The sequence below is a fragment of the Streptomyces sp. SID12501 genome (assembly GCF_010550245.1).
In the GTDB taxonomy this organism is placed as follows: domain Bacteria; phylum Actinomycetota; class Actinomycetes; order Streptomycetales; family Streptomycetaceae; genus Streptomyces.
Genome location: NZ_JAAGLU010000049.1, coordinates 1 through 57671, shown reverse-complemented (window position 1 = coordinate 57671; position 57671 = coordinate 1). Strand labels below are relative to the sequence as shown.

Annotated in this window: 13 protein-coding genes; 12 read left to right on the top strand and 1 reads right to left on the bottom strand. The window is 72.8% G+C overall.

The annotated features are described in order from the left end of the window. Positions 1 to 236 precede the first annotated feature (236 nt). The 5 genes from G3I71_RS39960 to G3I71_RS39940 all read left to right on the top strand — a co-directional run bounded on the left by G3I71_RS39960 (position 237) and on the right by G3I71_RS39940 (position 7001). Positions 237 to 2933 carry a LuxR family transcriptional regulator gene (locus G3I71_RS39960; RefSeq protein WP_164322929.1) on the top strand — a complete coding sequence of 899 codons (2697 nt, stop codon included), beginning with the start codon at positions 237 to 239 and terminating at the stop codon, positions 2931 to 2933. A 107-nt stretch (positions 2934 to 3040) separates the two neighbouring features. After that, a complete protein-coding gene (locus G3I71_RS39955) occupies positions 3041 to 3250 on the top strand; it encodes a DUF5988 family protein (RefSeq protein WP_164322927.1) in 210 nt (69 codons plus the stop codon). A 122-nt stretch (positions 3251 to 3372) separates the two neighbouring features. Further along, positions 3373 to 4740: a crotonyl-CoA carboxylase/reductase gene (gene ccrA / locus G3I71_RS39950; protein ID WP_164322925.1), complete on the top strand. Its 1368-nt coding sequence runs from the start codon at positions 3373 to 3375 to the stop codon at positions 4738 to 4740. Continuing rightward, a complete protein-coding gene (locus G3I71_RS39945; RefSeq protein ID WP_164322923.1) occupies positions 4737 to 5729 on the top strand; it encodes a 3-oxoacyl-ACP synthase III family protein in 993 nt (330 codons plus the stop codon). Before ccrA ends, G3I71_RS39945 begins: the two co-directional genes overlap by 4 nt. Positions 5730 to 5777: 48 nt before the next feature. Beyond that, positions 5778 to 7001 (top strand): cytochrome P450, encoded by a 1224-nt coding sequence (locus G3I71_RS39940; RefSeq protein ID WP_164322921.1) that lies wholly within the window; start codon positions 5778 to 5780, stop codon positions 6999 to 7001. A gap of 85 nt (positions 7002 to 7086) precedes the next feature. On the opposite strand, the gene G3I71_RS39935 is transcribed toward G3I71_RS39940, so the two are convergent. After that, positions 7087 to 8298 (bottom strand): cytochrome P450, encoded by a 1212-nt coding sequence (locus tag G3I71_RS39935; protein WP_164322919.1) that lies wholly within the window; start codon positions 8296 to 8298, stop codon positions 7087 to 7089. Between the two features lie 217 nt (positions 8299 to 8515). On the opposite strand from G3I71_RS39935, the gene G3I71_RS39930 reads away from it, so the two are divergent. From G3I71_RS39930 to G3I71_RS39900, 7 genes are all read left to right on the top strand, one after another. Continuing rightward, on the top strand, positions 8516 to 9049 hold the full coding sequence (locus tag G3I71_RS39930) for an NlmOI (protein WP_164322917.1): 534 nt from the start codon (positions 8516 to 8518) through the stop codon (positions 9047 to 9049). 64 nt (positions 9050 to 9113) lie between these two features. After that, positions 9114 to 17798: a type I polyketide synthase gene (locus tag G3I71_RS39925; RefSeq protein WP_164322915.1), complete on the top strand. Its 8685-nt coding sequence runs from the start codon at positions 9114 to 9116 to the stop codon at positions 17796 to 17798. A 6-nt stretch (positions 17799 to 17804) separates the two neighbouring features. Continuing rightward, positions 17805 to 28856 (top strand): type I polyketide synthase, encoded by an 11052-nt coding sequence (locus G3I71_RS39920; protein WP_164322913.1) that lies wholly within the window; start codon positions 17805 to 17807, stop codon positions 28854 to 28856. A 32-nt stretch (positions 28857 to 28888) separates the two neighbouring features. Next, on the top strand, positions 28889 to 41131 hold the full coding sequence (locus G3I71_RS39915; protein WP_164322911.1) for a type I polyketide synthase: 12243 nt from the start codon (positions 28889 to 28891) through the stop codon (positions 41129 to 41131). Between the two features lie 9 nt (positions 41132 to 41140). Beyond that, a complete protein-coding gene (locus tag G3I71_RS39910) occupies positions 41141 to 50632 on the top strand; it encodes a type I polyketide synthase (RefSeq protein WP_164322909.1) in 9492 nt (3163 codons plus the stop codon). A gap of 390 nt (positions 50633 to 51022) precedes the next feature. Continuing rightward, positions 51023 to 52222 carry a cytochrome P450 gene (locus G3I71_RS39905; RefSeq protein ID WP_164322906.1) on the top strand — a complete coding sequence of 400 codons (1200 nt, stop codon included), beginning with the start codon at positions 51023 to 51025 and terminating at the stop codon, positions 52220 to 52222. A gap of 209 nt (positions 52223 to 52431) precedes the next feature. Then, positions 52432 to 57671, top strand: a 5240-nt coding sequence (locus G3I71_RS39900; RefSeq protein WP_164322904.1) for a type I polyketide synthase, incomplete at its 3' end; no start/stop codon positions are given.

Here is a 57671-nt window from a genome sequence, read left to right as displayed (position 1 = left end):
AGCTCCAGCAGGGCGCCTTGTAGGGGTGTGCCAGCCGGACGGAGGGTATCGCGGTGGATGCGGTATCGAGCGGTCCGTCAACTGGAACGGGCCTCTAGCGGAGATCGGTTCGCGACGGCTGTGAACGTATCACGTTACTCCGATTGGTCTGGACGTTGTCTGCGGCATTTCCGAGGCAATCCCGCAGAACCCGCAGAACTCCCAGTACAAGGCGGGATGTGATTAGGGTTACAGATATGCTGCTTTCCGGGCAGGACGAGAAACTGCGCCACCTGGAGTCACTGCTCGACGAGTGTGTGCGGGGCAGAGCGATGACCGTGACGCTGGAAGGTGGAGCGGGCTGCGGGAAGAGTGACCTCATGGAGGGCTTCGCGCAGTACGCCACAGAATCGGGGGCGATCGTTCTCGGCACCCACGACGCCGGTCGGCCCCGCGGATCCCGGGCCGACGACACGGCTCTCAGCCCCTCTGCGGGATTCCAGGAGTCCAGTGACCGGCTCGCCGCCCTGGCCGCGCGGTCCCCCGTGGTCGTCTGCGTCGACGACCCGCAGGGTTGTGAGGAGCCGACATGGCGTTGGATCCTGGAAGCCACCCGACGTCGGCTGCGCAACAGCCCCGTCATGCTGGTCTTCACCCTTCTGCCGTTCGGCGGCTCCAGCGGCCTGGACCTCCACTGCGACCTGCTGCGCCAGACCAACCTCCACCGGATCAGGCTGCGTCCGCTGGAGCGCGCGCAGACCGCCAGACTGTGGGAGGAGCTGAACGGCGGGCCGCCCGGCGCCGCCCAGGCCGAGGCGCTGCACACGGCGAGCGGCGGTAACCCGCTGCTCGTACGGGCCCTGGCCGAGGAGATGGGCATGCACGGCCACATCGCGCGGCCGGACACCTGGCCGTGCCCGGGCGGCCTGTTCGCCCAGGCGTCCCTGGACTGCGTGCGGGCCAGCGGGCCACTGGCGACCTCCGTGGCCGTCGGTATGGCCGCGCTGCGCGAATTCTCCAGCCCCGAGAGCCTGGCCGCCGTGCTGCGCCTCGACCCCGCGGAGATCACCCGCGGGGGGTACCTGCTGCAAGCGGCCGGTCTCGTCGCGTCCTGGCGGCTGCGCCACCCGGTGATCGAGTCGACGGTGCTGGAACACCCGGAATTCGGCCGACGCGACGAGATCCTGCTCCGCGTGGCGGAGTTCCTGCGCGAGCGCGGGGCCGGCGCCCGCGCGACAGCCCGCTATCTGCTGGAGTTCGGCGGGGTGACCGAGTCCTGGCAGACGGCCACCCTCCAACGGGCCGCGGACGAGGCCCTGGACATCGACGACGCGCAGTTCGCCGATGCCTGCCTCGAACTCGCCCACGAGGCCTCGACCGACTGCTGGGAACGGGCCCGCCTGGTGCTCAAGCGCTCAGTCGTGATGATGCGGACCGACCCCTGGCGGGCCGAACAGCACTATCTGGAACAGATGGCCCGGACGGAGTGCGTGTGCGGGGCCGAACATTGCGAGGCGCAGACAGTCCTGAAGGCACGGCTGCTGCTCGGGTGCGGGCGGCTGGAAGAGGGCATGGCGCTGCTATACGCCCAGGCCCGGCCCGCGGACGCCCCACTCGGCGGGCCGCATTCCGGCCCGTTCTACGAGGACTGGCACTGGCTTCTCTGCGACACCGCGGGTACGGCGGCCGCCTGGATGCCGGCCGAGGGTGCCGTATCGGGCGAGACGGACGGCGGCGGGGTCGCGGGGCGTACATGTGCCCCCGGGTTTGACTTCTGCCCCGGTCCGTTTCGCGTGGGGATACGCGATGTGCGGGAGATCGACGACCAGCTCAGGTCGTTGAGGCTCGGTGACAGCACCATCGCGCTGATCTTGCCTGAGCTGCGGAACCTGATGACCGTCGGCCGGCCCGACCTGGCGGACGAGTGGTGCGCCCACTTCGTGCGTCAGGCCGCCGAGCGTGGCGTCGAGGGATGGCGCCGGCTGCTGAGCGCGCTGCGGGCCGAGATCGCGCTCGCGCTGGGCAGCCTGACGGATGCGGAGACCTGGGCCCAGGAGGCCGTCGAGCTGGGTGGGGAGGTGCCGGCCTACCGGCTGTGCGGGGGACCGCTCGCCATCCTCGTGACCGTGTGCACCGCGACCGGGCGGTACGAGGAGGCGGCCCGGCTGCTCGGCCGGCCGCTCCCCGAGTCCTTCCTCCGCTCGGTCCACGGGCTGGCCTATCTGAGGGCCCGCGGTCACCTCCTGCTGACCGTCGGCAGGCCGCACCTCGCCCTGTCGGACTTCCTGGCGGTGGGCCGCCGCGACGAGCGCTGGGACCTGCCCTCCGGTGTGCGCCCGCCATGGCAGATCGATGCGGCGGAGGCCTGGCTGCGGCTCGGTAACCACCACGAGGCGGAACAACTGCTCACCGCGTACGGTGCCGACACCGACCGGTCCTCGGACTCCGGGTCGTGGCTGCGGGTGCGCGCCCAGCTCGCCGAGCCCCACGAGCGGCCAGGGCTGCTCACCCGGTCCGCCGAGCAACTCCAGGTGTCGGGCAACGTGTGGGAGCTGACCAGAGTCCTCGCCGACCTTGCCGAGGCCTACCAGGATCTCGGCCAGTCGGCCCGCGCGGACCTCACACTGCGCAAGGCCCGACAACTCGCGGACGAGTACGGGGCGAGCCCTCTGCGCGAGCGGATCGTGTCCCTGGAGCTCGGCGGCAGGCCGACCCGGCGGTCCGTGCACGGCGCCCTGCGCAGGCCGGACCCGGCGGCGAAACTCAGCGAGTCGGAACGCCGGGTGGCAGTGCTCGCGGCCCAGGGGCTGACGAACCGGGAAATTTCTGCTGAACTCTTTATTACCGTCAGTACGGTCGAGCAGCATCTCACCCGGGTCTACAAGAAACTCGACATCACCTCGCGGCAGGAACTTCCGCTGCAAATCGAGCTGGGACTGCCTGAATCGGCGTGACCCCTGTCTCTTCCAGCCCGAAGGAATTCCGGGTCCGATAGGGGTGGTTCACGTGCGCGACACCTGTCAGATTCGTTCGTGCATCCACGATTACCGGAGGTCTGGACATGGAGAACTACAAGGCGCTGCTCTGTGACGGCCCGGCGCACCTTCCCCAGGAGGAACGCATACAGTTCGCGACCTCGCTGACGGAGAAGATCAAGCACCGATTCGGCGCGGGATACGAGCACTTCGTCCACGACGGGGAATTCACTGTGATCGAGGGCGAGCAGGTCGCGGTCTTCCGCTGGACGACCCGGACCGCCATCGCCGAATGAGCGCGCCGCGCTCCGCACGGAACAGCCGGACAGGGGACCTCCCCGATTCTGAGGGGTGGCGTTAGGGGGCGGGGCCTCGCCTAGCGTCATCGACATCAACAGCCGTACGAGGAAAGGCCGTCATGGGTTCGGTGACTGATGCGGTGCTGGCGGGCGCAAGTCCGCAGGACCTTGAACGTGCGGTTCTGCCGGAGGAGTTCACGGCAGCCCATCTGAGGGTCGAGGACGTGGACGTCTTCCGGGACGTGGTCGACAAGGATGTACGCAAGACGCTGCGCGTCGGGCCCGTGCCGATGCCTGAGCCTGCCCCCGACGAGGTCCTGATCGCCGTCATGGCCAGTTCGATCAACTACAACACCGTCTGGTCCGCCATCTTCGAACCCCTGTCGACCTTCAGGTTCCTGGCCGCCTACGGGAAGCAGGGCCCCTGGGCGGCCCGTCACGATCAGCCTTACCACGTCCTGGGCTCGGACGCGGCCGGAGTCATCGTCCGGGTCGGCTCGGCGGTCCGGCGCTGGCGCGTCGGCGACCACGTCCTCGTGAACGCCGCCTGCGTCGACGAGCAGGAGGCCATCACCCAGTCCGACGGCATGCTCGGCGAACACCAGCTCGCCTGGGGCTACGAGACCAACTTCGGCGGCCTCGCCCACTACTGCCTTGCCCGGGCCAGTCAGCTCATCCCCAAGCCCGCCCACCTCACCTGGGAGGAGGCCGCGTGCGTGCCCGCGTGCGCCGGCACCTCGTACCGGATGCTCGTCTCGGACCGGGGCGCCCGGATGAAGCAGGGCGACGTGGTGCTGATCTGGGGCGCCACGGGCGGCGTCGGCGCGTACGCCGTGCAGTTCGTGAAGAACGGCGGCGGCATCCCGGTCGGCGTGGTCGGTTCCCCGGAGAAGGCGGCGGCGCTGCGGGCCCTGGGCTGCGACATCGTGATCGACCGCTCGGAGCTCGGCATCGGCGAGTCGGAGGGCGACGACTTCGAGCAGGCCATCGCCGACGGCAAACGGCTGGGCGCGGTCATCCGCCGGGAGACCGGAGAGGACCCGCACATCGTCTTCGAACACGTCGGCCAGGCCACCTTCGGCCTCTCCGTCTTCCTGGCCCGCCGCGGCGGCACGGTCATCACCTGCGGCTCCAGCACCGGATACCGGCACCAGTACGACAACCGCTATCTCTGGATGAAGCTGAAGCGGGTCATCGGCAGCCATGTGGCCAACCTCCACGAACAGTGGGAATGCGCCCGGCTGTTCGGCCAGGGCCGCATCATGCCGGCACTGTCGTCGCTGTTCCCGCTGCACGAGGTCGGCGAGGCCACCCGGCTGGTGCAGCGAAACGAACACATAGGCAAGGTCGGTGTCCTCTGCCTGGCCCCGGAACCGGGCCTCGGTGTCACCGACCCCGCACTGCGGTCCCGCATCGGCGCCGAGCGGCTCAACCCGCTGCGGCCCTTCGCCGCCGACGTGCCCGGCGCCCTGGCGGTGACGCGATGACGCCCCGCATAGGCATCCTCGGCACCGGCTCCTATCTCCCCAAGGAGGAGATCACCAACGAGGAGATCGCCCGCCGCGTCCCCGGCATCACCGCCGAGTGGATCGGCCGCCGCACACTGATCACCGGACGCCGGTACGCCGCACCGGACGAGGCCACCTCCGACCTGGCCCGGCACGCCGCCACCGCCGCCCTCGACGACGCGGGTGTCACGGCCGACCGTATCGACCACCTCATCGTCGCCACCTCCACCGGTGACGCACCCCTGCCACCCACCTCCTCCCTGGTGCAGAGCGCGCTCGGCGCCCATCGCGCGGCCTGCTTCGACATCAACATCGCCTGCGCCGGCTTCGTCTACGCCCTCGACATCGCCCGCGCCCTGGTCGCCCTGCGTCCCGGCTCCCTCGCCCTGGTCATCGGCGCAGACCTGTACTCACGGTTCCTCGACTACAGCGACCGGGGCACCGCCGTCCTCCTCGGAGATGCCGCCGGCGCCGCCGTGGTGGGCGCCGTGCCCGAGCCGTACGGCATTCTCGACGTCGAACTCGTCGGCCGGGGCGACGTCCACGAACTGATCTGGATCGAGGGCGGTGGCAGCCGCGTCCCGGCCTCCGCCGAGACCGTCGCGAACGGCGGTCACTATCTGCGGATGATCGGACGCGGTGTCGCCGACTTCGTCATGGCGAACGTCCCCCCGATGATCACCCCCCTGCTGGAGCGCACCGGAACGACCCTCGACGAGGTGGCGCACTTCGTGCCGCACCAGGCCAACGGAGTACTCCTCGGCGAACTGGTCGAACGCTGCGGCCTCACCGGCGCCCGCACCCACACCCCGCTCGTCAAGTACGGGAACATGGGCGCCGCTTCCGTCCCCGTGGCCCTGGACGAGGCCGCCAGGGCGGGTCTGCTGGCCGATGGCGAACTGCTGTTGCTCGCCGGGTTCGGTGCGGGCATGGCGGCCGGACTCTGCCTGCTGCGCTGGTCGGCCTGACGGCTCCTCAATCGTCCTCCCCGCCCTCGCCACCGAAGGAACACACCTGTGCCAGACACCCACGCCCTCGCGGGCGACGCCTTTCCCGTCCTGAGGAAATGTCCCTATCTGCCGCCCGAGGAATACCGTGCCCTGCGCGACGCGGGCGCGCCCGTGGCCGCACGTCTCTACCACGGAAGGCGCGTCTGGGTCGTCACCCAGTACGAACAGGCTCGTGCCGTCCTGCATGACAACCGGTTCAGCTCCGACATCACCCATCCCGGATATCCGATATACGCGGAGGCCCTCGAAGGGTTCCGGGGCTTTCCCCTGCTGAACACCCTGGACCCGCCGGAACACACGGCACAGCGGAAGGCCGTCGTCGGCGAGTTCACGCTCCGCCGAGCGGAAGCCCTGCGGCCGGCGATGCAGAAAAAGGCCGACGAACTCGTCGACGTGATGATCGCCGACGGAAACACCGCGGATCTGGTGGCCGCATTCGCCGAGCCGCTCGCGGGCACCATCACCTGCTGGGCCCTCGGGATGGAATACGCCGACCTGAAGGCCTGGCTCGTCGACAGTCGCGAAGTGCGGGAAAAGGCCTCCGGTTCGGCCGTCGACACCGGTCAGGTCGGCCAGGAGATCGCCCATCAGATCGTCGCTCTCCAGCAGTACTTCGAGAAGTTCGTCGACGGCAAGCTGCAAAAGCCCGGTGACGATCCCGTCAGTCGTGTCATTGAGAAATATGTAAGGACCGGCGCCCTCACAAAGGAGGAGTTGGTCAAGATGTGCTTCGTCATATTCGTTGCCGGACAGTCACCAGTGAAGGCAATGATCACCATTGGACTTCTGCGCCTGTTGGAACGCCCCGGTGAACTCGCCGCCGTCCAGGAGAATCCTCAGCTGCTCCCCTCCGCCGTGGGGGAGCTGACGCGGCTCGTGAGTCCGCTCGACCTGATGCCCAGGGTCGCCATGGAGGACGTCGAGGTCGGCGGACAGCTCATCCGCGCGGGCGAGGGAGTCGTCGTCTCCGGCGCCGCCGCCAACCGCGACCCCGCCGAGTACCCTGAGCCCGACCGCCTCGACCTGACCCGCGAGGCCCGGGGCCACCTGGCCTTCGGCTCCGGCAGTCACCACTGCCTGGGTTCCGGTCTCACCAAGGTCGGCCTCCAGGTCGCCTATGGCACCATCCTGAGCCGCCTGCCCGGTCTCCGGCTCACCGAGTCCGCCCAGGACGTGTACGAACACCCTTCCTGGCACCCGGAGCTCGGCCGTATGCCCGTCACCTGGTGACATCCCGCCCCGCCCGGCACGAACGGTCCGTACGCCAGCGGCGTACGGACCGTTCGTATGAAGCACACGGGTGCGGAACCCGCTGTCAGGCACCCACCTCGACGTCGAGCCGGCGCGGACCGACCACGTTCTTCGGGTGGTGGTACGCCACCGCGTCGTCCCCCGAGGCCACCCGCAGCTCCGGGAACCGGTCCAGCAGCAGGTTGAGGACGATCCGTGCCTCCAGGCGGGCCAGCGGAGCCCCCATGCAGAAGTGCAGCCCCTGGCCGAAGCCGAGGTGGCGGCCCTGGTCCCGGTGCAGGTCGAAGGTGTCCGGGGCGTCGAACCGCTCGGGATCCCGGTTGGCCGACACCGTCCACAGGGTGAGCACCTGCCCGGCGGGGATCTTCTCGCCGCCCAGCTCCGACTCCCGGGTCGTCATCCGCACCAGCCGCGAGAAGGCGGGGCGCAGCCGCACCGCCTCCTCGATCGCCGCCGGCACCAGCGAGCGGTCCCGCCGTACCTCGGCGAGGGCCGCGGGGTTCTCGTCCAGGCACAGCACCGTGCTGCCCAGCACTGCCGTGGTGGTGATGTGACCAGCCATCAGCAGGGTGCCGGCGAAGCCGATGATCTCGTCGTCGTCGAGCTGCCCGTCCTCGGTGCTCGCGGTCGCCAGCCGACTGATCAGGTCGTCCTGCGGCTCGGCGCGGCGGCGGCCGACGTACTCCAGCATGTAGGCCCGCATCTCCCGGGCGGTCTCCACGAAGGCGAGCACGTTCTCCTCGCTCGGCAGCGCGCTCTCGCCGCCGCCGTTGGCCGAGATGAAGGCCAGCGCCCACTTCTCGAACAGCGGCCGGTCCGACACCGGGATGCCGAGCAGCTCCGCGATCACGAACACCGGCAGGGGGTGGGTGACGGCCTCCACCAGGTCGAACCGGTCCCGCCCCGCCACCTCGTCAAGCAGACCGGCGGCCAGCTCGGTGATACGCGGCTCCAGTCCGGCCACGAGCCGGGGAGTGAACGCCCTGCTGACCAGCGACCGCAGCCTGCGGTGCATCGGGGGGTCCATGCCGACCACGTTCCCCTTCGCCATCCACGCGGTGTCCGGATGTGTCGGGATGACGGCCGACATGTCATTCGAATAGGTCGCCGTGTCCGACAGCACCCGGGAGACATCGGCATGACGGAAAACGTGCCACAGGCCCGGAAAGGCGTCGGGAAGCACCGGACTTTCCTGCCGGTGTCTCGTCAGCCAGGCGACCAGGGACGGAAAGTCGTCCTGTGTCTCAGGTATCGGTGACTGCTGTTCGGTCGTCATCGTCTCGCTCCTTCTGGAGGGATCCGGACGGTGCGCCGGTCCCGTCGGCGGGAGCCTAATGGCGCTTCCGTACGGTCAAACACCCCTACCCGGGCCTCACCGCCCCCGAACAATTGGCAGGTACCCCTAACCGGCCCGTACGGGCTTGTGCGTGGCCGTGCCGGTTCCATAACTTCGCTTCGGCAGGGAAAGCCGTCCCCATCTTCCGGAGTTGGCCATGAGTGCGCAGCCCATACAGTCCTCCGACGAGGAATTGCGGGACTCCGTTCCCGCCGACAGCGGCGAAGTCGTTTTTCCGACCCAGGGCGAAGTGGCCGAGGAAATGCGACAGCTCGACTTCCTGCTCGGTGACTTCCGCGTCGAATACACGAACCTGACGACGGAGAAGGTCACTACGGGCGAGGCGAAATCCTCCACCCGGCCGGTGGCCGGCGGCCGGTTCTACGAGATGACCCAGTACGTCCCGGTGCCCGGCATCATCGCCACCTGGCTCATCGGCTGGAGCGCGGTGGACGCCTCCTTCGCCTGCTTCTACTACGACGACTGGGGCCACCACGGCACCTTCACCAGTCCCGGCTGGACGTCCGACGGCCACTTCCGTATCTCCGGTGAGAGCGCCGTCTTCGGCGGGCGCCACTCCTTCGTCGATGACTTCACGGTGGTCGACGCCGACCACTTCGTGAAGCACGGCTTCATCGCCGTGGGCGACGACCTGATCGCCGGGGACCGCATGCACTGCTACCGGATCTGAACAGCCGACGGCACGGGCCTTCCCGTCCGTCCCCGTACGTTCTCGACCAGGTGGAGGGAAGCGGATGCCGGCTCAGTCCGAGGCGATCGCCGTCGTCGGCATGGCGTGCCGCCTGCCGGGCGCGGGCAACCCGGCGGAGTTCGCCGCGCTGCTCGCCCGCGGTGGCAACGCCGTGGCCGAGGTGCCGAACGAACGCCGTGGCGTCGTTCCGGAGCTGCCGGGGGTCCCCGCACGGGGCGGCTTCCTGAGTGACGTGGACCGGTTCGACGCCGCGTTCTTCGGGGTCTCCCCGCGCGAGGCCGCCGCCCTGGACCCGCAGCAGCGGCTGCTCCTCGAACTCGGCTGGGAGGCACTGGAACACGCCGGCACCGTCCCCGCCACGCTCGGCGGCAGCCGCACCGGTGTCTTCGTGGGCGCGCTCGCCGACGACTGGGCGAGACTTGTCCAGGAGCACGGCCCAGACGGCGTCACCCCCCACACCTTCACCGGAGTGCAGCGCTCCCTGCTCGCCAACCGTGTCTCGTACACCCTGGGTCTGCGCGGCCCGAGCCTCACGGTCGACACCGGCCAGTCCTCCTCGCTGGTCGCGGTCCATCTGGCCGTCGAGAGCCTGCGCAGGGGCGAGTGCACGGTTGCACTCGCGGGCGGCGTCAACCTGGTGCTGTCCCCCGACAGCACCCTCGCCGTGGCCCACCTCGGTGCGCTCTCCCCGGACGGCCGCTGCCACACCTTCGACGCCCGAGCCAACGGCTACGTACGCGGTGAGGGCGGCGGCCTGGTCGTCCTGAAGCCGCTCGCGGCGGCCCTGGCCGCCGGGGACCGCGTCCACTGTCTGATCCGGGGCAGCGCGGTCAACAACGACGGTGGCGGCAGCGGCCTCACCGCCCCCGACCCCGAGGCGCAGCGGGAGGCCGTCCTCCTCGCGTGCGCCCGGGCGGACACGGACCCGGCCGAGGTCCAGTACGTCGAGCTGCACGGCACCGGCACACCCGAGGGAGACCCGGTCGAGGCCGCCGCGCTCGGCGCCGCCCTGGGGGCCGCCCGCCCTGAGGGACAGCCTCTGCGGGTCGGGTCGGTCAAGACCAACATCGGTCACCTGGAGGGCGCCGCCGGGATCGCCGGCCTCATCAAGACCGCCCTGTGCCTGCGCGACGCGCGACTGGTGCCCACCCTCCACCACGAGATTCCCAACCCCCGCATCCCGCTGGCCGACCTCGGACTGACCGTCCAGCGCACGACCGAGCCTTGGCCGGCCGGCCCTGGACCCCGGGTCGCGGGCGTCAGTGCCTTCGGCCTCGGCGGCACCAACTGCCATGTCGTGCTGTCGTCCTGGGAAGCGGACCCGGCGCCGGACACCACCGATGACGACGCGTCCACAGCCGGGGCCCCGGAGCCCGACCGCGTCCCCTGGGTGCTGTCCGCCCGTACCCCGCAGGCCCTGGCCGACCAGGCACGGTCGCTGCTGGAAGCCGACCTCGACGCCTCCCCGGCCGACATCGGACACGCCCTGCTGTCCACACGGACCGTCTTCCCCCACCGAGCGGTGGTCCTCGGCGGCGACCACCCCGCCCGGCTGCGAGCCCTCTCGGCGCTCGCCCGGGGCGAGTCCACGCCCGACGTCGTCACCGCCCGGGCCCCTGACACGTCCCCCGCCGGGCCCGGCCCCGTCTTCGTGTTTCCCGGCCAGGGCTCCCAGTGGGCCGGTATGGCGAGTGAACTCCTGGACACGCAGCCGGCGTTCGCCGCCCGTTGGGCCGCGTGCGAACGGGCCCTCGCGGCGTGTGTCGACTGGTCGCCGACCGATGTCGTGCGGCAGGTCCCCGGCGCACCGGACCTCGACCGGGTCGACGTGCTCCAGCCCGTGCTGTGGGCCGTCATGGTCAGCCTCGCCGAGGTGTGGCGCGCCCACGGAGTACAGCCGGCGGCAGTCGTCGGCCACTCGCAGGGCGAGGTCGCGGCGGCCTGTGTGGCAGGCGCGCTCTCCCTGGAGGACGGCGCCCGGATCTCCGTACGCCGGGCCGAGCTGATCGGGTGCCGGCTCTCCGGGCACGGCGGGATGGTGGCCGTACCCGAGTCCGAGGAGGCGGTCCGGGCCCGGCTGGCGGTCCTGGACGGCAGGCTCGAACTCGCCGTCGTCAACGGCCCCTGTGCCGTGGTGGTGGCCGGCCCGTCCGACGCGCTGGAGGAACTGCTCGCGTCGTGCGCCGCCGACGACGTACGGGCACGGCGCGTCGCCGTCGACTACGCCTCCCACTCATCCTGCGTCGAGACCATTCGCGACGAACTCCTCGACGTCCTCGCAGACGTCACCCCGCGCCCCGCCCGGGTCCCCTTCCACTCCACCGTCGTACGGGACGGGACGGACCCCGTGCTGGACGGCGCCTACTGGTACCGCAACCTCCGGGAGACGGTCGCCTTCGCACCCGCCGTCACCGCGCTGGCACAGGCCGGGCACCGCGTCTTCATCGAGATCAGCCCGCACCCCGTGCTCACCGCCGCCCTGGCCGCCGCGGCCGAACTGGCGGGCACCGCACCGGTGGTGGTGCCGACCCTGCGCCGCAACCACGGCGGCCCCGCCCAGTTGGCGTCCGCCCTGGCGCAGGCGTTCGTCCACGGTACGGAGGTCGACTGGACGCCCGCCTTCGCCGGCCACCAGCCCGCCTCCCGCGCCGAGTTGCCCACCTACCCCTTCCAACGCCTGCGCCACTGGCTGGCCCCCGTCACCGGGAGCGGGACGCGGCCCCTCGCCCGCACCCTGCCCGCCGTGCCGCCCGAGCCCCCGGCCGAAGCGGCACTGCCGACGCCGTCCGCTCCCGCCACCCTGGCCGAACTGCTGGACCTCGTACGGGCCGAGGCGGCCGTGGTACTCGGGCACCAGGACACGGCTGCCGTCGCACCAGGGCTGACCTTCAAGGATCTCGGCGTCGACTCGCACCTCGCCCTCGAACTGCGCAACCGGCTGAGCACGGCGACGGGCAGACGGCTGCCCACCACCCTGCTGTTCGAACACCCCACGCCCACCGACCTGGCCCGCCACCTGAGCGAGGGAGCTGCCTCCGGGCCCGTGGCCCCGTCCTGGCCGGCGACCGTCCGGGCCGCCGTCGACGAGCCGATCGCGGTCGTCGGTATGGCCTGCCGCCTGCCCGGGGGCATCGACACCCCGGAGGAGCTGTGGCAGGCCGTCCTGGACGGGACCGACGCGATCTCCGCGTCGCCTGCCGACCGGGGGTGGGACGAAGAGGGCCATCCGGGCGGCTTCCTCACCGGGGCCGCCGACTTCGACGCTGATCTCTTCGGCATCGCACCGCGCGAGGCACTGGCGATGGACCCCCAGCAGCGGCTCCTTCTGGAAACCGCGTGGGAGGCGGTGGAACGGGCCGGCGTCGCCCCCTCGGCGCTGCGCGGCACCCGCACGGGCGTCTACGTCGGCGCCATGTCGCAGGAGTACGGCCCCCGCATGCACGAGGCCCCCGAGGAACTGCGCGGACACCTGCTCACCGGCAACACCGCCGGAGTGCTCTCCGGGCGCCTCTCCTACGTCTTCGGCTGCGAAGGTCCGGCCGTCACGGTGGACACGGCCTGCTCGTCCTCACTGGTCGCCCTCCACCTCGCCGCCGAGTCGCTGCGGCGCGGGGAGTGCACGCTGGCGCTCGCCGCGGGCGTGGCGGTGATGGCGACGCCCGGTCTGTTCACCGAGTTCTCACGGCAGGACGGACTGTCCGCCGACGGCCGGTGCAGGGCGTTCGCCGCCGGGGCGGACGGCACGGGATGGTCCGAGGGCGTGGGCGTCCTGGTGGTGGAGCGGCTGTCGGACGCGTGCAGGAACGGTCACCGGGTGCTGGCGGTGGTGCGGGGTTCGGCGGTGAACCAGGACGGCGCCTCGAACGGCCTGACCGCGCCGAACGGGCTGGCGCAGCAGCGCGTGATCCGGGACGCGCTGGCGAATGCCGGATTGACCGCCGCCGACGTGGACGCCGTGGAGGCGCACGGCACGGGGACCCGGCTCGGCGACCCGATCGAGGCGCACGCCCTGCTGGCAACATACGGGCAGGACCGCGAACAGCCCCTTTATCTCGGGTCGTTGAAGTCGAACATCGGCCATGCCCAGGCCGCGGCCGGCGTCGCGGGCGTCGTCAAGACGGTGCTGGCGATGCGGCACGGCGTGCTGCCCAGGACCCTGCACGTGGATGAGCCGTCGCCGCACGTGGACTGGTCGTCCGGTGCGGTGGAGCTGCTGACGCGGGAGCGGGCGTGGCCGGAGACGGGGCGTCCGCGCCGGGCGGGTGTGTCGTCCTTCGGGATCAGCGGCACCAACGCCCATGTGATCCTCGAACAGGCGCCCAAGGACGCGAAGTTGATCCTCCCAGCGCCCGTCGGCGCCGACGCGACGCCCGCCCTGCCGGTACCGCTGGTCCTCACGGCCGCGACCGAGGAAGCGCTGCCGGCCCAGGCCCGCCGACTGCGCGGTCGACTGGCCGCGAGCCCGGAGCACGCCGTGCTGGCCGGGATCGGCCGCACGCTGGCCGTCACCCGGAGCGCACTGCCGCACCGGGCCGCCGTGGTGGCCGCGGACCGCGACGAGGCGCTGGCCGGCCTCGACGCCCTGGGCGCCGGGACCGAGACGCCCACGGCGTTCCGGGGCCTCGCCCGGACGGGACGCACCGCGTTCCTCTTCACCGGCCAGGGCAGCCAACGGCCGCGCATGGGAATGGAGTTGTACGCCGCTCAGCCCGCTTTCCGAAACGCCCTGGACGACATCGCCGTACACCTCGACGAGCACCTGGCGCACCCCCTGCTGAAGCTGCTGGCCGACGAGTCCGGACTCCTCGACCGCACCGGGTACGCCCAACCCGCCCTGTTCGCCCTCGAAGTGGCCCTGTTCCGGATGCTGGAGCACTGGGGGATCGTCCCCGACCACCTGCTGGGCCATTCCGTCGGAGGGCTCGCGGCAGCCCACGCGGCCGGCGTCCTGTCGCTGCCCGACGCCTGCGCGCTCGTCGCCGCACGCGGCCGACTGATGCAGGCCCTTCCCGCGACCGGAGCCATGGCTGCCGTCGAGGCCACCGAGGAGGAGATCCTTCCCGGCCTCACCGGACGCGAACACCAGGTCGCTCTCGCTGCCGTCAACGGGCCTTCGGCGGTGGTGGTCTCCGGGGACACCGACGCGGTGCGCCGGATCGCACACGACTGGGCGGAAAGAGGCCGCCGGACCCGCCTACTCCGGGTCTCCCACGCCTTCCACTCGCCCCACATGGACGCGATGCTCGCCGAGTTCGAGGAAGTCGCCCGTTCCGTCACCTACCACCCGCCAATCCTCTCCGTGATCAGCGACCTCACCGGAGAGGCGGCGACCGGCGACGAACTGTGCTCGCCCGGCTACTGGGTGCGCCATGTCCGCCGCACCGTCCGCTTCCACGACGGCGTACGCCGACTGCGCGCCCTGGGCGTGATCCGGTACGTCGAGCTGGGACCCGACGGAGTGCTGTCCGCGACGGTCCAGGAGTCCCTGGAGTCCCTCGCCGAGGAGACGGGCGAGCAGACCCGGACCCCACCGCTGATCCTGCCGGTGCTGCGCCGGGACCACCCCGAGACGGCGAGTGCCGCCGCCGTGCCCGCCCGGCTGCACCTCACCGGTCACACCCCCGACTGGGACTCGGTGTTCGCCGCACACCCGTGCGCGCCCCCCGATGCCCTGCCCACGTACGCCTTCCGGCGCCGCCGCTACTGGATCGCCCCCGGCGCGGCCCGCCCCACGGCTGCGCCCGGCACGACCGCGCTCGACCACCCGGTGCTCACCTCCGCCGTCACCCTCGCCGACACCGGGCACACCCTCCTCAGCGGCCGGATCTCCGCGGTCACCCACCCCTGGCTCGCCGACCGCACCGTGCACGGCACGGCGCTCGTGCCGGACGCCGTCCTGCTGGACCTGGCCGTCACGGCGGCGCGGGAGACCGGCGCCGGACAGGTGCTCGAACTCCGGCCGGTCGTACCGCTCGTGGTGCCGGCGACGGGTGTGATCGAGGTGCAGGTCGTGGCCGGGTCCGGCGACGACGGCCGCCGCCCGGTGTCCGTGCACACACGGCCCGAGGGCGGTGCCGTCGACTGGACCCGGAACGCCGAGGGCATGCTCGCGCCCGCCCCGCCGTCGGCCGTGGCCATCGGCGACCCGGAGCAGCCGTGGCCGCCGGCGGACGCCGAACCGGTCGAGGAGCGGCTGATCGCCGGGCACCACGACCAGGTCACCGAGTACGGGCCCGCGTTCGGCGGACCGCGCGGGGTGTGGCGGCGCGGTGCCGAGATCTGGGCCGAACTCGCGTCGCCCGAGGCGGACGGCACCGAACCCGGCGACTTCGCTCTGCACCCGGGACTGCTGGAAAGCGCGCTGCACGCCCTGCGGCGCGCCCGGCCGGACGCCGCCGAGACCTGGCTCACGGCCGAGTTCGGCCGCGTCATCGTGTCCGGTTTCGCGACCGGTGGCCCGCTGCGGGCCAGGATCACCCCCGGCGACGGCGACAGCGTCGGCGTTCGGATCACCGACTCCACGGGTCGTCCCGTGGCGACCGTCGGAGCACTCACCCCACGGCCGCGGCCGTCCCTCACCGGCGTGACCGAACGGGGTCCGTACGAGGGGAACGCCCCCTTCGAGCTGGCCTGGCGGCCCGTGGAACCGGCACCCGCCGCACCGGGCCTGCGCTGGGCGGTACTCGGCGACTCGGCACTCGTGCCCGCCGAGGTCCTGCCCGACGCCGAACGCCATCCGGACCTGACCTCACTGCTCGCCCACGGCACGGCGCCCGACGTAGTGGTGCTCGGCTGCGACGCGGACCCGGAAGCCGTGCGGACGGCGGACGAGACGCAGACAGCGAATGCCGGCCGGCCGGGCGGCGACGGCACGGCTGGGTCCCGAACGGGGATGCCGGAGGCGCCGGACGTCGCAGCCGCCGCACGCCGAGCCGCGCACCGGGCCGTTCTCCTGGCCAGGACCTGGCTCGCCGATGACCGGCTCGCCGACACCAGGCTGATCATCGTCACCCGAAGGGCGATCGCGGTCGGCGAAGGGCTCTGTAACCCCGAACAGGCGCCCGTCTGGGGCCTGTTCCGATCCGCCCAGACCGAACACCCCGGCCGCTTCCTGCTCGTCGACCTGGACGCCACCCCGGCATCGGCAGCCGCCCTGCCCGCAGCCCCGGCCTGCGGCGAGCCCCAACTCGCCGTGCGGGACGGCCGACTGTACGCACCGCGCCTCGTATGCCCGGCGCCGTCGGCCGATGCACGGCGGTCCGGGTGGAGCGGCGCCGCAGGTCCGGAGAGGGCCTTCGACCCGGACGGCACCGTGCTGGTCACCGGTGGCACCGGCGCTCTCGGGCGGCTGGTCGCCGGACATCTCGTCGCCCGGCACGGGGTCCGGCACCTGTTGCTGGTCAGCCGCCGCGGCCTCGACAGCCCGGGGGCCCGGGAAACGCTCGCCGAGCTCACGGCGAATCCAGGGGTACGGGTCACCGTCGCCGCCTGCGACGTGGCGGATCGCGCCGCGCTGGCCGCCGTACTCGCGGGCGTTCGCGCGGAGCATCCGCTGACGGCGGTCGTCCACACCGCCGGAGTCGTCCAGGACGCTGTGGTCGAGGCCATCGGTGCGGACGACCTCGACCGGGTACTGCGGCCCAAGATCGATGCCGCCTGGAACCTGCACGAACTGACCGCCACCGCCGACCTGTCCGCCTTCGTCTTGTTCTCCTCCGTATCCGGTGTCAACGGGGCCGCCGGGCAAGGAAGTTACGCGGCGGGCAACACCTTCCTCGACACACTGGCCCAACTGCGCAGGGCCCGAGGGCTGCCCGCCCTGTCGCTCGCCTGGGGCCCCTGGGCCCCGACCGGAGGCATGACCGCCGGGCTCACCGGGACCGACCTGCGGCGGCTGCGTGACACAGGGCTGCTGCCCCTCGACGCGGAGCACGGCCTGGCGCTCTTCGACACCGCCCTGCGACGGCCGGGACCCGCGCTGCGGCTGCCGCTCGCGCTGAGCCTGCCGGTAGTACGCCGCGTCGCACACGAGGGCCGGGCCCCCTTGCTCCACCGCGAACTGGCCGGCTCCGCCTGGCGCGACGCCGCCGCGACGCGAACCGAAGCAACGACAACCGGCGACCCCGGCGCCGGGGCAAGCACGCTCGACCAACTCCTCACCGGCCGGACCGCGCGGGAGCAGGAGGATCTGCTGCTCGAACAGGTCCGCGCCCACGCCTCCGCCGTGCTGGGCCACCGCGACGGCAGGCGGGTCGAACCGGCCCGCACCTTCAAGGAACTGGGGTTCGACTCACTGATGGCGGTCGAGCTGCGCAACCGGCTGAGTACGGCGGGCGGTGTGCGCATGCCCGCCGGGTTGCTGTTCAACCAGCCCACCCCGCTGGCAGTCGCCCGCTACCTGCGCACCCGGATCGGTCCGCCGGACGTGCCCGCGCCCGGGACCATCGACGAGGAGATCGGCCACCTGGAGGAACTGGTGGCGAGCACGACTGCCGGGCGGTCGGATCTGGACCGTACGGCGGAGCGACTGCGGCTCCTGCTCGCCCGATGCGAGGAGCGGTACACGGCCACGGACGTCACCGTCCACGGCGCCGCGGACGCGTCCGCGGCCGGAGAACCCGCCGAGAGCGACGGCGTACGGGCGGCACTCCGGACGGCGAGCGTCGACGAGATCTTCTCCTTCATCGACCAGGAATTCGGCACCGGCCGGGAAGAGTTCGGGGAGTGACGGGACATGGCTGAAACAGAGAAGCTGGTCGAGTACCTCAAGCGCGTCACGGCCGAACTGCACGAGACCCGGGGGCGGCTGCAGCGCTCGGAGGCGAGCGCGCACGAGCCCGTCGCCATTGTCGGTATCGGCTGCCGGCTGCCCGGCGGCGCGGACTCGCCCCAACTGCTGTGGGACCTGGTGGCATCGGGCCGTGACGCGGTCGGCGAGGTACCCGCCGACCGCGGCTGGGACGTCAGCTACCCCGGCGGCTTCCTGTCCGACATCGCCTCCTTCGACGCCGCGTTCTTCGGCATCTCGCCGCGCGAGGCCGCCGCCATGGACCCGCAGCAGCGGCTGCTCCTGGAGACCGCCTGGGAGGCCTTCGAACGTGCCGGGATCGACCCCCGGTCACCCGCGGCCAAACGCACCGGTGTGTTCGCCGGACTCGTCGCCCAGGACTACGGACCACGGCTCGACGAAGCCGCTGACGACATCGGCGGACACGTCCTCACCGGCACCACCGCGAGCGTCGCCACCGGCCGTGTCGCCTACACCTTCGACTTCGAGGGCCCGGCGGTGACCGTGGACACCGCCTGCTCGTCCTCCCTGGTCGCCCTGCACCTGGCCGCGGGCGCGCTGCGCCGAGGCGACTGCGACCTCGCCCTGGCGGGCGGGGTGGCCGTGCTGCCCACCCCCGGTATGTTCCTCAGCTTCGAACGGCAGGGCGGACTCGCGGCGGACGGCCGCTGCAAGGCCTTCGGCGCCGGCGCGGACGGCACGGGCTGGTCCGAGGGCGCGGGACTGCTGCTGGTCGAGCGGCTGTCCGACGCGCGGCGCAACGGGCATCCGGTGCTGGCCGTCGTACGGGGTACCGCCGTGAACCAGGACGGCGCCTCCAACGGTCTCACCGCGCCCAGCGGCCCCGCTCAGGAGCGGGTCATCCGGGCCGCGCTCGCCGACGCCGGACTGACGGCAGCCGAGGTGGACGCGGTCGAGGCACATGGCACCGGCACTCGCCTCGGCGACCCCATCGAGGCAGAGGCGCTGCTCGCGGTGTACGGACAAGGCCGCGAACAGCCGCTGTATCTCGGCTCGTTGAAGTCGAACATCGGTCACACCCAGGCCGCTGCGGGCGTCGCCGGGATCATCAGGACAGTCATGGCGATGCGGCACGGAATCCTGCCCAGGACCCTGCACGTGGCCGAACCCACCCACGAGGTCGACTGGTCCACCGGTGCCGTCCGGCTGCTGGCGGAGGACCAGCGGTGGCCTCGGACGGGGCGTCCGCGCCGGGCCGGTGTGTCGTCGTTCGGGATCAGCGGCACCAACGCCCACGTCATCGTCGAAGCCCCGTCGGACGACGACACCCCCGGGGTCCCGGAGACAGCCGGCACCCCACTGCCCTTCACCACCCCGCACCTCCTGCCCTGGCCGCTCACCGCCCGCTCCGAACCCGCCCTGCGGGCCCAGGCCGGAACCCTGCACCGACACCTCACGACCACCGCGCCCGACACCTCGGCGGCCGACGTCGCGTGGACGCTGACGACCACCCGGACGGCGATGGAACATCGCGCGGTGGCCCTCGCACCGGACCGCGACGAACTGCTGGCCCTCCTGGCGCGGGCCGCCGACGGCGCCACACCGCAGGGCGTCGTACGGGGCACCGCCCCGGGCACCACCCGCACCGTCCTCGTCTTCCCCGGCCAGGGCTCCCAGTGGCCCGGCATGGCGGTGGACCTGCTGGACGCCTCACCGGTGTTCGCCCGCCGCATGGCCGAGTGCGAGGCGGCCCTCGCGCCGTTCGTCGACTGGACGCTCACCGATGTCCTGCGCGCCCCGGACGCCGCCGACGCCCTGAGCCGCGTCGACGTGATCCAGCCGGTGCTGTGGGCGGTCATGGTGTCGCTGGCCGAGCTGTGGGCCTCCTGCGGGGTACGTCCCGACGCCGTCGTGGGCCACTCCCAGGGGGAGATCGCCGCCGCCGTCGTGGCCGGCGGGCTGAGCATCGAGGACGGTGCCAGGGTCATCGCGCTGCGCTCCCGGGCGCTGATCGCCCTGTCCGGCAGGGGCGGCATGGTGTCGGTCGCCGAGCCGGAGACCGCCGTACGGGACCGCCTCGCTGCCCTGACCTGCCAGATCGACCTCGCGGCGGTCAACGGACCCGCTTCGGTCGTCGTCGCCGGTGAACCCGATGCCCTCGACGAGCTGATGGCGGGCTGCGAACACGACGACGTCCGCGTCAAACGCGTCGCCGTCGACTACGCGTCGCACTCCTCGCAGGTGACCTCGATCGAGCAGGAGCTCGCCGAGCTCCTGGCCCCCGTCCGCCCGCGCCACGCCCCGACCGCCTTCTACTCGGCGCTCACCGCCGGCCGCCTCGACACCACTGGGCTCGACGCCGGCTACTGGTACCGCAACCTGCGCCACACCGTCCGCTTCGAGGAGACCACCCGGGCCCTGCTCGACGACGGGCACACCCTCTTCATCGAGGTCAGCCCGCACCCCGTACTCGTCCACGCCATCCAGGACACCCTCGACTCCGCGGCCGACGGCGAAACGCCGGGCACGCCCGCGACCACCGTCCTGGGCACACTGCGCCGTGGCCCGGGCGGCCGGCCCGAACGGTTCACCGAGGCACTGGCCGAGGCGTACGCGCACGGTGCCACCGTCGACTGGAGCCGACTCCTCGCCGGTTGTGGCGCCCGCCGCGTCGAACTGCCCACGTACGCCTTCCAGCGCACGCGCCACTGGCTGGACAGGCCGGCCCCGACCGCCACCGACGACCCGGCGTCGACCGCCCTGTGGGAGGCCGTCGGCCGGGGCGACACGGCATCGGTGGCCGACCAGATCGGCGTACCGGCGGACGAGGCGCTCGACGTGACCGTTCGCGCCCTGGCCACCTGGCGCGAGCGAGCCCGTGACGGCGTCGCCGCCGACCGCAACCGCTACCGCGTCACCTGGAAACCGGTACCTGTCCCCGTGCTGGGGCCGGCCCCGCTCACCGGCGACTGGGTGCTGGTGGAACCGGAATCCACCGGTGATCTCGGTGACTGGGTGGCCGACGCCCTGACCGGGCACGGCGCCGCCCACGTCCACCGGATCGGCGTCGGACCCGACACAGGCCGCGCGGAACTCGCCGCGCTGCTGGCCGGTCACGCCTCGGCCACCGGAATCGTCTCCGTCCTCGGCACCGACACCCGCCCCCACCCCGGCCACCCGACCGTGCCCGCGGGCGTCGCCGCCACCCTGACCGCAGCCCAGGCGGTGGCGGACACCGACGGCACCGCACCGCTGTGGTGCCTGACCCGGGGGGCGGTCGCCGCCCACGACGGCTTCGACGATCCGAACGGTCCCTGCCCCGAGCAGGCCCAGGTGTGGGGGCTCGGCCGCGTGGTCGGCATGGAGACCCCGGCGATGTGGGGCGGGTTGATCGACCTGCCCCCGCGGCTCGCCCCGGCCGACGCCGACGCGCTGTGCGCCGTACTGGCCGCTCCCGGTGACGAACAGGAGTGGGCGCTGCGTGAGACGGGCCCCCGGGTCCGCCGCCTGACCCGTGCCCCACGTGTCGGCGGAGCCGCCTGGAAACCCGGCGGCTCGGTCCTGATCACCGGCGGCACGGGCGCGTTGGGCGCCCATGTCGCGCGTCGCCTCGCCCGCGAGGGCGCCCGCCATCTCGTACTGACCGGACGACGCGGACCGGACGCCCCTGGGGCCGCCGAACTCGCCGCCGAACTACGGCAGTCCGGTGCCGAGGTGACCGTCGCCGCCTGCGACGTGGCGGACCGCGAGGCGCTGGCGTCCGTCCTTGCCGCGATCCCCGCCGCACATCCCCTCACCGCTGTAGTGCACGCGGCCGGCGTCAGCAGCCTCGCCCGATTCTCCGCTCTCACCCCCGCCGACCTCGCCGCCACCGCCGCAGGCAAGGTGGACGGCGCCCGCCACCTCGACGAACTCCTCCGCGACCACGACCTTGACGCCTTCGTGTTGTTCTCCTCCGCTGCCGCCGTCTGGGGCGGCGCCCGCCAGGGCGCCTACGCGGCGGCCAACGCCCACCTTGACGCCCTGGCCGCCCGGCGCCGCGCCCGCGGCCTGCCCGCCACCTGCGTGTCCTGGGGCAGTTGGGCCGACGGCGGCATGGTCGACGTCAAGACGCAGCGCGTGTTCGACCGGATCGGCCTACGTGCCATGGCCCCGAGGACCGCGCTCACCGCCCTGTTCGACGCCGTGGGCGCGGGCGAGCCCCAGCTCACCGTCAGCGACATGGACTGGCAGGCGTTCGCGACCGGGTTCACACTCGCCCGCCGTCGCCCGCTCCTCGACGACATCCCCGAAGCAGCTCTTCCGACGCCGCCCGCCGGAACGGTGCCGACGGCCGTCTCCGCGCTCGCCGAGCGGCTCACCGGGCTCACCGACCGGGACCGCGACCGACTTCTGTTGAACCTCGTACGATCCGCCGCAGCCACCGCCCTCGGCCACCAGAGCCCCGACGCGGTCGGCACCTTTGACGCCTTCCGTGACCTCGGCCTCGACTCGGTCACCGCCGTGGACCTGCGCAACCGGCTCGCCACCGACACCGGTCTGCGGCTGCCCACCACCCTCGCCTTCGACCATCCCACCCCGGCCGCGGTCGCCGCCGAACTACGCACCCGCCTGCTCACCGGGCCGCCCGCTGCCAAGTCGGACCCGGTACCGGCCGCCGCGCGGCCCGCGGACGACCCGGTGGTCGTCGTCGCCATGGCCTGCCGTTATCCCGGCGAGGTGCGTTCACCCGAGGACCTGTGGCGGCTGGTCGCCGAGGGCCGCGATGGCATCACCGGCTTCCCGGTCGACCGGGGCTGGCGCGCCACCGACTCCGTGCCCACGACGGAAGGCGGGTTCCTCCACGACCTCGCCGACTTCGACGCCGCGTTCTTCGGCATCTCGCCGCGCGAGGCACTGGCCATGGACCCGCAGCAGCGCCTGCTGCTGGAAACCTCCTGGGAGGCTCTGGAACGCGCCGGCATCGATCCGCTGTCCCTGCGTGGCAGCCGCACGGGCGTCTTCGTCGGCGCGGGCAACTTCGACTACGGCACGGTGGCCATCACCACCGAGGAGGGCAAGGACTACGCCCTCACCGGTTCGGTGGGCAGCGTGGCCTCCGGCCGCATCTCCTACACCCTCGGCCTGGAGGGTCCGGCGGTCACCGTCGACACGGCCTGCTCCTCCTCGCTCGTCGCCCTCCACTCGGCCGCCCGCGCCCTGCGTGACGGCGAGTGCGGCCTCGCCCTCGTGGGCGGCGCCGCCGTCATGGCGACCACCACCGCGTACGAGTCCTTCGCCCGGCAGGGCGGTCTCGCCGCCGACGGGCGGTGCAAGGCGTTCGCGGACGGCGCCGACGGCACGGGCTGGGGTGAGGGTGCGGGGGTTCTGGTGGTGGAGCGGCTGTCGGACGCGCGCAGGAACGGGCATCCGGTGCTGGCGGTGGTGCGGGGTTCGGCGGTGAACCAGGACGGTGCGTCGAACGGGCTCACCGCCCCCAACGGGCCTTCGCAGCAGCGTGTGATCAGGGCGGCGTTGGCGAGTGCGGGGTTGTCACCGTCGGATGTGGACGCGGTGGAGGCGCATGGTACGGGGACCCGGTTGGGGGATCCGATCGAGGCGCAGGCGCTGCTGGCGACGTATGGGCAGGATCGTGAACGGCCGCTGTATCTGGGGTCGTTGAAGTCGAACGTGGGCCATACCCAGGCGGCTGCGGGTGTGGGTGGTGTGATCAAGACGGTGTTGGCCCTTCAGGAGGGTGTGCTGCCTCCGACGCTGCACGTGGACGAGCCCACGGGTGAGGTGGACTGGTCGGCGGGTTCGGTGGAGTTGCTGACCGAGGCGCGGGAGTGGCCCGAGACGGGACGGCCGCGTCGGGCGGGCGTCTCGGCGTTCGGGATCAGTGGCACCAACGCCCACGTCATCCTCGAACAGGCCCCGCGGGACCGTCAGGATGCGCCGCTGGCGGACGCCGAACGGGCCCTGCCCGCCGTGCCGTTGCTGCTGTCCGGCCGGGGCCCGGCGGCCCTGCGCGCGCAGGCGGGGCGTCTGCGGGACTTCCTGGACAGTGTGAAGAAGGCTCCCGCCCTCCAGGACATCGGCCTGACGCTGGCGGCCCATCGTGCCGCTCTCGACCACCGTGCCGCCGTGGTGGTCACGGACGAGGAAACTCTTCGCGGCGCCCTCGACGCGCTGGCCGCGGGCCGTCAACACCCGGGCATCGTCACGGGGTTGGCCACACAGGGCGACCTGGCGGTGGTGTTCTCCGGGCAGGGATCGCAGCGGGTCGGTATGGGAAGGGAGTTGTACGAGGCGTTCCCGGTGTTCGCGGCGGCCTTCGACGAGGTGTGCGCGGCCTTCGACGGGCTGCTGCCGGGGCCGTTGAAGGAGTCGGTCTTCGACGGGCCGGCCGACCGTATGGAGGGCACCGGACTGGCCCAACCCGCGCTGTTCGCCGTGGAAGTGGCGCTGTTCCGGTTGCTGGAGTCGTGGGGGGTGCGGGCGGACGTCCTGCTGGGACATTCGCTCGGCGAACTGGTCGCCGCACACGTGGCCGGGGTGTGGTCGCTCGCCGACGCCTGCCGGGTGGTGGCCGCCCGCGGGCGGCTGATGCAGGCGTTGCCGTCGGGCGGTGCGATGTGGGCCGTCGAGGCGTCGGAGGACGAGACCGAGATCGGCCACCTGCCGGAGGTGTCGGTGGCCGCGGTGAACGGGCCGTCGTCATTGGTGCTGTCCGGCGGCGAGCCGGCGGTGCGGGTGGTGGCGGACCGGTTCGCCGCCGAGGGCCGCCGGGTCAAACGCCTTGCCGTCAGCCACGCCTTCCACTCCTCTCTGATGGAGCCGATGCTCGCCGAGTTCGCCGAGGTCCTGGAACAGGTGGAGTTCGTGGAGCCCGTCGTCCCCGTCGTGTCGAACGTGACCGGCGAGGTCGCGGGGGAGGAGCTGTGCTCCCCGGAGTACTGGGTGCGGCACGTCCGCGCCACGGTCCGGTTCGCCGACAGCGTGCGTACCCTGCGCGCCCAGGGTGTCGGTACGGTCCTGGAGCTGGGCCCCGAGGGTTCGCTGGTGCCGATGGTCGAGGCGACCGAGCCGGACCTCGTGGGCGTGCCGGTGCTGCGGCGGGACCGGGCCGAGGCGGGCGCGCTGCTGTCCGCTCTGGCGCAGGCGCATGTCCGGGGCGTGCAGGTCGACTGGTCGGCGGTGTTCGCCGGTACCGGCGCCCGCTGTGTCGGCCTGCCGACGTACGCCTTCCAGCGCCGTCGCTACTGGCCCGCGACCGCCGGTGCGCCTGCCGCCGACACACTGGCCGCCGTAGGGCTCAGGGCAGCCGGCCATCCGCTCCTCGACACCTGGCTCGTCGCGGCCTCGGGCGGCGAGGCGATCGCCACCGGCAGGCTCGCCTCGGCCACGCATCCCTGGCTGGCGGACCACACCGTACTCGGTACCGTCCTGCTGCCCGGCACCGCGTTCGTGGACCTGGCCTGCTGGGCCGGACAACGGCTCGGCTGCCCGGAGCTGGCCGAACTGACCCTGTACACCCCGCTGGCGATCGGGGGTGACGTGGCATCCGATCTGCAACTCGTCGTCGGCGCGCCCGACGGGGCGGGACGGCGTACCGTCGCTGTCTACTCCCGTCCCGCCACCGATGGTTCGGCGGATGACGACCCCGAGTGGACCCGGCACGCCGAGGGCGCACTCGCGCCGGCGCCGGACCGGCAGGCGGACGCCGTTCCGCTCGTGCCCTGGCCTCCGGCCGCCGCCGGTACACGGGTGCCGCTCGACGGTTTCTATCCCGGCCTGATCGAGGCCGGCTTCGACTACGGGCCCTCGTTCCAGGGCCTGCGCTCGGTGCTGCGCTCCGAGGAAACGCCGGAGGTGCTGTTCGCCGAGGTGGAGCTGCCCGAGGAGGAGCGGACGTCGGCCGGGGCGTACACCGTGCACCCCGCTCTGCTGGACGCCGCCCTGCACGCCCTGGGCGTGGACCTGCCGGCCGGCACCCCGGCCCGGCTGCCCTTCACCTGGACCGGCGTCCAGGTCCACGCGAGCGGCGCGGACGCTCTGCGCGTCCGCCTGAGCCGGAGCGCGGACGGGACTGTCGCCCTGACAGCGGTGGACGTCGAAGGGGGCCCCGTCGTCACCGTCGACGGGCTGGTGCTTCGTGAGGTGACGCCGGACCGCCTGCCAGGCGCCACCGCCCCGGACCGCGACGCCCTCTTCCGGATCGAGTGGACGGCACTGCAGCCCGCCGGGGAGACCGGGGAAACCGCACACGCCGAGCCGGTCCTGCTGTCGCTCGATGTCGACGGACACCCCGACCTCGTCCGACTGGACGGCGACCCCGACGCCGTGACAGTGTGCTGCCCGCCCGGCGACGTCGCGGACGTCACCGACTTCGTCCTGCGGGTGCTCCAGGCGTGGCTGGCCGACGAGCGGTACGCCGACACACCCCTCGTGGTCGTCACCCGCGGGGCCGCGGCAGTGCGCGCACCGGGCCTGCTGACCGGGGTCCGGCGGGACGTCGGTGACCCGCACGAGGCGCTCGCCCACGCCGCCGTGGCCGGACTGGTCCGCGCCGCTCAGGCCGAACACCCCGGCCGCTTCGTCCTGGTGGACACCGACGGTGAACTGCCGTCCCCCGCAACGGTTCTGGCGTACGGCGAACCCGATCTCGCCGTCCGTGCCGGTCGCTTCCACGGCCGACGGCTGGTGCGCGCGACGGACGGTCCGCCGCTGGAGGTGCCGGTCGGCCCCTGGCGTCTGGACGCCACCCGACGTGGCTCGATCAGCGACCTCGCGCTGGTGAACGACCGGCCGGGGGAACGGGAGTTGGCGCCCGGCGAGGTCCGGATCGCCGTCCGTGCCGCCGGAGTGAACTTCCGGGACACCCTGATCGCCCTCGACATGTATCCCGGGCAGGCCGAACTGGGCATCGAAGGCGCGGGAGTCGTCCTGGAGGCCGGGCCGGGCGCCACCCGGTTCGCACCCGGCGACCGTGTGATGGGCCTGCTCGACGGCGCGTTCTCGCCCACGGCCGTCACCGACCACCGGCTGCTCGCCCCCGTGCCCGACGACTGGACGTTCGCCGCTGCCGCCGCAGCCCCCGTGGCCTGCCTGACCGCCTGGTACGGGCTTCGCGACCTCGGCGGAGTGGAGCCCGGCCGACGCGTCCTGGTGCACGCCGGGGCCGGCGGGGTCGGCAGCGCCGCCGTCCAGCTCGCCCGACACCTGGGTGCCGAGGTCTTCGCCACCGCCAGCACGGCCAAACAGCCCGCGCTGCACGCGGCCGGCCTCGACGCCGCGCACGTCGCCGACTCCCGCGACACCGGATTCCGCGAACGGTTCCTGTCGTCCACCGGCGGCCGGGGCATGGACGTGGTCCTGAACTCGCTCGCCGGCGAGTTCGCCGATGCCTCCCTCGAACTCCTTCCGCGCGGCGGCCAGTTCGTCGAGATCGGCAAGACCGACGTACGGGACCCCGACCGGGTCGCCGCCGACCACCCCGGCGTGTACTACCGCGCTTTCGACCTCGGTGACGCCGGACCTGACCGCATCCAGGAGATGCTCGGTGAACTGACCGAACTGTTCGCCGCCGGCGTTCTCGTCCCGCCTCCCGTCACCACCTGGGACATCCGCAGGGCACCCGAAGCCTTCCGCGCCGTCGCCCAGGCCCGGCTCGTCGGCAAAGCGGTCCTCGTTCTCAACCCACCGCCCGCCCACGACGACACGGTCCTCGTCACCGGCGGAACCGGCACCCTGGGCGCCCGCGTCGCCCGCCATCTGGCCGGGCGGCACGGCGTACGCCGCCTCGTTCTCACCTCACGATCCGGTACGGACGCTCCCGGGGTCCCCGAGCTGCTCGCCGACCTCGCGGCGGCCGGGGCCACAGCGCAGGTCGCCGCCTGCGACATCGGCGACCGGGCGGCCGTGTCCGCCCTGCTGGACCGGCTCGCCGCCGACGGCCACCGGCTCACCGGCATCGTGCACTGCGCCGGCACGGTCGACGACGGCGTCCTGACCTCCCTCACCCCCGACCGCCTCGACCCCGTTCTGCACGCCAAGGCCCACGGCGCCCGGCACCTGCACGAACTCACCCGCGGCCTGGACCTGCACCACTTCGTGCTCTTCTCCTCCGCCTCCGCCACCTTCGGCGCCGCCGGACAGGCCAACTACTGTGCCGCCAACGCCTATCTCGACGCCCTCGCCGAACGGCGCACGGCCGACGGACTGCCCGCCGTCTCCATCGCCTGGGGACTGTGGGAGGAGAACAGCGGCATGACCGCGGCACTCGGCGAGCGCGACCGGGAGCGGTTGCGCCGTACCGGTACCGCGCCGCTCCCCACCGCACGCGCCCTCGCCCTGTTCGACACCGCGCTCACCATTCCGACGGCCACCGTGACAGCCGCCCCGCTCGACCCCGCCGCCCTGCGCGCCCGGTACCGGGACCAGCCGGTCCCCGTGCTCCTGCGGGAACTCGCCGGCCCGGTGCCGCGCCGCGCGGCAGCCGCCGTACGCCAACTCCCCGAACCCGGCGCCGACTTCACCGCCCGGCTCGCCGCGCTGCCCGAGGAGGAACGCCACACGTACGTCCTCGGCCTGGTCCTGGACCGCACCGCCCAGGTCCTGGGGCATGCCGACGCCGCCGAGGTCGACCCCGACCAGGCGTTCAAGGACCAGGGCTTCGACTCCCTCACCGCCGTGGAACTGCGCAACCAGCTCCGGGTGGCGACCGGGCTCGCGGCCCAGGCGACACTGATCTTCGACCACCCTTCGCCCGTGGCCCTCGCCGAGCACCTGCTCCGGCAGGCGGTACCCGCCGGACCCGGCCCCGAGGAACTGCTACGGCGCGACCTCGACCGGCTGGAGACGGCAGCGGAAGCACTGCTGCCCGACCACCCGGCACATGCCGAGGTGGCCGACCGCCTGCGCCGGATCCTGCACCGTCTCGACGCATCGACGACGTCCGCCGCGACCGACCCCGCCGACGACGTCGCGCTCAGCGCGGCCAGCGCCGACGAGGTTCTCGCCTATATCGACAGCCAGTTCGGCGACCTCACCTGACCCCCGTACCGTTCGGTTGAATCGGAGTACCTGTGGCGAACGACGACAAGGTTGTTGACTACCTCAAGCGGGTGACCGCCGACCTTCAGCGCACCCGCAAGCGGCTGCAGGAACTGGAGGCGGGGCACCGGGAACCCGTGGCGATCGTGTCGATGGCCTGCCGCTTCCCCGGCGGGGTGAACGACCCCGAGGATCTGTGGGACCTGGTCCGTGAGGGCCGGGACGCCGTCGGCGCGTTCCCCGCCGACCGGGGCTGGCGCACCGACGGACTGGCCTCTGCCGGAGTCCGCCTCGAAGGCGGATTCCTGGCCGGTGCTGCCGAGTTCGACGCCGAGTTCTTCGGTGTCTCACCTCGCGAGGCGCTGGCGATGGACCCGCAGCAGCGGCTGCTCCTCGAAACGTCGTGGGAGGCCGTCGAGCGCTCCGGCCTCGACCCGGCCGCTCTCAAGGGCACCGACGGCGGTGTCTTCATCGGCATGGCCGACCAGAAGTACGGACCGCAGGACGCCGAGGCGCTGCGCGAGGTCGAGGGCCATGTCCTCACCGGCACCACCAGCAGCGTCGCCTCCGGCCGCCTCTCCTACTTCTACGGCCTCGAAGGCCCGGCCCTGACGGTCGACACGGCCTGCTCGTCCTCCCTGGTCGCCCTGCACCTCGCCACCCGCGCACTGCGCGCCGGGGAATGCTCCCTCGCCCTGGTCGGCGGCGCGGCCGTGATGGCCAACCCCGGGCTGTACGAGGAGTTCCTGCTCCAGGGCGGCCTCGCCGGTGACGGCCGCTGCAAGTCCTTCGCGGACGCGGCCGACGGCACCGGCTGGGGCGAGGGCGTCGCCGTCCTCGTCCTGCGCAGGCTGTCCGACGCGCGGCGGGAGAACCAGCCCGTGCTCGCCGTGGTGCGTGGCACCGCCGTCAACCAGGACGGCGCCTCCAACGGCCTGACCGCCCCCAACGGCCCGTCCCAGCAACGCGTCATCCGCGCGGCCCTCGCCGACGCGGGGCTCAGCCCCGCCCAGATCGACGCCGTCGAGGCCCACGGCACGGGCACTCGGCTCGGCGACCCCGTTGAGGCGCAGGCCCTGCTCGCGGCGTACGGCCAGGACCGGCCCGAGGGACAGCCGCTGTGGCTGGGTTCCCTCAAGTCGAACATCGGTCATACGCAGGCTGCGGCGGGCGCCGGTGGTGTGATCAAGACGGTGATGGCACTGCGGGAAGGGATACTGCCGCGCACGCTGCACGTGGCACAGCCGACGCCTGAGGTGGACTGGTCGTCCGGTGCGGTGGAGCTGCTGACGCAGGAACGGGCGTGGCCGGAGACCGGGCGTCCGCGTCGGGCGGGTGTGTCGTCCTTCGGGATCAGCGGAACCAACGCGCACGTGATCCTGGAACAGGCACCCGACGACGGGGTTCCCGTCGAGGGCTCCCAGCCTTCCGGCACCTTTGGCACTTCCGGCGCGGACACCCCCGTGGCCCTGCTTCTCTCCGCCCGTGACCTCGAAGCGCTGCGCGCCCGGGCCGGAGGGCTGCGCGACTTCGTCGAGCCCCCAAAGGCCCCCGCACCGCTGCCGGTCGCGCGGGCCCTCGCCGCGACACGGACCCGCTTCACGCACCGAGCCGTCGTCGTGGCCACCGGACGCGAGGAACTCCGTGCCGGACTCGACGCCCTCGCGCACGGCCGCCCCGACGCCCGGGTGGTGCGTGGCACCGAGGCCCCCGCCGGACCGCTCGCCTTCCTCTTCACGGGCCAGGGCGCCCAACGGGCCGGCATGGGGCGCGGACTGTACGACGCCCACCCGGTGTTCGCCGAGGCGTTCGACGCCGTACGCGGCCGGCTGGACCCGCACCTGGACCTGCCGCTGGAGGAAGCCCTCGCCTCCGACGAACTGCTCGGCCGGACCGCGTACACGCAGACCGCCCTGTTCGCCTTCGAGGTCGCCCTCTACCGGCTCCTCGAACACTGGGGTCTGACCCCGGACTACCTGCTCGGCCACTCCATCGGCGAACTCGCCGCCGCGCACGTCGCCGGAGTGCTCTCCCTCGACGACGCGTGCACCCTGGTCGGCGCCCGCGCCACGCTCATGCAAGCGCTCCCCGCAGGCGGTGCCATGCTCGCCGTGGAGATCGTCGAGGACGACGTACCCGCCCTCCTCGACGCGAGCGGAACCGCCGGTCTGCTCGCGGTCGCCGCGGTCAACGGCCCCCGCGCCACCGTGCTCTCCGGCCCGGCCGGCGCCGTCGACACCACGGCCGCGCTCTGCGCGGAACGCGGGCTGCGCACCCGCCGCCTCCAGGTCAGCCACGCCTTCCACTCCCCGCTGATGGAACCGATGCTGGACCGGTTCCGCGAGACCGCCGAGAGCCTGACGTTCCACGCGCCGCGCATCCCCGTCGTCTCCAACGTCACCGGCGCCCTCGCCGGCGAGGACCAACTCCGCTCACCCGACTACTGGGTGCGGCACGTCCGCGAGACCGTACGGTTCCACGACGGCGTCCGCCTGCTGGGTGAACTCGGCGTCGCCGCCTGCCTGGAACTCGGCCCCGGCGGAGTCCTCAGCGTGCTGGCCCGCGACTGCCTCCCGGACGTGGTGACCGCCCCCGCCCTCGTCGCCTCCCTGCCACGCGACCAGCACGAGCCGACGGCTCTGCTGACCGCCCTCGGGGAACTCCACGTCCGTTCGGTCGCCGTCGACTGGACTGCCGTGCTCGGGCCCGCCGGCGGGCCCCGGGTGGACCTGCCGACGTACCCGTTCCGACGTGACCGCTTCTGGCTGCCAGCCACCGCCGGTACAGGCGGCCCCCTGCTCGGCCCCGCACGGCCCGCCGCCGAACCACGGCCCACGGCTGCCGAACGGCCCACCGGAACCGACCCGGTGCTGGATCTCGAACTCGTCCGGAGCGTCACGGCCGCCGTACTCGGACATTCCTCCCCGGACGCCGTTCCGCCGGACCGCACCTTCAAGGAACTCGGCTTCGACTCGCTCTCCGCCGTCCGGTTCCGCGACCGGCTCGCCGAGGAGAGCGGACTGACACTGCCCGCGACCCTGGTCTTCGACCACCCGACCCCCGAGGCGGTCGTCTCCCACCTGAACGGCGAACGCGTCGACGTGCCGGTGTCCGCGCGCAACCGCGCCTCGGACGAACCGCTGGCCCTGGTCGGCATGGCCTGCCGCTATCCGGGCGGCGTCACCGGGCCCGCCGACCTCTGGCGGCTGGTCGCCTCGGCGAGCGACGCCGTGACCGCCTTCCCCCGCGACCGCGGCTGGGATCTGGCGGCGCTGCGCCAGGTCGACGGCAGTTCCCCGACCACCGGCGGATTCCTCCACGACGCGGCCGACTTCGACGCCGAGTTCTTCGGCATCTCGCCGCGCGAGGCGCTGGCCATGGATCCGCAGCAGCGGCTGCTGCTCGAAACCTCCTGGGAGGCGCTGGAACACACCGGTCTCGACCCGGCCTCGCTGCGAGGCACCCGCACCGGAATTTTCGCGGGCATCGCGGGCTCCGACTACGCCGAGGTGCTCGCCGCCACCCCCGAGGCCGAAGGCCACGTCATGACCGGCACCGCCGGTAGCGTCGTCTCCGGACGGGTGTCGTATGTGCTGGGTCTTGAAGGTCCGGCGGTGACGGTGGATACGGCATGTTCGTCGTCGCTGGTGGCGTTGCATCTGGCGGGGCAGGCGCTGCGGGCGGGGGAGTGCGACCTCGCACTCGCCGGCGGCGTCACCGTCATGAACACCCTCGGCGGGTTCCTGGAGTTCGCCCGGCAGGGCGGCCTCGCCGCCGACGGTCGGTGCAAGGCGTTCTCGGACACGGCCGACGGCACGGGCTGGTCCGAGGGCGTCGGCGTCCTGGTGGTGGAGCGGTTGTCGGACGCGCGCAGGAACGGTCATCGGGTGCTGGCAGTGATGCGGGGTTCCGCGGTGAACCAGGACGGCGCGTCGAACGGGTTGACCGCACCGAACGGACCCTCCCAACAGCGCGTGATCCGGGCCGCGTTGGCCAGCGCCGGGTTGACGACCGCCGACGTGGACGCGGTGGAGGCACACGGGACGGGCACCCGGCTCGGGGACCCGATCGAGGCGCAGGCCCTGCTGGCGACGTACGGCCGCGACCGCCCTGAGGACCAACCCCTGTGGCTCGGCTCGCTGAAGTCCAACATCGGCCACAGCATGGCCGCCGCGGGTGTCGCCGGGGTCATCAAGACGGTGCTGGCGTTGCGGGAGGGCATGTTGCCGCGCACGCTGCACGTGGACGAGCCGACGCGGCAGGTGGACTGGTCCGCCGGTACGGTACGGCTGCTGACGGAACATCAGCCGTGGCCGGAGACCGGGCGCCCCCGCCGGGCCGCCGTGTCGGCGTTCGGGATGAGCGGCACCAACGCCCACGTCATCCTCGAACACGACCCCGACTCCGTGATTCGCGCGGACACGGACGACGACCCCGTTGTTCGCCCCTGGCTTCTCTCCGCTCGTACCCCTGAGGCCCTGCGCGCCCAGGCCACCCGCCTCGCGGACCATCTCGACACGGCCGACGTCGACGCCACCGTGCCCTCCGTCGGCAAGGCGCTGCTGCACAGCCGCTCGCTCTTCGAGCACCGTGCGGTCGTCATCGGCCGCGACCGTACCGAACTCCTGACCGGCCTGCGCGCCCTCGCTGACGGCACGGCCACCGCTCCGGCGGTGATCACTGGCGCTGCCGGACCGGTCGGCCGCGGCCCTGTCTTCGTGTTTCCGGGGCAGGGGTCGCAGTGGGTGGGGATGGCGGTGGAGTTGTTGGGTTCCTCTCCGGTGTTCGGGGCGCGGATGGGGGAGTGCGAGCGGGCGTTGTCGGGGATTGTGGACTGGTCGTTGACCGATGTGTTGTCGGATGAGGTGGCGTTGGGCCGGGTGGATGTGGTTCAGCCGGTGTTGTGGGCGGTGATGGTCAGCTTGGCGGAGGTGTGGCGGTCGTTCGGAGTGGAGCCGGCTGCTGTTGTCGGTCATTCGCAGGGTGAGATCGCTGCTGCTGTGGTGGCGGGTGCGTTGTCGTTGGAGGACGGTGCCCGCGTGGTGGCCCTGCGCTCGCAGGCGATTCTCGCGCTGTCGGGCCGGGGTGGGATGGCGTCCGTACAACTGCCAGTTGACGATGTGCGGGGTCTGACTGCGGTGCTGGAGGGCCGGGTTGAGGTGGCTGCGGTGAACGGGCCCTCCTCGGTCGTGGTGGCCGGCGCGCCGGAGGACTTGGACGAGGTGATCGGGGAGGTGACCGGTCGGGGTGCTCGTGCCAAGCGTGTCGACGTGGATTACGCCTCGCACTCCGTTCAGGTGGAGGGCATCCGCGATGAACTCCACACCCTGCTGGGCGAGTTGTCGCCCGCCACTGCTCATGTGCCGTTCCACTCGACGGTCGCTGCCGAACGTCTCGACACGGCTGGTCTGGACGCCGAGTACTGGTACCGCAACCTCCGTTCCACGGTCCGTCTCGAAGACACCGTCAGGGGTCTCGTCGAGGCCGGACACCGCGTGTTCGTCGAGATCAGCCCGCACCCCGTGCTGACCGCCTCCATCGCGGAGACTGCTGAGCACGCCGATGTCGAGCCGCTCGTCGTGGGCACTCTGCGCCGGGGCGAGGGTGGTCTCGCGCGCATGTTCGCCTCGATCGCCGAACTCGCCGTGAGCGGTGTGCGCGTGGACTGGACGTCGGCCTACGGTGCCGGTGACCGCTCCGAGGCGCCCAGTACCCCGGTCGAGTTGCCGACCTATCCGTTCCAACGGCGCCGCATCTGGCCGCAGACGCTCCCGGGCGCCCCCCTGGCCGACCCGGCGCACGAGGAGTTCTGGCAGGCCGTCGAGAAACAGGACGTCGGTGCCGTGGCCGCCGCACTCCACCTGCCCGCCGATGAACCGGCCCTGCGTACTGTCCTGCCGGCGCTCTCGTCCTGGCGTCGGGGGCGTCGCGAGCGCACTGCCGTCGACGCCTGGCGATACACCGTCGACTGGCGCCCGCTGACACCGTCGCCCGCCCCCGCCGTGCTGGCCGGCACCTGGCTGGTCGCCGTACCGGCGGCGCTGCGTGACGATCCGGCGCTCGCCGGGGTAGCCGCAGCCGTGCTGGAGCGCGCCGAACACGGTGTGCTGCTGACCGTGGGCGCGGACGACGACGCCGACACCCTCGCCGGGCACGTCCGGGCTGCCGCGCCGACCGGCGTGATCGCCCTCACCGGCGCCGACACCACCCCGCACCCGGCCGACCCTGCGGTCCCGACCGGCCTTGCCGCCACCCTGGCGCTTTTCCAGGCGCTCGTCAGGACGGGCACGGTCGCCCCGCTGTGGTGCCTCACCCGAGGGGCCGTGAGTACCGCCGACGACGCCGGTCCCACCGACCCGGCCCAGGCCGCCGTCTGGGCGCTCGGGCGCTGCGCCGCCGTCGAACTGCCCCAGCACTGGGGCGGGTTGATCGATCTGCCGGCCACCGTCGACGCGGCTGTCCACGAGCGGTTGTTCGCCGTCATGGCTGGAGGCGACAGGGAGGACCAGGTCGCGCTACGGCCCACCGGGGTCCTCGCCCGCCGACTCGTCCATGCCACCGCACCGGCGTTCCCGGAGGGAGGCTGGAGCCCACGCGGCACCGTCCTGGTCACCGGAGGCACCGGAGCCCTCGGCACACATGTCGCGCGCTGGCTCGCCCGTGACGGCGCCGAGCATCTGGTCCTGCTCAGCAGGCGGGGCGCGACCGCCCCCGGAGCCGCCGAACTCCTCGCCGAACTGGGGGAGTCGGGCGTACGAGTCACCCTGGTCGCCTGCGACGCCAACGACCGCGCCGCCCTCGCCACCGCCCTCGCCGACGTCGAACGTGGCGGCGACCGGATACGTGCCGTCGTGCACGCGGCGGGCGTCGGTGTCCTCGGCCCTGTCGCCGAGGCCCCGTTCGAGGACCTGGCCACCGTGCTGGCCGCCAAGGTCGCCGGCGTCGAGAACCTCGAAGCCGTGCTCGACCCCGAACAGCTCGACGCCGTCGTCTACTTCTCCTCCATCACCGCCGTCTGGGGCGCCGGCGACCACGGCGTGTACGCCGCCGGTAACGCCGTACTCGACGCCCGGGCCGAACGGCGCAGCGCCGACGGCGTCCCCACCCTCTCCGTCGCCTGGGGCCCCTGGGCGGGCGGTGGCATGGTCTCCGACACGATCTACGACCAGCTCCGCCTGACCGGCCTGCCGGTCATCGACCCGCAGACCGCGATCGCGGGTCTGCGGACCGTCCTCGCCGACGGCGAGACCTCGGTGATCCTCGCCGATGTCGAGTGGGAGAGGTTCACCGAGGTCTTCACCAGTGGCCGGCCCAGCCACCTGCTGGACGACATCCCCGAGTCCCGCTCCGCCGCGGCCGAACGGACGTCCGACGCCCCGGCGTCCGCCCTGGCCGGCCGCCTGACCGGCCTGGACCCGGCGGCGCGCACCCGCGCCCTGCGCGACCTGGTACGCGAACACGCAGCAGCAGTCCTGGGCCACCCCGGCGCGGACGCCGTCGACGCCAAACGGGCCTTCAAGGAACTGGGCTTCGACTCGCTCACCGCCGTGGACCTGCGCAACCGGCTCGCCGCCGCCACCGGTGTACGGCTGCCCAGCACGCTCGTCTTCGACCACCCGACCCCGACCGCGCTGGCCGGTTGCCTCGGCGACCGGCTGTTCGGCGCGCAGGACCGCGCGGCACCCGTGGTGGTCAGGGCCGCCGACCGTGAGGACCCCGTCGCCGTCGTCGCGATGGGCTGCCGATTTCCCGGCGGCATCGGGTCCCCCGAGGACCTCTGGCGGGCCGTCAGTGAGGAAGCGGACCTCATCACCGCCTTCCCCACCGACCGGGGCTGGCCGCTGCACCGGCTGTACGACCCCGACGGCACCACCGCCGAGTCCAGCTATGTCGACCACGGTGGCTTCCTCGGCGACGCGGCCCTCTTCGACCCGGCGTTCTTCGGCATCTCGCCGCGCGAGGCACAGGCCATGGACCCGCAGCAGCGGCTTCTGCTGGAGACCTCCTGGGAGGCTCTGGAACGCGCCGGCATCGATCCGTCGGGGCTGCGGGGCAGTCGTACCGGCGTGTATGTCGGCCTGAGTGAACAGGGGCACACCGCACGGCTGCTGGACGCGGCCGGCGATGTCGAGGGCTACTTCGCCACCGGCGCCGCCGCCAGCGTCGCCTCGGGGCGGATCTCGTACACCCTGGGCCTGGAGGGCCCGGCGGTCACCGTCGACACGGCGTGCTCGTCCTCGCTGGTCGCCCTGCACCTCGCCGTACAGGCGCTGCGTGCCGACGAGTGCGACCTCGCGCTCGCGGGCGGCGTGACCGTGATGTCCGAGCCCGCGTCCTTCGTCGGTTTCAGCCGCCAGCAGGCGCTGGCCCGCGACGGCCGCAGCAAGTCCTTCGCCGCCGCGGCCGACGGTTTCGCCCTCGCCGAGGGTGCGGGGGTTCTGGTGGTGGAGCGGCTGTCGGACGCGCGCAGGAACGGGCATCCGGTGCTGGCGGTGGTGCGGGGTTCGGCGGTGAACCAGGACGGTGCGTCGAACGGGCTCACCGCCCCCAACGGGCCTTCGCAGCAGCGTGTGATCAGGGCGGCGTTGGCGAGTGCGGGGTTGTCACCGTCGGATGTGGACGCGGTGGAGGCGCATGGTACGGGGACCCGGTTGGGGGATCCGATCGAGGCGCAGGCGCTGCTGGCGACGTATGGGCAGGATCGTGAACGGCCGCTGTATCTGGGGTCGTTGAAGTCGAACGTGGGCCATACCCAGGCGGCTGCGGGTGTGGGTGGTGTGATCAAGACGGTGTTGGCCCTTCAGGAGGGTGTGCTGCCTCCGACGCTGCACGTGGACGAGCCCACGGGTGAGGTGGACTGGTCGGCGGGTTCGGTGGAGTTGCTGACCGAGGCGCGGGAGTGGCCCGAGACGGGACGGCCGCGTCGGGCGGGCGTCTCGGCGTTCGGGATCAGTGGCACCAACGCCCACGTCATCCTCGAACAGGCCGAGGAGGAAGCCCAGTTGTCGGAGTCCGGCGCCGAGCCCGTCGGCCCGGTCGCCATGCCGGTCGTCGTCTCCGCGCACGACCCGGCGGCCCTGCGAGCCCAGGCCGACCGGTACGCCGAACTCCTGTCCCGCGAACCCGGGATCCGGCTGAACGACCTGGCGTTCTCCCTCGCCACCACCCGGGCCGTCCTGCCCAGTGCCACCGTCCTGGTGGCCGCCGACCACGAGGAACTCCGGCAGGCACTCGCCACTCTCGACACAGTCACCCCCGACGAGCCCTCAACGGGCGGCCTCGGCCTGGTGTTCTCCGGGCAGGGATCACAGCGGGTCGGTATGGGAAGGGAGTTGTACGAGGCGTTCCCGGTGTTCGCGGCGGCCTTCGACGAGGTGTGCGCGGCCTTCGACGGGCTGCTGCCGGGCCCCTTGAAGGAGTTCGTGTTCGCCGGTCCGGCGGACGGGTTGGACACCACGGGCTGGGCCCAACCGGCCCTGTTCGCACTGGAAGTGGCGCTGTTCCGGCTCACGGAGTCCTGGGGCGTGCGTCCGGACGTGGTGTTCGGGCACTCGCTCGGCGAGCTGGTCGCCGCACATGTGGCGGGAGTGTGGTCGCTCACCGACGCGTGCCATGTGGTCGCCGCGCGCGGCCGACTGATGCAGGCGCTGCCCCCGGGCGGGGCCATGTGGGCGGTAGAGGCCGCGGAACAGGAGATCCCCGAGACGCCGGACGTGTCGGTCGCCGCGGTGAACGGACCCTCGTCGGTGGTGCTTTCCGGGGCCGAGGATGCCGTCCGGGCGCTGGCGGACCGGTTCGCCGCCGACGGCCGCCGGGTCAAACGGCTCGCCGTCAGCCACGCCTTCCACTCCGGCCTGATGACACCGATGCTGGACGAGTTCGCCGACGTGCTCTCCTCGGTCGCCTTCCACGAACCGACGGTCCCCCTCGTGTCCAACGTGACCGGCGAGATCGCGGGCGAGGAACTGCTCACCCCCGAGTACTGGGTGCGGCATGTCCGTGCGACCGTCCGCTTCGCCGACGGCGTCCGCGCGGTCCAGGCCCAGGACGTGGGCACCGTGCTGGAACTGGGCCCCGACGGCTCCCTCGCGGCCATGGTCCGGGAGAGCGCACCCGACCTCGTCGCCCTCGGTGCTCTGCGCAAGGGGCGCGACGAGACACGCACCCTGGCTGCGGCTGTCGGCCGCCTGCACATCAACTCCGTGCCCGTGGACTGGCAGGCGTTCCTCGCCGGATCCCGTCGGATCGACCTGCCGACGTACGCCTTCCAGCACGAGGCCTACTGGCTGGAGACGACCCGGCACCAGGACGTCCGCGACACCGCCGAGCAGGATCTGTACACCCTGTCCTGGCAGCCGGTCGAGGCGGTCACGGAGCCGGCGCCCCGCATGAACAAGGTCGTTCTCGGTCGGCCGGAGGGCCGTGCCGGCGCTCTGGCCAAGGCGTTCCCCGACGCGGCCGACACCGCCCAGGTCCACTCCGGGCCGGAGACCGTCGACGAGGCCACCGACCTGATCGTCCTGCCGGTTGACACCGAGCCGGACGAGCCCGACGAGCAGGACGAGGCGGACGGTGACCCCGCCGCCGTACGGCACCTCACCCACCACACGCTCGCCCGCGTCCAGGAACTCCTCGCCCAGGACCGGCTCTCGGGCTCCCGTGTCGCCCTCGTGACGAGCGGGGCCACCACCGGCGACCCGGCCCAGGCGGCGGTTCAAGGCCTGCTGCTGTCGCTCCAGGCCGAACACCCCGACCGTTTCATCCTGGTCGACCTCGCCGACGACGCCACCGACGCGCCCGCCCTGACAGCGGCGGTGGCCACCGCGATGAGCACCGGAGAGCCTCAACTCGCTTTGCGAGACGGTCAGTTGTTCGTCCCGCGGCTGACACCGGCGCCGCCCGCGCCGTCAGCCCCGGCACCGCGCGCGCACGGCACGGTCCTGGTCACCGGTGGGACCGGCGAACTCGGCGGGCTCGTCGCCCGGCACCTGGCCACCGACCACGGCGTACGGGATCTGCTGCTGGTCGGCCGACGCGGCGGCGACGCCCCGGGCGCCGACGAGCTGGCCGCCGACCTGGAACGCGCCGGTGCCCGGGCCGTCTTCGCCGCCTGCGACGTCGGCGACCGCGACGCGCTCGCCGCGGTCCTCGCGGCGATACCGGCCGACAGGCCGCTGACCGGCGTGGTCCACACCGCGGGCGTGGTCGACGACGGCGTCGTCACGGCACTCACGCCGGAACGGGTCGACACCGTCCTCGGGCCCAAGGCTGATGCCGCCCATCACCTGCACGAACTCACCCGGCACCTGGACCTGACGCACTTCGTCCTCTTCTCCTCCGCGGTGGGCACCCTCGGCGGCGCGGGCCAGGCCAACTACGCCGCCGCCAACGCCTACCTGGACGCCCTGGCCCGCCGTCGGCGCGCGCACGGGCTGCCTGCCACCTCACTGGCCTGGGGGCTGTGGGGAACCGGCGGCGGCATGGGCGGCCGGCTCGCCGACGTGGATCTGCGGCGCATGGCCCGGGCGGGCGTGCTGCCGCTGGACGCCGGGCAGGGCCTCGATCTCTTCGACCGGGCCTGGGCGGGCGACGAAGCCGTCCTCGTCCCGCTGCGCACCGACTCCGATGTGCTGCGCGGCCGGGCCGTGGCCGGTACCCTGCCCGCGATTCTGCGCACCCTGGTTCCGGCGCCGCAGGAACGGCCGGGCGGGTCGGGAGGTGGGCCGGACGGCGGTTTCGGGCCCGGGAACGCCGAGCGGCTGGCGGCACTGCCCGCCGCCGAGCGTGCCCGGACCCTGCTGGATCTCGTCAGGGCGCGGGCCGCGGTGGTCCTCGACTACCCCTCGGCCCAGAACCTCGACCCGCGCAGGTCCTTCCGGGAGGTCGGGTTCGACTCGCTGACCGCGGTGGAGCTGCGCAACAGCCTCGCCGCCGCGACCGGCCTGGCACTGCCCGCCGCCCTCGTCTTCGACTACCCCACCCCGGCGACCCTGGCCGAGCAGCTGGAACACCGCCTGCTCGACCACGCCGGCCCGGCAGGCCCCCAGCGACGCCTGGCAGTCCCCGACCTCCTCGACCAACTGGAGGCGGCCCTCGCGGAGTTGGCGGTGGAGGACCCGGGACGCCCCGCGATCGCCGCCCGGCTGCGCACCCTGGCCACCGCGGACGCCCCGGCGGCCGACGAGGGCGACGGGGGCGACGTCGACACGCGGCTCGCAACGGCCTCGGACGACGAACTGCTCGACTTCATCCGCTCGGAACTCGGCAAGGAGTGAACGGTTCACATGGCTGATGACAACGAACTCCGCGACTACCTCAAGCAGGTCGCCGCGGACCTGCACAGGACGCGCAAGCGCCTGAGCGAGCTGGAGTCGGCGGCCCGGGAGCCGATCGCCGTCGTCGGCATGGCCTGCCGCTACCCCGGCGGGGTGGAGTCGCCCGACGACCTGTGGCGGCTCGTCGCCGAAGGCCGCGACGCCGTGGGCGCCTTCCCCGACGACCGCGGCTGGGACCTGACCGCCCTCTACGACCCCGACTCGTCGAAGGACGGCACCTGCTACGTCCGCGAGGGCGGCTTCCTCGACGACATCGCCTCCTTCGACGCGGCGTTCTTCGGGATATCGCCGCGCGAGGCGCACTCCATGGACCCGCAGCAACGACTGCTGCTGGAGGCCTCCTGGGAGGCACTGGAACGCGCCGGCCTCGACATCCGCACGCTGAAGGGCAGCCGTACAGGCGTCTTCGCGGGCGTCTCCCAGCAGGACTACGCCAGCCTGCTGGCCGCCACCGAGGGCGGCATCGACGGCCACGGCTCCACCGGCGTCTCCAACAGCGTGCTGTCGGGCCGAATCTCCTACGTCCTGGGCCTCGAAGGCCCGGCGCTCACCGTGGACACCGCCTGCTCGTCCTCGCTGGTGGCCCTCCACCTGGCCGTACGGGCGCTGCGGGCGGGCGAGTGCGATCTGGCACTGGCGGGCGGTGTCACCGTGATGTCCACGCCGGACGTGCACGTGATGCTCTCCCAGCAGCGATCCCTCGCCCCCGACGGCCGCTGCAAGGCGTTCGGTGCCTCCGCCGACGGAGCCGGCTGGAGCGAGGGCGCCGGCGTCCTCGTCGTCGAACGGCTCTCCGACGCCCGCCGCAACGGCCACCCGGTGCTGGCGGTCGTACGGGGATCGGCGGTCAACCAGGACGGCGCGTCCAACGGACTGAGCGCCCCCAACGGGCCCTCGCAGCAACGCGTCATCAGGGACGCGCTCTCCGACGCCGGACTGACCGCGGCCGAGATCGACGCCGTCGAGGCCCACGGCACCGGTACCCGGCTCGGCGACCCCATCGAGGCCGATGCGCTGCTGGGCACCTACGGGGCCGCCCGGCCCGAGGGACGGCCGCTCTGGCTGGGTTCGCTGAAGTCCAACATCGGCCACACCCAGGCCGCCGCAGGCGTCGGCGGCATCATCAAAATGGTGCTCGCACTGCGTGAACGCACCCTGCCCCGCACCCTGCACGCCGACGAACCGACACCGTTCGTCGACTGGTCCACCGGCACCGTACGGCTCCTCGACCGGGCCCGTGCGTGGCCGGACGGCGACACCCCGCGCAGGGCCGGCGTCTCCGCCTTCGGCGTGAGCGGCACCAACGCGCACGTGATCCTGGAACAGGCGCCCGCAGCCGCGGAACCCGAGACCGGCACCCCGCTCCCGGGCCCCCTGCCCGCCGTACTGCCCGCCGTACTGCCCGCCGTACTGTCCGCCCGTGGCGCCACCGCCCTGCGGACCCAGGCCCGGCGCCTGGCCGACCACCTCACCGAGCACCCCGGCGTCCAGGTCACCGACGTCGCCTACTCGCTGGCCACCACCCGCACCCCCCTCGACCAGCGGGCCGCGATCCTCGCCGCCGACCGGGACACGCTTCTCACCGGCCTGGCCGCGCTCGCCGAAGGGCGCCCGCACGACACCCTCACCGACGCCACCGCGCTCACCGGCGGGACGGCGTTCGTGCTGCCCGGCCAGGGCTCCCAGTGGCTCGGCATGGCCCGTGAACTCCTCGACACCGAACCGGTGTTCACCGAGAAGGCCCACGCGTGTGCTGCCGCCGTGCAGGAACTCGTCGACTGGCCCGTCCTCGACGTGCTGCGCGGCGAACCCGGCGCGGTGGACGCCGACCGCATCGACGTCATCCAGCCCGTCCTGTTCACCGTCATGGTGTCGCTGGCGGCGACCTGGGAGGCATACGGCGTGGCGCCCGACGCCGTGGCCGGACACTCGCAGGGCGAGATCGCCGCCGCCCACATCGCCGGCGGCCTCACCCTGGAGGACGCGGTACGCGTCGTCGTGCTGCGCAGCCGGGCGCTGCGGACCCTGACCGTACGTGGCGGCATGGCCTCCGTCCTCCTGCCCGAGGAACAGGTCCAGCAGCGGCTCGCCCCCTGGGCCGACCGGCTGTGGATCGCCGCCGTCAACGGACCCGCCTCCGTCGCGCTCACCGGCGACCCCGACGCCTGCGACGCGTTCGTCACCGCCTGCACGGCCGACGGGGTACAGGCCCGCCGCATTCCCGGCGCCGCCCGCCCCGGCCACTCCCCGCACGTCGAACCCCTCCGCGAACAGCTCATGACGGACCTCGCCGGGTTGCGCCCGCTCCCCAGCCGGCTGCCCTTCTACTCCACCGTCACGGGCAAGCCCCACGACACCGCCGGCCTCGACGCCGCCTACTGGTGCCGCAACATGCGCGAGCCGGTCCGGTTCGAGTCCGCCGTACGGGCATTGCTGGCCGACGGCCACCGGCTGTTCGTCGAGCCGAGCCCGCACCCCGTCCTCGTCACCTCCGTCCAGCAGTGCGTCGAGACCGACGAGCACGAGGCCGCCGTGACCGGCACCCTCCGCCGTGGCGAGGGCGGCCCCGGTCGACTGCGCACCGCCCTCGCCCAGGCATGGACCGGCGGCGCACCCGTCGACTGGGAACGCGTCTTCGCCGGGACGGGCGCCCGCCGTGTCGAACTGCCCACGTACTCCTTCCAACGCCGCCGCCACTGGCCCGAAGGGCCGCGCCGGGGCGGCGACGTGACCGCCGTCGGCCTCGCCCCGCTGCGCCACCCCCTGCTGGGTGCGATGGCGCGGCTCGCCGAGGACGGGGGAGCGGTCCTCACCGGCCGGATCTCCCCGCACGACCACCCCTGGCTCGCCGGCTACTCGCTCGGCGGCCGTGCGGTGCTGCCCGGAACCGCGTTCGTCGAACTCGCCGTGCTGGCCGGCGATCGGTTCGGCTGCGCGCGGATCGAGGAACTCACCCTCCACACCCCGCTGTTGCTTCCCCCGGACGGTTCCGTCGGCCTCCAGGTGAGGATCGGCGCCGACGACGGCGGTCGCCGCACCCTCGCCATCCACTCCTCGTCCGATGGGTCCGATGCGTCCGACTGGACCCTGCACGCCTCCGGCAGCCTCGTCCCCGACGCCGGTGCCCCCGCCGCCGACCTGACGGTGTGGCCACCGGCCGACGCCGAACCCGTACCGGTCGCCGAACTGCACGAGCGGCTCGCCGCCGACGGCTTTTCCTACGAGCAGCACCTGTTGACCGACCTGTGGCGCACGGACGGCGAGGTCCACGCCGAAGTACGGCTGCCCGCCCGGCACACGGGCGAGGCCGCACGCTTCGGCCTCCACCCGGCCCTCTCCGAGGCCGCCCTGCACGCGCTGTACGCACTCGGCGGTGACGAGCGGGAATCGGCCGTCCCCTTCTCCTGGAGCGGCGTCGAACTCCACGCCACCGGCGCCACCCGGCTGCGCGTCCGGCTGACCCGCACCGGCGACACCACCGTCTCGGTGCTGTTCGCCGACAGCACCGGCGCCCCGGTGGCCACAGCCGACGCCCTTCTGCTGCGTCCCACCGGCCCCGCCGGACTCCTCACCCCTGCTTCCGCCGACGGCCCGGGCTACGCCGGACAGGCCCCGGCGGTCCGGCCCGCCCGCCCCCGACGCGCCGTCGTCACCGAGTCGGCGGGCGACGAAGGATCACTGCGCGGACGCCTCACGCCCCTCACGGAGACCGAACGCACCGGCGTCCTCCTGCGCCTCGTCCGCGACACCGCCGCCGCGGCTCTCGGACACGACGACCCCGACGCCGTACAGGCCACCCGGCCGTTCAAGGAACTCGGCTTCGATTCGCTCACCTCCGTGGACTTCCGCAACCGGCTCGCCACATCCACCGGCCTGCGCCTGCCCGTCTCGATCGTCTTCGACCACCCCTCGCCACGGCGCATGGTGCAGGCCCTGTACGCCGAACTGTTCGGCACCCGGGCCGAAACGGCCACCTCGGCCCCCGTCGCCACCGCCCCGACCCGCCGCCGCGCGGCCGACGGCGAACCCCTCGCGATCGTCGGGATGGCCTGCCGCTTCCCCGGCGGCGTCACCGACCCGGACGACCTGTGGTGCCTGCTCACCGAGGGCCGCGACGGCATCACCGGGTTCCCCCGCGACCGGGGCTGGCGTGCCCAGGACGCGGCGCGGGGCGGCTTCCTCGAAGACGTCGCCGGCTTCGACGCCGGATTCTTCGGTATCACCCCCCGCGAGGCACTCACCATGGACCCGCAGCAGCGGCTCCTCCTGGAGACCTCCTGGGAAGCGATCGAACGCGCCGGCATCGACCCGACGACACTGCGAGGCACCCGCACGGGCGTCTACGTCGGCGCCGCCGGACTCGGCTACTCGCTGCTCTTCCCGCCCGGCTCGGAGCAGATGGCGGGATACGCCGTCACCGGCACCGCCACCAGCGTGGTCTCCGGACGGGTCTCCTACGTCCTCGGGCTGGAGGGCCCCGCAGTCACCGTCGACACGGCCTGCTCCTCCTCCCTGGTCGCCCTGCACACCGCTGCCCAGGCACTGAACTCCGGCGAGTGCGACCTCGCGCTGGCCGGTGGCGTCTGTGTCATGCCCGACGCCTCGCTCTTCGCCGACTTCGAACGCCAGGGCGGACTCGCGGAGGACGGCCGATGCAAGGCCTTCGCGGCGTCGGCCGACGGAACCGGCTGGTCGGAGGGCGCGGGTGTGCTGCTGGTGGAACGGCTGTCCGACGCGCGCAGGAACGGACACCGGGTACTCGCCGTCGTTCGCGGGTCGGCCGTCAACCAGGACGGTGCCTCCAACGGGCTGACGGCACCGAACGGGCTGGCGCAGCAGAGGGTGATCCGCGACGCGCTGGAGGCCGCCGGCCTGAAGGCCGCCGATGTCGACGCGGTGGAGGCGCACGGCACCGGCACCAGGCTCGGCGACCCGATCGAGGCGCACGCCCTGCTGGCGGCATACGGGCAGGACCGCGAACAGCCCCTGTACCTGGGATCGTTGAAGTCGAACATCGGCCACACCATGTCGGCGGCGGGCGTCGGCGGCATCATCAAGACGGTACTGGCGATGCGGAACGGTGTACTGCCGAAGACTCTGCACGTGGATGAGCCGTCCCCCCAGATCGACTGGTCCGCCGGTGCCGTGGAGCTGCTGACACAGGAACGGGCGTGGCCGGAGACGGGGCGTCCACGGCGTGCGGGTGTGTCGTCCTTCGGGATCAGCGGCACCAACGCCCACGTCATCCTCGAACAGGCACCGGTAGAGATCACTGCCGGACCGTCCTCGGCACCCAAGCCCCGCCCCTGGCCCCTGCTGCTCTCCGCCCACGACGAACCCGCCCTGCGCGCCCAGGCCGCCCGGCTCCTCGACCGGATGGCGGACGCTCCCGAGGCCGCCGATCTCACCCGGGCCCTCGCCACCACCCGGGCCGCCCTCGAACACCGTGCCGCAGCCACGGTCCACGACCTGGCCGGTGCGACCGCCGCCCTCACCGCCCTCGCGGCCGGCGAGCTGCCGCCCGGAGTGCTGCGCGGCATCGCCCGCGAGGGGGCGCTCGCGGTGCTCTTCACCGGGCAGGGCGCCCAACGGTTCGGCATGGGGCGGGAGTTGTACGACGCCCACCCGGTCTTCGCCGAGACCTTCGACGCCGTCTGTGTGCACCTCGACCCGGAACTGCCGCGCCCGCTCACCGAGATCGTCCTCGGCACGGGCACCGACGTGCCCGACGACGAGGCCGTCCACCGCACCGAATACACCCAGCCCGCCCTGTTCGCCTTCGAAACGGCCCTCTACCGGCTGCTGGAGAGCTGGGGCGTGCGCGCGGACTACCTCCTCGGCCACTCCGTCGGCGAGATCACCGCCGCGCACATCGCCGACGTGCTGACCTTGCCCGACGCCTGCCGGCTGATCGCCGCCCGGGGCCGTCTGATGCAGCGACTGCCCGCAGGCGGCGGCATGCTGGCCGTCTCCGTCGACGAGGCTCGGGTGACCGGAACGCTGCCTGCGTCTGTCGCGGTGGCGGCGGTCAACGCACCGGGCTCCGTCGTACTGTCCGGACCGGCCGAGGAGTTGGCCGCGCTTGAGGCGGAGTTCGCCGGACAAGGCCTGCGCACCCGCCATCTGACGGTCAGTCACGCCTTTCATTCGCAGCTGATGGAACCGATGCTCGACGAGTTCGCCCAGGTCGTCGCGGGCCTCGACCTGCGTCCGCCCACCATCCCGGTGGTCTCCGACGTGACCGGCGCCCTCCTCACTCCCGAGCAGGCCTGCTCGCCCGACTACTGGGTCCGGCACGTCAGGGAGACGGTCCGCTTCGCCGACGGGGTGCGCACCTTGGCCGCCGAGGGCGTCACCGTCCTCCTGGAGGCCGGCCCCGACGGCGTGCTCACCGGCATGGCCCAGGACTGCCTCGACGCGAACACAGCCGAGGCCGCCGAGCCACCCGTGTGCGTGCCCGCACAGCGCAGGAACGTCCCCGAGGACGAGGCCCTGACCACCGCCGTCGCCCACGTCCACCTCGCCGGAGCCGGCGTCGACTGGTCCGCCTTCTTCGCGGGCAGCGGAGCCGAGCGCCTCGACCTGCCGACCTACGCCTTCCAACGCAGCCGCTACTGGCCCGAGCCCCGGCCGGCCGCCACCGGCGACCTTGCCGCGCTCGGCCTTGGCCCCGCCGGACACCCGCTGCTCGGAGCCCGCATCGCGTCGGCCACCGACGGCACCACCCTGTTCACCGGCGAACTGTCCACGTCGGCGCAGCCCTGGCTCACCGACCACGCCGTGCTGGACACCGTCCTGTTCCCCGGCACCGGCTTCGTCGAACTCGCCCTGTGGGCCGGCGGCGAGCTCGGCTGCCACCACCTCGACGAACTCACGCTGGCCGCCCCCCTGCTGGTGCCCGCAGGCGCTCCGGTCCAGCTCCAGCTCACCGTCGGCCCGGCCGACGACACCGGCCGGCGCACCTTGTCCGTCCACGCCCGTACTGCCCCCGACGACCCGTGGACCGCCCACGCCGAGGGAACCCTGGCCCCGGCGCCGCCCGCCGCCCCCACCTCGCCGCCGCTCACCGCCTGGCCCCCGCAGCACGCCGAACCGGTCGTCCTCGACACCTTCTACGAAGACCTCGTCGACCACGGTTTCACCTACGGGCCCGCCTTCCGGGGCCTGACCGCCGTCTGGCGGCGCGGCACCGAGGTGTTCGCCGAGGTGGCACTGCCCGAGCGGGCGGGCGGCGGATTCGCCGTCCACCCGGCCCTGCTCGACGCGGCCATGCACTCCCTGGCCTTCCGTCCCTCGGCACCCACCACGGGCGGCCCGCTGCTCCCGTTCGCCTGGCGGGGTGTGACCACCTACGGGCAGGACGCCACCCTTTTGCGGGTCCACGTCCGGGACCTCGCCGAGGACCAGGTGGCCGTCGAACTCACCGACCCGTCGGGCCGGCCCGTCGCCTCCGTGTCCGCCCTGCACATGCGGCCCACGTCGACCGACCGGCTGGAGACCGTGCGCATCCGCCCCGAATGGCTGCTGCACACCGAGTGGACCGCCATCAAGGACGCCCCCACAGCCCCCGCCGGGCGGGTCCCGGGCCGGTTCGCGGTCCTCGGTGACATCGCCGCCCGCGCCCAGGCAGAGCCACTCCTGCTGACCGCCGAGGCCGTCGAGTACCACCCCGACCTCACGGCGCTGCGTGCCGGCACCTCGCTGCCCGACGTGGTCGTCGTCCCGCTGCCGCCGGCCGAACCTACGGCAGCCGCGGCCCGCGACGCCGTGCACCGTGTCCTCGCACTGCTCCAGCAGTGGACGGCGGACGACGCCCTGGCCGGAACCCAGCTGGTGCTGTGCACCTCGGGCGCCGTGCGGACCGGCGCGGACGACACGATCCGTGACCCGGCGGGCGCCGCAGTCTGGGGGCTGGCGCGCTCCGCCCAACTGGAGAACCCCGGCAGCGTCCTGCTCATCGACCACCTGCCCGGCGCCGCCACCCCGCTGCCACTGGCCGTCGCCACGGCGCTGGCCACCGGTGAGCCCCAACTGGCCCTGCGCGAGGACACGTTGCTGGTGCCACGCCTCGCCCGCCTGACCCCGGCCACGGACACGACGGCCGCCCCCTGGCCCACCACCGGCACCGTTCTGGTCACCGGCGCCACCGGCACCCTCGGCCGACTGGTCGCCCGGCACCTGGTCGCCCGGCACGGTGTACGCGATGTCGTGCTCGCCGCCCGACGCGGCCCGGACGCCCCCGGCACCGCGGAACTCATCACCGAGCTCGCCGAACTCGGCGCGACGGCCCGAGCCGTGGCCTGCGACGTCACCGACCGTGCCGCACTCACCGCACTCCTGGACACCGTCGACGACCTGCGGGCGGTCGTCCACACCGCGGGCACGGTCGACGACGCCACGCTCACTGCCCTCACCCCCGGACAGGTCGACGCGGTCCTGCCGGTCAAGACCGACGCGGTCGAGCACCTGCACGAACTGACCGCCCCGCTCGGCCTGGCCGCGTTCGTCGTCTTCTCCTCCCTGGCCGGCACCATGGGCGGCGCGGGACAGGCCAACTACGCCGCCGCCAACGCCTTCGCGGACGCACTGTGCCAACGCCGGGCGGCGGACGGACTGCCCGCACTCTCCCTCGCCTGGGGCCCCTGGCAGCGTGGCGAGGGAATGACCGCGGGCGTCGCCGAGAGCGACCTGAAGCGCATCGCCCGCGCGGGACTGCGCCAGCTCGACCCCCGCGAGGGCATGGCCCTCTTCGACGCCGCCGTCGCGGCCGGCGAGAGCGTCGCCGTCCCCGTACGGCTTGACACCTCGGCCCTGGACGCGGACTCGCCCGCCACCCCCGTACTGCTGCGCGGCCTCGCCGCCGACGTCGCGGGACCCCGAACCGGCGGCCGACAGCCCGCCGCCTCGGCGGCCGGTCTGCGTGAACGGCTGCTGCCGCTCTCCGCGACCGACCGCACCACCGCCCTGGTGGAACTGGTACGGGCCGAGACCGCCACCGCCGCCGGACTGCCCACCGCGGAGGCCGTACCCCAGGCCAAGCCCTTCAAGAGCCTCGGCTTCGACTCCCTCATGGCCGTCGACCTGCGCAACAGGCTCTCCGTCCTCACCGGCCTGCGCCTGCCCGCGACGCTGATCTTCGACCATCCGACGCCCAAGGACCTCGCCGAACTCCTCCACGAGGGGCTCGACCTGACCCCCGTACAGGCACCCGACCCGGCCCTGCTCGCCCTCCAGTCCCTCGAAACAGCCCTCCGGACACCCACCGACGACGCCGGCCGCGAAGCCTCGCTCGCCGTGCGTCTGCGCGTGCTTCTCACCAAGCTCGAAGAGACACCCGGCAGCCCAGGGGCCGGAGGCCCGGACGGCGACGCCGACGACCTCGGCGCCGCGAGCACGGAAGAACTCCTCAGCCTCATCGGGGACGAGTTCGGCATCCGGTAACCCGGATCTCCGTGCGCCCTGATTCCGGCGACCGGGTCCCATCGAGGCCCCGCCGGACGATCCGCCCTCACGCGGATTCCCCCACATACGCACCCCTGAAAGGAACGCAGTGGTGATGCTCTTTGCCGATGTCCATTCCGGCCCAGATCCGGGGCACGGTCACCTCCGTCAGCTCGTCGTTGGTCCATCTCGCAGACGACCTCGCCGACGTAGTCCTACGAAGCGATCAAGTCGCAAATCCCAATGGGCGGTCGAGTCGTCGCGGGGCTCCGGGCGGCCATGTTCCTTAAGCCATTTCATCGGCTCAACCATGACAGCCATACCCGGAGCCCCTGAGCCCCACCGATCTTACGAATGACCAGTTCGAACCCACCAAGAAGGTAGGACACCATGCCGCTCGACATCGAAACGCCGTTGCCCTACCAGCGCGACCCCGCCTGCCCCTTCGACCCCGGAAGCGCGCTGCGTGAGGCACAGCGCAACGACCCGGTCCACAAGTACCGGCTGCCCGACGGCCGCGACATCTGGGTCGTCACCCGCTACGACGACGTACGGCAGATGTTCACCGACCCACGCCTCAGCAGCGCCCTGACCCCGTACACCCTGATGCTTCCCGGCCTCGACGACACCGGCCTGAAGGTGCCCCCGGGCAGCTTCGTCAACATGGACCCGCCCCATCACACCCGGCTCCGCCGGATGGTCGCCTCCAGCTTCACCAACCGGCGCATGAAGGAACTCGCGCCGCGCCTGGAACGTATCGCCGAGGACTGCCTCGACGCCATGGAACGCACCGGCCAGCCCGCCGACTTCATGACCGGATTCGCCTTTCCCTTTCCCCTGCTGGCCATTTGTGAACTGCTGGGCCTCACCGACGAGCAGCGCGACGCCTACCTGGACCTCACCACCCGAGCGACCGGGCTGGCGGCCACTCCGGAAGAAGCCCATCAACTCCTCGCGGAAGCACAGCGGCTCATGTCCGACGCCGTAGCCGCCCAGCGCGCGACCCCCGGCGACGGCATGATCGGCATGCTGGTCGAGGAACAAGGTCACGATGTCGACGACGAGGAGATCGTCGGCATCAGCAACATGCACCTCACCGCGGGTCTCGACACCGTCGCCAACACCCTGGGCCTCGGCGTCCTCGCTCTGTTCGACAACCCCGGCCAGCTTGCACTGCTGCGCGACGACCCCGCCGTCCTGGACACCGCCGTCGAGGAGCTCATGCGCTACCTCAGCGTCATCTCCGCCACCGGCGGGCGGACGGCCACCGAGGACCTGGAACTCGGCGGCGTCACCATCCGAGCGGGCGAGTACGTCGTGCCCGCCCTGGCCGTCGCCAACCGAGACCCCGCCCACTACGACGACCCCGACCGGCTCGACCTCACCCGCACACCGGCCCAGCAGATCGGCTTCGGCCACGGCGTCCACCGCTGCATCGGCGGAGCCATGACCCTGATGGAGATGCGGATCGGCTTCTCCGCCGTCCTGCGCCGCTTCCCAGAGCTGCGCCTCGCCGTCCCGCGCGAGGACGTGGTCTACCGCGGCTACAACATGGTTCACGGAGCACTTGCCATCCCGGTCCGCTGGTGAGCGAAGCCGCCCCCTAGAGGGTCGTCCGAACTCTAGGGGGACGGCCGGCCCCTTCTGGGGGTTACAGCCCTCGACCCGCCCCATAGCGTCAACAACCAGGCCCGCAGCGGAGCGCCCGAACGCCCGGAGGCAGGCGGAGAAGCCCTTCCTCCGCCCGTGTCCGGCGCGGCAGGCATAAACCAGCGGCAGAACCAGTGGGAGCCAGAGGCATGAACACATCCCTCGACGAGGTCATCGACGCACTGCGCGCCTCCTTGGTGGAGAACGACCGGCTGCGCCGGCAGAACCACCGGCTCACCTCCGCCGCGACCGAGCCCCTGGCGATCGTCGGTATCGGCTGCCGCTTCCCCGACGGCGCGAACAGTCCCGAGGAGTTGTGGCAGCTGGTCACCGAGGGCCGCGACACCATGACCGGTCCGCCCGTCGGCCGGGGCTGGGAGCACCGAGCCTCCTTCGACCCCCGCCATCAGGGCGCGTTCCTCGATACCGCGGGGGACTTCGACGCCGGGTTCTTCCGCATCTCGCCGCGTGAGGCGTTGGCGATGGATCCGCAGCAGCGGTTGCTGCTCGAGGTGTCGTGGGAGGCGGTGGAGCGGGCGGGGGTCGATCCGTTGTCGTTGCGCGGCAGCCGCACCGGAGTCTTCGTCGGCGGCGCCCCCCAGGAATACGGTGCCCTCCTCGCCGACTCGCCCGAGGACACCGACGGCTACGCCATCACCGGCCTGCCCGCCAGCATCTTGTCCGGTCGGATCGCCTACCTGCTGGGCCTGGAAGGCCCGGCCCTGACCATCGACACCGCCTGCTCCTCGTCCCTTGTCGCCCTCCACCTCGCGGGCCGCTCCCTGCGCGCCGGTGAATGCGACCTCGCCCTCGTCGGCGGAGTCCTCGTCATGACCACCCCCGCCATCTACGGGGAGTTCGACAGCCAGGGCGGATCGGCCTCGGACGGGCGGTGCAAGGCGTTCTCGGACGCGGCCGACGGCACCGGCTGGGGCGAGGGCGCGGGTGTGCTGGTCGTGGAGCGGCTTTCGGACGCGCGCAGCAACGGTCATCGGGTGCTGGCCGTGGTGCGGGGCACTGCCGTGAACCAGGACGGCGCGTCCAACGGGCTCACGGCGCCGAATGGACCCTCCCAACAGCGGGTTATCCGGGAGGCGTTGGCGAGTGCGGGACTGACCGCCGCCGATGTGGACGTGGTGGAGGCGCATGGTACGGGGACCCGGCTGGGGGATCCGATCGAGGCGCAGGCGCTGCTGGCGACGTACGGCCAAGGGAGGCCGCCGGAGCGGCCGTTGTGGGTCGGCTCCGTCAAGTCCAACATCGGGCACACCCAGTTCGCCGCCGGAGTGGCGGGAGTCATCAAGACAGTCATGGCACTCCAGCAGGGAGTGCTGCCCCGCACCCTGCACGTGACCGCTCCCACCCGGCAGGTCGACTGGTCAGCCGGCGCTGTCGAGGTGCTGACCGAGGAACAGGCCTGGCCCGAGACGGGACGGCCGCGCCGGGCGGGTGTGTCGTCGTTCGGGATCAGCGGCACCAACGCCCACGTCATCCTCGAACAGGCCCCTGAGGACGCACCGGAGAGCGCCCCGGACACCGGCCGCCCCCTCTCCGTCGTACCCGTCGCGTTCAGCGCCCGCAGCGAGGTCGCCCTGCGCGAACAGGCCACCCGTCTCCTCGGCCACCTCGACCGCCGGCCCGACCTGGCGCTGCCGGACCTCGCGTACTCACTCGCCACCACCCGTGGCCACATGGACCACCGCGCGGCCGTCATCGCCACGGACCTGCCCGGTCTGACCGCCGGCCTGCGCGCCCTCGTCGAGGACGAGGACGTCCCCGGGCTGGTCCGTGGCACCGGGGCTGAGGGCGGCCTGGCAATGGTGTTCTCCGGCCAGGGATCCCAACGGGTCGGCATGGGAAGGGAGTTGTACGCCGCGTTCCCGGTGTTCGCCGCTGCCTTCGACGAGGTGTGCGTTGCCTTCGAGGGGCTGTTGCCGGGGCAGCTCAGGGAGACGGCGTTCGCCGGCCCCGTGGAGCTGCTGCGGTCCACGGGCTGGGCACAGCCCGCGTTGTTCGCGCTGGAAGTGGCGCTGTACCGGTTGGCCGAGTCGTGGGGAGTACGGGCTGATGTGGTGTTCGGGCATTCACTGGGGGAAGTGGTCGCTGCTCATGTGGCAGGCGTGTGGTCGCTCGGCGACGCGTGCCGGGTGGTCGCGGCACGTGGACGGCTGATGCAGGCGCTGCCTACGGGCGGCGCGATGTGGGCCGTCGAAGCGGCGGAGGCGGAAGTGCCGGAGGCGGCGGATGTCTGGGTCGCCGCTGTCAACGGGCCGTCGTCGCTGGTGCTTTCGGGCACGGAAGCGGCCGTACGGGAGGTGGCGGACCGGTTCGCCGCGGATGGTCGCCGGGTGAAGCGGCTGGCGGTGAGTCACGCCTTCCACTCGGGTCTGATGGATCCGATGCTGGAGGACTTCGCGGCGGTGTTGTCCGAGGTCGAGTTCTCGGAGCCGGTGATCCCGGTGGTGTCGAACGTGACGGGCGAGGTCGCGGGGGAGGAGCTGTGCTCGCCGGAGTACTGGGTGCGGCACATCCGGGCGACGGTCCGTTTCGCCGATGGAGTACGTACGGTGCGGGCCCAGGGCGTGGGTACGGTCCTGGAACTGGGCCCCGACGGTTCGCTGGTGTCGATGGTGGAGGCGACCGAGCCCGACCTGACCGGGGTGCCGGTGCTGCGCGGCGACCGGGACGAGCCGGGCGCGTTGCTGTCCGCTCTCGCGCGGGCACATGTACTCGGCGCCGCGGTGGACTGGCCCGCGGTGTTCGCCGGGACCGGGGCACGGCGGGTGGATCTGCCGACGTACCCCTTCCAGCGGCGCCGCTACTGGCCCCGGGCCGGCTCGGGAGCGGGCCGTGGGCGTGTGGTCGACGACTGGCGGTACCGCCTCACCTGGAGCCGCTGCGTCCCGGAACGGACCGGGGGACCGGCCGGCCGGTGGCTGCTGGTGACGGCCCGCGAAGACGCCGGTGCCAAGGTGGCCGAAGCTCTGCGGGCCGCGGGCGCCGAGGTCGAGGCCGCGGCGGGCGTCGTCCCCGGGGACTTCACAGGAGTCGTCGCGCTGCCGGACTCCGTCGCGGACGCCGTCACTCTCGTACAGGACCTGCGCACGGCGGGCCTCAAGGTGCCGCTGTGGTGGCTGACGGAGAACGCGGTCGCGGTCGCCGGAGACGACATCGTGCGTCCGGACGCCACCCAGCTGTGGGGACTGGGACAGGTGGTGGGCCTGGAGGAGCCGTCCTGGTGGGGTGGCCTCGTGGACCTGCCTGCCGCATGGGACGACGGCACGGGCGACGCCCTCGCCTCCATCCTCGGGGCCGCACCGGGTGGTGAGGACCAGCTAGCCGTGCGCGGAACAGGAGTGTTCGCCCGCCGACTGGTACGGGCGCCGCTGGTCGGCCGTGAACCGGTCCGTGAGTGGCGGCCCCGGGGGACGGTCCTTGTGACGGGCGGTACGGGTGGTGTCGGTGCGCATGTCGCCCGGTGGCTGGCCGCCGAGGGGGCACAGCACCTGGTGCTGACGAGCCGTCGTGGCGTCGCGGCGCCGGGAACCGATGTGCTCGCCGGGGAACTGCGGGCGCTCGGCGCCGAGGTGACGTTCGCGGCCTGTGACGTGGCAGACCGGGACGCGCTGGCCGCCGTACTGGCGGACATAGCGGAGGAGACCCCGCTGACCGCGGTCGTCCATGCCGCCGGCATCGTGCGCTACACCAAAGTGCGGGACCTGACTCCCGAAGAACTCGACGAGGTGATCCGCGGCAAGGCGGAGGGCGCCCGGCTCCTCGACGAACTGACCGCCCACCTCGACCTGGACGCCTTCGTCCTGTTCTCCTCCGGGGCCGCCACCTGGGGCGGCGGATCACAGGGCGCCTACGCCGCCGCGAACGCGTACCTCGACGGGCTCGCCCACGACCGCCGGAAGCGTGGCCTGCCCGCCACCTCGCTGGCCTGGGGCACCTGGCGTTCCGAAGGAATGGCCGGTGACCTCGACGAACAGTCCCTGGCCCGTATGGGACTCTCCCTGATGGAACCGGCGCTCGCTCTGTCCGTCATGCGTGAGGCCGTCGAACACGGCGAAACCGCCCTCACGGTCACCGACACGGACTGGTCCCGGTTCGTCCCCGTCTACACGGGCGCACGCCGCCGCCCGCTGATCGAGGACATCCCGGAGGCCGCGCGGGCGCTGAGCGCCACGGAGGACGACGAGCCCACCGACGGCGACACCCCCGCCGACGTCCTGCGGCGCAGGCTCACCGACCTCACCGACGGAGAGCAACGCGCCACTCTGCTGGACCTGGTGCGTACCCGGGCGGCGGCGGTACTGGGCCACTCCGACGTGGCGGAGATCGCGGCCGGCCGGCCGTTCAAGGACCTGGGGTTCGACTCACTTACAGCGACCGAGCTGCGCAACCGCCTCAACGCCGCCACCGGTCTGCGGCTACCCGCCACCCTGGTCTTCGACCATCCCACCCCCACAGCCCTCGCCGGCCTCCTGCACCAGGAACTCCTGGGCGGCCTGGAGACGGGCGCTCCCACGATCGTCGTACGCCAGGTCGACGCCGACGACCCCCTGGTGATCGTCGGCATGGCCTGCCGTTTCCCCGGCGGCGTCACCGGCCCTGAGGACCTGTGGCGGCTCGTCGCCGAGGGCCGCGACGAGATCTCCGGGTCGCCGGTCGACCGGGGCTGGGACGCCTGGGGAGCCTCCGGTGACCAACAGGGTGGATTCCTCAACGGAGTTGCCGGGTTCGACGCGGAGTTCTTCGGTATTTCGCCGCGTGAGGCGTTGGCGATGGATCCGCAGCAGCGGTTGTTGCTCGAGGTGTCGTGGGAGGCGGTGGAGCGGGCGGGTGTGGATCCGTTGTCGTTGCGCGGCAGCCGCACCGGAGTCTTCGTCGGCGGCACACCCACGGGTTACGGATCACTACTGGGCGACGCTGACGCCGCCGCAGGCGGATATCTGCTCACCGGCAACAGCGGAAGCGTCATGTCCGGCCGGATCTCCTACGTCCTGGGCCTGGAAGGCCCGGCCCTGACCGTCGACACCGCGTGCTCGTCCTCTCTTGTCTCCCTCCACCTCGCCGCACAGGCGCTGCGGGGCGGGGAGTGCGACCTCGCACTGGTCGGCGGCGTCGCCGTCATGCCCACCCCGGGAGCCTTCGACGAGTTCGCCCGGCAGGGCGGGCTGGCCTCCGACGGGCGGTGCAAGGCGTTCTCAGATGCTGCCGACGGCACCGGCTGGTCCGAGGGCGCCGCGTTCCTGGTCGTGGAGCGGTTGTCGGATGCTCGGCGTCTTGGGCGGCGGGTGTTGGCGGTGGTGCGTGGTTCGGCGGTGAATCAGGATGGTGCGTCGAATGGGTTGAGTGCGCCGAGTGGTCCGGCGCAGCAGCGGGT

Coding starts and splice junctions, on each gene's coding strand:
- G3I71_RS39920 (WP_164322913.1), top strand. CDS start 17,805: ATGGCTGAAACAGAGAAGCTGGTCGAGTACCTCAAGCGCGTCACGGCC.
- G3I71_RS39910 (WP_164322909.1), top strand. CDS start 41,141: ATGGCTGATGACAACGAACTCCGCGACTACCTCAAGCAGGTCGCCGCG.
- G3I71_RS39925 (WP_164322915.1), top strand. CDS start 9,114: ATGCCGGCTCAGTCCGAGGCGATCGCCGTCGTCGGCATGGCGTGCCGC.
- G3I71_RS39905 (WP_164322906.1), top strand. CDS start 51,023: ATGCCGCTCGACATCGAAACGCCGTTGCCCTACCAGCGCGACCCCGCC.
- G3I71_RS39945 (WP_164322923.1), top strand. CDS start 4,737: ATGACGCCCCGCATAGGCATCCTCGGCACCGGCTCCTATCTCCCCAAG.
- G3I71_RS39955 (WP_164322927.1), top strand. CDS start 3,041: ATGGAGAACTACAAGGCGCTGCTCTGTGACGGCCCGGCGCACCTTCCC.
- G3I71_RS39935 (WP_164322919.1), bottom strand. CDS start 8,298: ATGACGACCGAACAGCAGTCACCGATACCTGAGACACAGGACGACTTT.
- G3I71_RS39930 (WP_164322917.1), top strand. CDS start 8,516: ATGAGTGCGCAGCCCATACAGTCCTCCGACGAGGAATTGCGGGACTCC.
- ccrA (WP_164322925.1), top strand. CDS start 3,373: ATGGGTTCGGTGACTGATGCGGTGCTGGCGGGCGCAAGTCCGCAGGAC.
- G3I71_RS39960 (WP_164322929.1), top strand. CDS start 237: ATGCTGCTTTCCGGGCAGGACGAGAAACTGCGCCACCTGGAGTCACTG.